The 40,717-nt window shown below is 33.5% G+C and carries 39 protein-coding genes, 1 other RNA gene and 1 pseudogene (1 of these 41 running past the window's edge); 18 read left to right on the top strand and 23 right to left on the bottom strand.

Annotated elements, in window-relative coordinates:
* Positions 1–211, top strand: a pseudogene (locus EAH81_RS27565) (sel1 repeat family protein); the annotation flags it as partial.
* A gap of 371 nt (positions 212–582) precedes the next feature.
* Entirely contained in the window at positions 583–789 is a 207-nt protein-coding gene (locus EAH81_RS24770) for a hypothetical protein (protein WP_241676653.1), read from the top strand.
* A gap of 293 nt (positions 790–1,082) precedes the next feature.
* Here the strand turns inward: EAH81_RS24770 and ssrA are convergent.
* Together ssrA and EAH81_RS24760 are read right to left on the bottom strand one after the other, a co-directional pair.
* Positions 1,083–1,479, bottom strand: a transfer-messenger RNA (tmRNA) gene (ssrA, locus tag EAH81_RS24765).
* 67 nt (positions 1,480–1,546) lie between these two features.
* Entirely contained in the window at positions 1,547–2,749 is a 1,203-nt protein-coding gene (locus EAH81_RS24760) for a serine hydrolase domain-containing protein (RefSeq protein WP_140511677.1), read from the bottom strand.
* Positions 2,750–2,989: 240 nt separating this feature from the next.
* Between EAH81_RS24760 and EAH81_RS24755 the strand changes: the two genes are divergently transcribed.
* Complete coding sequence (locus EAH81_RS24755) at positions 2,990–4,192, top strand: NAD(P)-dependent oxidoreductase (protein ID WP_140511676.1); 1,203 nt, start codon at positions 2,990–2,992, stop codon at positions 4,190–4,192.
* A gap of 168 nt (positions 4,193–4,360) precedes the next feature.
* Here the strand turns inward: EAH81_RS24755 and fumC are convergent, their stop codons facing one another.
* Complete coding sequence (fumC, locus tag EAH81_RS24750) at positions 4,361–5,746, bottom strand: class II fumarate hydratase (protein ID WP_140511675.1); 1,386 nt, start codon at positions 5,744–5,746, stop codon at positions 4,361–4,363.
* A 408-nt stretch (positions 5,747–6,154) separates the two neighbouring features.
* Between fumC and EAH81_RS24745 the strand changes: the two genes are divergently transcribed.
* The gene (locus tag EAH81_RS24745; RefSeq protein ID WP_044048118.1) at positions 6,155–6,328 is read left to right on the top strand and encodes a hypothetical protein; all 174 of its coding nucleotides are present in this window, start codon (positions 6,155–6,157) and stop codon (positions 6,326–6,328) included.
* A 216-nt stretch (positions 6,329–6,544) separates the two neighbouring features.
* On the opposite strand, the gene EAH81_RS24740 is transcribed toward EAH81_RS24745, so the two are convergent.
* On the bottom strand, positions 6,545–9,055 hold the full coding sequence (locus tag EAH81_RS24740) for an outer membrane beta-barrel family protein (protein WP_140511674.1): 2,511 nt from the start codon (positions 9,053–9,055) through the stop codon (positions 6,545–6,547).
* Positions 9,056–9,149: 94 nt separating this feature from the next.
* Positions 9,150–9,494, bottom strand: a complete 345-nt coding sequence (gene arsC / locus EAH81_RS24735; RefSeq protein ID WP_140511673.1) for an arsenate reductase (glutaredoxin) — start codon at positions 9,492–9,494, stop codon at positions 9,150–9,152.
* 146 nt (positions 9,495–9,640) lie between these two features.
* Between arsC and EAH81_RS24730 the strand changes: the two genes are divergently transcribed.
* Together EAH81_RS24730 and EAH81_RS24725 are read left to right on the top strand one after the other, a co-directional pair.
* Positions 9,641–10,570: a CPBP family intramembrane glutamic endopeptidase gene (locus EAH81_RS24730; protein ID WP_140511672.1), complete on the top strand. Its 930-nt coding sequence runs from the start codon at positions 9,641–9,643 to the stop codon at positions 10,568–10,570.
* Positions 10,571–10,577: 7 nt separating this feature from the next.
* Positions 10,578–11,618, top strand: a complete 1,041-nt coding sequence (locus tag EAH81_RS24725; RefSeq protein WP_140511671.1) for an AMP-binding protein — start codon at positions 10,578–10,580, stop codon at positions 11,616–11,618.
* Positions 11,619–12,043: 425 nt separating this feature from the next.
* Here the strand turns inward: EAH81_RS24725 and EAH81_RS24720 are convergent, their stop codons facing one another.
* From EAH81_RS24720 to EAH81_RS24710, 3 genes are all read right to left on the bottom strand, one after another.
* Positions 12,044–13,273 (bottom strand): RsmB/NOP family class I SAM-dependent RNA methyltransferase, encoded by a 1,230-nt coding sequence (locus tag EAH81_RS24720; protein ID WP_140511670.1) that lies wholly within the window; start codon positions 13,271–13,273, stop codon positions 12,044–12,046.
* Between the two features lie 146 nt (positions 13,274–13,419).
* The gene (locus EAH81_RS24715; RefSeq protein WP_140511669.1) at positions 13,420–15,393 is read right to left on the bottom strand and encodes a KUP/HAK/KT family potassium transporter; all 1,974 of its coding nucleotides are present in this window, start codon (positions 15,391–15,393) and stop codon (positions 13,420–13,422) included.
* A 134-nt stretch (positions 15,394–15,527) separates the two neighbouring features.
* On the bottom strand, positions 15,528–16,844 hold the full coding sequence (locus EAH81_RS24710; RefSeq protein WP_140511668.1) for a hypothetical protein: 1,317 nt from the start codon (positions 16,842–16,844) through the stop codon (positions 15,528–15,530).
* A 122-nt stretch (positions 16,845–16,966) separates the two neighbouring features.
* Between EAH81_RS24710 and EAH81_RS24705 the strand changes: the two genes are divergently transcribed.
* Entirely contained in the window at positions 16,967–18,028 is a 1,062-nt protein-coding gene (locus tag EAH81_RS24705) for an oxidoreductase (protein WP_140511667.1), read from the top strand.
* A gap of 83 nt (positions 18,029–18,111) precedes the next feature.
* Here EAH81_RS24705 and EAH81_RS24700 read toward each other — a convergent pair whose 3' ends face one another.
* From EAH81_RS24700 to EAH81_RS24685, 4 genes are all read right to left on the bottom strand, one after another.
* Positions 18,112–18,570, bottom strand: coding sequence for a sensor of ECF-type sigma factor (locus EAH81_RS24700; RefSeq protein WP_140511666.1), 459 nt, complete (start codon positions 18,568–18,570; stop codon positions 18,112–18,114).
* A gap of 15 nt (positions 18,571–18,585) precedes the next feature.
* Positions 18,586–19,005, bottom strand: coding sequence for a hypothetical protein (locus EAH81_RS24695; RefSeq protein ID WP_140511665.1), 420 nt, complete (start codon positions 19,003–19,005; stop codon positions 18,586–18,588).
* 33 nt (positions 19,006–19,038) lie between these two features.
* A complete protein-coding gene (locus EAH81_RS24690; RefSeq protein WP_140511664.1) occupies positions 19,039–19,581 on the bottom strand; it encodes an RNA polymerase sigma factor in 543 nt (180 codons plus the stop codon).
* Positions 19,582–19,651: 70 nt separating this feature from the next.
* Positions 19,652–20,863, bottom strand: coding sequence for an SRPBCC family protein (locus EAH81_RS24685; RefSeq protein WP_140511663.1), 1,212 nt, complete (start codon positions 20,861–20,863; stop codon positions 19,652–19,654).
* A 440-nt stretch (positions 20,864–21,303) separates the two neighbouring features.
* Here EAH81_RS24685 and EAH81_RS24675 point away from each other — a divergent pair, with 440 nt between their 5' ends.
* On the top strand, positions 21,304–21,684 hold the full coding sequence (locus EAH81_RS24675; protein WP_140511662.1) for a nucleoside triphosphate pyrophosphohydrolase family protein: 381 nt from the start codon (positions 21,304–21,306) through the stop codon (positions 21,682–21,684).
* 284 nt (positions 21,685–21,968) lie between these two features.
* Here the strand turns inward: EAH81_RS24675 and EAH81_RS24670 are convergent, their stop codons facing one another.
* The 3 genes from EAH81_RS24670 to EAH81_RS24660 all read right to left on the bottom strand — a co-directional run bounded on the left by EAH81_RS24670 (position 21,969) and on the right by EAH81_RS24660 (position 24,432).
* Positions 21,969–22,325 (bottom strand): DUF4406 domain-containing protein, encoded by a 357-nt coding sequence (locus EAH81_RS24670; protein ID WP_140511661.1) that lies wholly within the window; start codon positions 22,323–22,325, stop codon positions 21,969–21,971.
* Between the two features lie 69 nt (positions 22,326–22,394).
* Positions 22,395–22,973 carry a Crp/Fnr family transcriptional regulator gene (locus EAH81_RS24665; RefSeq protein WP_140511660.1) on the bottom strand — a complete coding sequence of 193 codons (579 nt, stop codon included), beginning with the start codon at positions 22,971–22,973 and terminating at the stop codon, positions 22,395–22,397.
* A 388-nt stretch (positions 22,974–23,361) separates the two neighbouring features.
* On the bottom strand, positions 23,362–24,432 hold the full coding sequence (locus EAH81_RS24660; RefSeq protein WP_140511659.1) for a branched-chain amino acid aminotransferase: 1,071 nt from the start codon (positions 24,430–24,432) through the stop codon (positions 23,362–23,364).
* Between the two features lie 307 nt (positions 24,433–24,739).
* Between EAH81_RS24660 and mnmD the strand changes: the two genes are divergently transcribed.
* Positions 24,740–25,405, top strand: coding sequence for a tRNA (5-methylaminomethyl-2-thiouridine)(34)-methyltransferase MnmD (gene mnmD, locus EAH81_RS24655; RefSeq protein WP_140511658.1), 666 nt, complete (start codon positions 24,740–24,742; stop codon positions 25,403–25,405).
* 166 nt (positions 25,406–25,571) lie between these two features.
* Positions 25,572–25,769 (top strand): hypothetical protein, encoded by a 198-nt coding sequence (locus tag EAH81_RS27950; RefSeq protein WP_017496117.1) that lies wholly within the window; start codon positions 25,572–25,574, stop codon positions 25,767–25,769.
* A 31-nt stretch (positions 25,770–25,800) separates the two neighbouring features.
* Here EAH81_RS27950 and EAH81_RS24645 read toward each other — a convergent pair whose 3' ends face one another.
* Complete coding sequence (locus EAH81_RS24645) at positions 25,801–26,742, bottom strand: LysR substrate-binding domain-containing protein (protein WP_140511657.1); 942 nt, start codon at positions 26,740–26,742, stop codon at positions 25,801–25,803.
* 108 nt (positions 26,743–26,850) lie between these two features.
* Between EAH81_RS24645 and EAH81_RS24640 the strand changes: the two genes are divergently transcribed.
* From EAH81_RS24640 to can, 4 genes are all read left to right on the top strand, one after another.
* Entirely contained in the window at positions 26,851–27,330 is a 480-nt protein-coding gene (locus tag EAH81_RS24640) for a Dps family protein (RefSeq protein ID WP_140511656.1), read from the top strand.
* A gap of 133 nt (positions 27,331–27,463) precedes the next feature.
* On the top strand, positions 27,464–27,748 hold the full coding sequence (locus EAH81_RS24635; RefSeq protein WP_140511655.1) for a hypothetical protein: 285 nt from the start codon (positions 27,464–27,466) through the stop codon (positions 27,746–27,748).
* An 81-nt stretch (positions 27,749–27,829) separates the two neighbouring features.
* Complete coding sequence (locus EAH81_RS24630; protein WP_140511654.1) at positions 27,830–29,479, top strand: SulP family inorganic anion transporter; 1,650 nt, start codon at positions 27,830–27,832, stop codon at positions 29,477–29,479.
* 121 nt (positions 29,480–29,600) lie between these two features.
* Entirely contained in the window at positions 29,601–30,239 is a 639-nt protein-coding gene (gene can, locus EAH81_RS24625; RefSeq protein ID WP_140511653.1) for a carbonate dehydratase, read from the top strand.
* A gap of 34 nt (positions 30,240–30,273) precedes the next feature.
* Here can and EAH81_RS24620 read toward each other — a convergent pair whose 3' ends face one another.
* Both EAH81_RS24620 and EAH81_RS24615 read right to left on the bottom strand, forming a co-directional pair.
* Positions 30,274–31,476, bottom strand: coding sequence for an LETM1-related biofilm-associated protein (locus tag EAH81_RS24620; protein ID WP_140511652.1), 1,203 nt, complete (start codon positions 31,474–31,476; stop codon positions 30,274–30,276).
* Between the two features lie 106 nt (positions 31,477–31,582).
* A complete protein-coding gene (locus tag EAH81_RS24615) occupies positions 31,583–32,110 on the bottom strand; it encodes a superoxide dismutase family protein (protein WP_140511651.1) in 528 nt (175 codons plus the stop codon).
* Positions 32,111–32,320: 210 nt separating this feature from the next.
* On the opposite strand from EAH81_RS24615, the gene EAH81_RS24610 reads away from it, so the two are divergent.
* The 4 genes from EAH81_RS24610 (at position 32,321) to EAH81_RS24595 (ending at position 34,855) form a co-directional block, all read left to right on the top strand.
* Positions 32,321–32,758: an META domain-containing protein gene (locus EAH81_RS24610; RefSeq protein ID WP_140511650.1), complete on the top strand. Its 438-nt coding sequence runs from the start codon at positions 32,321–32,323 to the stop codon at positions 32,756–32,758.
* Positions 32,759–32,794: 36 nt separating this feature from the next.
* Positions 32,795–33,313 (top strand): DUF4251 domain-containing protein, encoded by a 519-nt coding sequence (locus EAH81_RS24605; protein ID WP_140511649.1) that lies wholly within the window; start codon positions 32,795–32,797, stop codon positions 33,311–33,313.
* Between the two features lie 35 nt (positions 33,314–33,348).
* The gene (locus EAH81_RS24600) at positions 33,349–34,269 is read left to right on the top strand and encodes a transporter (protein ID WP_140511648.1); all 921 of its coding nucleotides are present in this window, start codon (positions 33,349–33,351) and stop codon (positions 34,267–34,269) included.
* A 97-nt stretch (positions 34,270–34,366) separates the two neighbouring features.
* Positions 34,367–34,855, top strand: a complete 489-nt coding sequence (locus EAH81_RS24595) for a hypothetical protein (protein WP_140511647.1) — start codon at positions 34,367–34,369, stop codon at positions 34,853–34,855.
* Positions 34,856–34,928: 73 nt separating this feature from the next.
* Here the strand turns inward: EAH81_RS24595 and EAH81_RS24590 are convergent, their stop codons facing one another.
* From EAH81_RS24590 to EAH81_RS24570, 5 genes are all read right to left on the bottom strand, one after another.
* Positions 34,929–36,023: a glycoside hydrolase family 18 protein gene (locus EAH81_RS24590; protein WP_140511646.1), complete on the bottom strand. Its 1,095-nt coding sequence runs from the start codon at positions 36,021–36,023 to the stop codon at positions 34,929–34,931.
* 249 nt (positions 36,024–36,272) lie between these two features.
* Positions 36,273–38,078 carry an acyl-CoA dehydrogenase family protein gene (locus EAH81_RS24585; RefSeq protein WP_140511645.1) on the bottom strand — a complete coding sequence of 602 codons (1,806 nt, stop codon included), beginning with the start codon at positions 38,076–38,078 and terminating at the stop codon, positions 36,273–36,275.
* Between the two features lie 41 nt (positions 38,079–38,119).
* Complete coding sequence (locus EAH81_RS24580; protein WP_140511644.1) at positions 38,120–38,485, bottom strand: four helix bundle protein; 366 nt, start codon at positions 38,483–38,485, stop codon at positions 38,120–38,122.
* A gap of 132 nt (positions 38,486–38,617) precedes the next feature.
* On the bottom strand, positions 38,618–39,799 hold the full coding sequence (locus EAH81_RS24575; RefSeq protein WP_089481889.1) for a thiolase family protein: 1,182 nt from the start codon (positions 39,797–39,799) through the stop codon (positions 38,618–38,620).
* Between the two features lie 125 nt (positions 39,800–39,924).
* Positions 39,925–40,717, bottom strand: the final stretch of a protein-coding gene (locus EAH81_RS24570; RefSeq protein ID WP_140511643.1) for a 3-hydroxyacyl-CoA dehydrogenase/enoyl-CoA hydratase family protein. 1,598 nt of this gene lie beyond the right edge of the window; 793 of the gene's 2,391 nt are visible here — the last part of the coding sequence; the start codon falls outside the window, past its right edge; the stop codon is at positions 39,925–39,927.

Genomic DNA, 40,717 nt, shown 5'->3' with positions numbered 1-40,717 from the left:
TTGGTATCTTAAAGCTGCAAAAAATAATAATGGTGCTGCATATAATAATTTAGCAGATTTAACTGAAAGAGGAGATGGATGTGAAATGGATTTAAACAAAGCACTAGATTATTATAAAAAATCTATGGAATTGGGAGATGCTCTCGGTAAAAAAAATTATAAAAAAATGTTAAGGGATTTAAATAAGGGAGGTATATATAATGCATTGTAAAGCCAGATGGCGCTGAAATATACTAAATTTTATCGTTAACGGATAGCGCAGTTTTGCAATCTTGACGGAGGACTTGGCGCAATAACCTCAAGCAAAAATGGGTAATGTATCAGATGTGTTGGCAGGTAATTATTTTATCTAATATTCGTAGAAAACCAACATTTTATAGTATTATCGCAATCAAAAACTAAACAACCTTCGGGTTGTTTTTTTATTACAAATAGGTTTAAATCGGTAGTTTTTCAAAGTTAGTGATGTGAGATTTTAGATTTCTAACCTTTTGAAATAGAATGAAAATCATTAAAAAATAATTTAAAGATGAGCATTACTGCTCATCTTTTTTGTTTTAATATTGCTTTAAATGAGCTAAAATGAATAAAAATACCACCTCGTGTTTCAGAGTTAGTGATGATATATTTTGTCTAAGATGTAAAGAGAAAAATGTTGTTAAAAATGGCAGAACAAAAAACAATAAGCAACAGTACTACTGTAAAATCTGCTCTTATCGTTTTATAGAAAATTATACTTATCAAGCTTATAAAGCAGATATAAATCAAAATATTATTCAGTTAACCTAAACTCGTTTTCTGTCTTTAGTAATGATGTATAAATTTGTATCTTATATGTATTTCAAGACCATTTTATACTACCTAAACAGTACAAAACTAATTTCTGGAAGTGAAATTAACTTAATGCATGTTTTTTGTATTTGAAAGATAGTTTCTATTGATTAATACTGTAAAGAGATGTTTTTAATTTGTAAGAGGGAGAGTTCTCGAATTGTTTTATAATTTTTATTAACAATAAAAACATCAACTAAATTGTCAACCAAAAAACAAAAAGCCTGTAAACAAAGAGTTTACAGGCCTTTTTGTGGAGTCGCCGGGAATCGAACCCGGGTCCAAACAAGCAATTAAAGAGCTTTCTACACGTTTATTTCCTGATTGGATTTTCGTTGTTGAGCTAGGTCAGGAACAACCACTCAACACTTATCTTCTTAATTTCGAAATCCACCCGAAGCTCATGGAAATCTAGGTCTATTTTTACGGTTCTCCTGTACTGACCGCCACAAACCAAGGCTTTCAAGGAGAATCCAGCTTCCCTATCTGATAGGGACGTGGCTTAATCTTACTATAATTCGGATTATGCAGCTAAAGCGTAGTTATTTTCGCCGTGTAAAATTGTAAGATCTTATATTTACGAGCAAGGTCTCAATGCTCGACGTGCTTACTTTTCAATTCGACTTGCTGTCAAAACCAGTCGACCCCAAAAATGAGTTTGCAAATTTATACTATTTGAAGTTAGTTTGGTAATAAAATTTACAGAAAAATAATATTATTCTTCGTCCTTAAAATTAAACGGATAATCACCAAAAATTGGTGCCAGTTTACGAACAGCATAAGTGTTTCTGGTCATTTTGTTCGATAACGCAATAATGGTAACGTGTTCTTTCATTAACGGAATATACGATGAGGTATTACCATGCCACCATCCATTGTGGAAGTAATAATTTTGTCCCGTTTCCCAATTAATCATTCGGATACCCAGTCCGTAGTTTTTTTCTCCCTTACGCTCATTACTATAACCTGTATAAACTTGTTTTAAAAGCTCAGGTTTTAGAAAATTAGGAGAGTTTCTTGCTCTGTCGAATTTTAATAAATCTCGTGCTGTCGAAAAAACATTTTTATCACCATAAACATTGTCCAGATAATCAAAACCAATTTCTGCGCCATTACCTTTATAAGAAGGTACAATCTTTTTTCGGTCTTTATCATCATCAAAAATATACGTATGTGTCATACCTAATGGTTTGAAAATCATTTCAGACATTGCTTCTTTATACTTTAAACCCGTAATTTTTTCAATTATAAGGGCAAGCATTGCATAATTGGTATTGCAATAACTAAAACGCGTTCCGGTTTTTGACTCTAAACCAATATTTTTAGTTGCTAAAATGTCTAAAATATCCTGATTGGTAAGCTGATTATGTCTGTCCCAAACTGATTTATCCCTGTCTGTAAAATAAGCATAATTTCGCATTCCGGTTCTATGAGATAGTAACATTCTAATCGTACAATCTTCATATGGAAAGGTTTTTAGAATCGTGTTTACCTTTTGATCTAAATCAATTTTACCGGCATTTACAAGTTTTAGAACCGCTGTAGCAGTCAAAACTTTACTTACAGAAGCAATTTGTACAGGCGTTTCTGCTGTAATTTTTGTTCCTTCGTTTTTATTTGCATAACCATTATAACGTTCAAAGATAATCTGACCATTTTTGGCTACCAAAAAACTTCCGTTCATACTATTGTTGGGCCAGTTTTTAAGATAAAAATGGTTTATTCGTCCTGCAACTGAATTTATATAGGCTTGCGAAATCTTTGCTTCGGGACCTAATGGTTTCATTTTAGGTAAAGTATCTTCGACTTCCGGAGTAGTATTTATTTGTGTTTTTTTGTCTTTACCACAAGAGGTTAAAACTAGTATTGAGAAAAGTATTTGTGGTATATTTGTTTTTTTAAGGAGGCTCATTTTCATCGTTCTTTAAAAACAAATATATAGAATTCAATATTTATGTTTAGGTCTTTTTTGTAAGCCGAAAAGGATTTTTTAACAAAATATTAAGACTTTGTTTAATTAGTTGTTTGTTAGTCAGCTTTTAACGGTTTTTAAAGATTCTAAATTGTATTTTGACAACAAAACTTTAACGAAAATTGTTATATTTGAAACAAATAAGACATAAAAAGTTATATTAATAATTACTTCAAACCTATTTAAATGAAATTTGGAATCATAAAAGAAAGAAAAAGCCCACCAGATCGCCGAGTTGTTTTTGTTCCGGGTGAATTGGCAAAACTTAAGCAATTGTATCATGACGCTATTGTTGAGGTCGAAAGTTCTGATATCAGAATTTTTTCAGATCTTCAATATAAAAGTATGGGCATTACAGTTACAGATGATATTTCTGATTGTGATGTTTTATTTGGTGTAAAAGAAGTTCCGGTAGAAAATTTAATTCCAAATAAAGCTTATTTCTTCTTTTCTCATACCATAAAAAAACAACCTTATAATAGAAAATTATTACAGGCTATTTTAGAGAAGAATATCGATCTATACGATCATGAAACTATTGTTGATGCAGAGAATCGTCGTTTAATTGGTTTTGGAAAATATGCCGGAATGGTTGGCGTTTATAACGGAATTCGGGCTTTTGGGATAAAATTTGAATTGTTTAAATTACCAAAAGCTGAAACCCTTGCCGGAAAAGACGATTTAATTAAGCACTTACAGCGTATTACAATGCCAGCTTTAAAGTTTGTAATTACCGGAACAGGAAAGGTTGGGAGCGGAGCTAAAGAAATTCTGGATGCAATTAAAATTAAAGAAATTACGGTTGAGAATTATCTAACTAAAAATTATACTCAGGCTGTTTATGTACAGTTGGATGTTTTAGAATACAATAAACGTATCGACGGCCAAGTGTTAGATTTCAATGATTTTATAGCACATCCGGAAGCTTATGTTTCTGACTTTGAAAAATTTACTAAAGTCACAGATATTTATTTTGCAGGTCATTTTTATGCAAGTGGAGCGCCAATGATTTTGACAAAAGAAATGCTAAATGCAAATGATTGCAAATTAAAAGTTGTGGCGGATATTTCTTGCGATGTAAACGGTCCAATTGCCTGTACTTTGCGTTCGTCGACTATTGCAGAACCTATATATGGTTATTTTCCGCTGGAAGATAGAGAAGTTGATGTTTTTCATCCTGCGGCAGTTGTAGTAATGGCAGTTGATAATTTGCCATGCGAAATTCCAAAAGATGCAAGTGAAGGTTTTGGAGAACAATTTATGGAGCATGTAATCCCGGCTTTCTTTAATAACGATAAAGACGGAATCCTAAAACGTGCAAAAATTACCGAAAACGGAAAACTAACGGAAAGATTTAGTTATTTACAGGACTATGTAGACGGGAAATAAAAAAGTCTCAGTCTCGGTTTTCAGTTCTGAGAATGTGTAAACTTTGTCAAAGTTGTGTTTAAGAGAATTAATATAAAAAAAGGCAGGAAACTTTAGTTTCTGCCTTTTTTTATAATGTAAGCTGAGGCTGAGGCTGAGACTGAGACTGAGACTGAGACTGAAAACTTTTTAAACCATCTCCTCAGGCTTAACCCAAGCGTCAAAATCTTCGGGAGTTACATAACCCAAACGAACGGCCTCGTCTTTAAGAGTTGTTCCGTTTTTGTGGGCAGTTTGTGCTATTTCAGCGGCTTTATAATATCCAATTTTGGTGTTTAAAGCGGTAACCAACATCAATGAATTGTCTACTAATTCTTTGATTCGTTTGTAATTTGGTTCGATTCCTTGTGCGCAATGTTCATCAAATGATACACAAGCATCGCCTAGAAGTCTTGCCGATTGCAGGAAATTTGCTGCCATCACAGGTTTGAAAACATTTAATTCATAATGTCCTTGCATTCCGCCAACGGTAATTGCCATATCGTTTCCTATTACTTGCGCACAAACCATTGTTAAAGCTTCGCATTGCGTTGGATTTACTTTTCCGGGCATGATTGAAGATCCTGGTTCATTTTCCGGAATATGGATTTCGCCGATTCCTGAGCGTGGTCCGGAAGCTAACATTCTAACGTCGTTTGCAATTTTAGTTAAAGAAACAGCCAATTGTTTCAAAGCTCCGTGTGTTTCAACAATTGCATCGTGAGCAGCCAAAGCTTCAAATTTATTCTCGGCAGTGATGAAAGGATGATTGGTAAATTTTGCAATATATTCGGCAACTTTTACATCGTATCCTTTTGGAGTATTTAACCCCGTTCCAACTGCGGTTCCGCCTAAGGCAATTTCTGATAAATGGGCCAAAGTATTTTTAAGGGCTTTTAATCCAAAAGACAATTGAGCGGCATATCCTGAAATTTCCTGTCCTAATGTTAATGGCGTTGCATCCATAAGATGTGTGCGTCCAATTTTTACAACAGTTGCAAATTCTTTTGCTTTCGCCGATAAAGTAGCGTGTAATTTTTCGACACCTGGAATGGTAGTTTCAACAATCATTTTGTAAGCTGCAATATGCATTCCGGTTGGGAAAGTGTCGTTTGATGATTGCGATTTGTTTACATCATCATTTGCTTTGATAAATTGTTCGCCTTCGCCAATATTAAATCCTTTTAGAACTTGTGCACGATTGGCAATAACTTCGTTTACGTTCATATTACTTTGTGTCCCTGAACCGGTTTGCCAGATTACAAGTGGAAATTCGTCGTTTAATTGTCCCGCCAGAATTTCGTCGCAAACGGCTGCGATTGCATCTCTTTTTTCGATTGGTAAAACGCCTAAATCATAGTTTGCATAAGCAGCAGCTTTTTTAAGATAAGCAAAACCTTCGATGATTTCGTGTGGCATCGATGCCGATGGTCCAATTTTGAAATTGTTTCTTGAACGTTCGGTTTGTGCTCCCCAATATTTATCAGCTGGAACCTGAACTTCGCCCATAGTGTCTTTTTCTATTCTGTATTTCATGTTGTTATTTGTAAAAGGTTATATTTGATTTGTGAAATGTTGTAGTGAATGGGACGCGGATGACGCTGATTTACTTCGTAAAGACGCGGATTAAAACTGATCTTTTTCTTTTATGATTGAATCTTCTTATGAAAATGGTTGCCCTAGCCCTGCTGTACACTATATCTTTTATGGCGGGGTTCGCCATAAAAGATATAGTGTACAGCAGGAAATGGCTCCTTAATATACTTATCTTCTTCTGTTTTAGATTGTTTGATTATAAGGGAATTAATCATGTCAAAAAAAGCTTATTTAAAATGAGTTTAAATATACGGATAATTGTGATTTTATAAAAATTGGTTTGGATTTTATTGCTGAGGATAAATATAAAACATACATTTGTGCTTACATTCAAAAATTCCGGAAAACATGTTTGAATTTTCACAGTATTTAGGCTTTTTACTTTTCTTGACCATACTAACTATAGGGTTTTGGTTGATGTTTTTCTTAGTTGGTTTCGTATCTTATTGGGTTACGGGCGCAAGCTGGGAAATGATCAAAGAGAAAAGAGCAAAAAAGAGACAAGAAGAGCAATCGATTTAATTTTAAATTGACTTCATAAAAAAAGGACCCGTTTATACGAGTCCTTTTTTTTATTGCCAAAAAAAAGCAAATTCCAATAAAATAAAAAATTCCAAATTCCAATAAAAAAGAATCAAAACTTCAATAAAAAAATTCCAAATTCCAATTTGAAAAACTTAATGATTAAGCTTAGAAAATTGGAATTTGGAATTTAAAAAAATTGGGATTTAACCTGTATTACCCGGGATAATCTCCTCCGCCACCGTCACCTTCATTTTTAGGTGCTGCATTTTTATCTCTGTCGTTTTTAGCTTTGTTGAAACGGTAGGTAAACGATAAGTTGAACTGACGTTTACGGAATTGCATTTCGCTATAAGCATTTTGGCTTTCATGTGTCACATCATTCTCAAGATAAGTATATGATCTCATGATTCTTGAGTTGAAAATATCACTAATATTGAATGCAATTGTTGCTTTATCTTTTAAGACGTCTTTACTAAAAGCTGTATTCATACCAAACTGACCTAAGTTTTGACCTTGAGCGGTTTTTTGTTCGCCATTGTAAACAGCGCTTAATTGCCAATCTATTTTGTATGGTAAAGTTAATTTTGAGTTGATTCTGGCAAACCATGTATTGGCTTGATTGTCCAGATTTTGTACAACTGTATTTCCTTTGGTATCTATATAGGTATTATCTCCGGTAGTTTTTACATTGTAAAAGTTGAAGTTACTGTTGATTCTCCATATTTTGAATGGCGTATAATTTAAAGTAAACTCAAAACCAAATTTTTGTTCTCTTCCTAAGTTAATTGGGCGGCTTAAAATAACCGGAATTCCATCAACTATTTGACCCGGTTGAGGAGTTACAATTTGACCATCAGGAGTTAAAACGTTACCGTTTGGAGTTCTCACGAAACTGAAAACGTCTTTTGTGTTTTCGAAATAAGCTGAAGTATTGAACGTTAATTTGTCCCAACGTTTGATGTATCCAATATCGAATTTGTCAGTTAAAGAAGGATCTAAGTCTGGATTTCCCTGAAAGATATTAACATTACTGGAGTAATTCGTTGCAGGATTCATGAAACGTCCTCTAGGTCTTGTTAAACGCTTGCTGTAACTTGCAGTGAAGTTACTTTGGTCTGAAATTTCGTAACTAATAAATGCACTTGGAAATAAGTTATTGTATTTTTTAGTATTGAAAACGTTAGTGTCTAATAAGTTAACCTGAATATTTGTGTCTTCCCAACGCAACCCGAATAAATAAGAGAATTTATTTACCTTGAAACCGTATTGGGTATAAATTGCGTTTATGTTTTCTTTGTATTGTAATGTATTTGATAAATCTGGATCTGGAATACCTGCATTGTTTGTTATTATATATTGGTTGTTCAGGTCGCCAAAACTTCCTTTGTATCCTGCTTCAAACTGGCTTCCTTCGCCTAAAGGCAATACATAATCGGCTTGCAATTGTACTTGTTTTTGAACCTGATCGTTCAATGTAGTATTGAAATTTGGAGATGCTGTAATGTAACTATTGCTATCATCTGTATTTCTTGAAATCGATAAATCGGCAGTAAGTTTGTGCCCTTTATCGTTGAAATTTTTGATCAGGTTTGAGGTATATTCTACGTTTTCGCTTCCGGTAACACCATCATTTAATCGGTATGAATTACCTGTAAAATCATGTGCTGCGCCAAAGTTACTATACGTGATGTAATCTCTTGTGTCGCCAGAACTCTTTTGGTAATTAATCGCGTTTGTCCAGAAAGTATTTGGTGCAACGGTCCATTCGATACCAGCTCTTCCGTTAAAACCGTCAGAAGTTCTTTTAGTATCACGATCTTCGTCCAAATATCCTTTTGCATTTCCGTTTGCATCAACATATTGGGTATTGGTTAAACCTGCACCTTCACTTGTTCTTTTGTTGTATCCAAGAGTTGTGAAGTAGTTTAATTTTTCGGTCTTGTAATTTAAATTTCCACTTACACCATACGTTTCAGGAAGTCCTGTTGAGGCAATAAAAGTTCCGTTTAAACCTTGATTTTTTCCTTTTTTAAGAATGATATTGATGATTCCGGATCCACCTTCGGCATCATAACGTGCAGATGGATTGGTGATAACTTCGACTTTATCAATCGCATCAGCAGGAAGCTGACGTAAAGCTTCGGCAACATTGATTGCATTTGAAGGTCTTCCGTCAATTAAAATTCGGATATTATCACTTCCTCTTAAACTTACATTTCCTTCAGTATCAACAGAAACTGATGGTACATTGTCCAGAACGTCACTTACAGTTCCTCCTTTTACCATCATATCCTGGCCAACGTTGTAAACTTTTTTGTCCAGTTTTATTTCTACTGTTGATTTTTCGGCACGAACAACAACTTCATTCAATTGCGCTGCATCTTCAGACAGATTTACATTTCCTAAATTGGTGTCCCCAGAAATCGTTTTTCCTTTGATTTCAGTGGCTTTAAACGAAATAAATTCAACTTTTATATCGTAAGTTCCCGGAGCAACAGCAACCTCAAATTCCCCTTTAGGATTCGTGATTCCACCGGCAATAACTTTAGTGTCATTTGGAGCCATTAACGAAATTGTCGCATATTCAAGCGGTTGCTTGCTTACTTTTTCGAAAACTTTTCCGGTAACTTTTACTTTATTTTTACCAGCTGGAGGTTGTTGTGCATAGTTGTAAAAACTTGTCAATAGAAATACAAGTAATACAGCAAATTTGATTTTTTTCATTGCTTTTTTGGTTTCTTTTTCTTCTTAGACCGCAAATGTACCTTTTGGTTTAAAGATAAGAATCACAAAAAAATGTTAATACGGTTTTTTATAACTAGTCTAAAAAAGAAGCTACCAGATCTAAGTCTCTCCCAATAATGGCTTTTCCATCTTTGATCACAATCGGACGTTCTATTAAAATAGGATTTTCAACCATCGCCTGAATAATTTCGTCATTTTTCAGTTCTTTTCCTTTGTAATTCTCAACCCAGATTTTTTCTTTTACGCGAACCAATTGAATCGGATCCAAATTTAATTTTTGAAGCAAATCTTTTAGTTCATCAAAAGTGGGAGTGTCTGTTAAATAAGGAATAATCTCATATTTTTGGTTGGTTTGCTCGATAAAAGCCAGACAATTTCTAGATTTTCCGCAACGGGGATTATGATAAATTTGTATCATTTTGTTATATTTAAGGTGTTTTGACTAAGTTAAAGTAAATTTTCGGTACTTTAGCAAGACCAAAAGTAAGATTTACTTATTAAATTAGATATCTTTTAATGCCCAATTATTAAAGATAGTTTTTCTCATTTTAAAATTTTAAATATATGTTTTTAGAACAAGGAATTAAACCTGAAAATGTTTTTTGGAAATATTTAATAGGGTCAGTTTTTATCATTACGACTTCATTTATCGGTCAGATTCCTTTTACATTGGCGGTCTATTTTAATTATAATGGTAAAGATGCTTTTCCTACTGAGAGTGACGCCGCGCTAAAAATGTTTGAGCCAAATCTAACCTTGTTTTTAGTAATGATTTCTTTTGCTTTCGCTTTTGCGGGAGTTTGGTTTGTTGTAAAATATTTACATCATCAAACACTTTTGTCTGTTACTACTTCAAGAAAAAAAATAGATTGGAATCGGATTTTGTTTTCGTTCGCCTTGTGGTCTTTTTTTTCAATTTTAAGTTTTTTGTTTGTTTACTATCAGTCGCCGGATAATTTTGTTTGGAATTTTAAATTAATTCCATTCTTAATTTTAGTTGCTATTGGGTCCATATTAATACCGATTCAAACCAGTACAGAAGAATATGTTTTTAGAGGATATTTAATGCAGGGATTTGCAAATCTGGCTCAAAATAAGTGGTTTCCGCTTTTGATGACTTCACTGATATTTGGTTCTATGCATTGGTTTAATCCTGAAGTGACCAAAATGGGTAATATTATTATGATCTATTATATAGGAACGGGTTTGTTTCTTGGTGTTATTACACTTATGGATGAAGGAATGGAATTGGCTTTAGGATTTCATGCCGCCAACAATTTGATTGGAGCATTGTTAGTTACATCAGATTGGTCGGTTTTTCAAACGAACTCTATTTTTAAGGATATGTCGGAGCCTTCCGCAGGTTTTGATGTCATTTTGCCAGTTGTAGTGGTTTATCCTATTTTGCTTTTCATTTTTAGTAAAAAATACAACTGGACCAATTGGAAAGAAAGATTAACAGGTAAAATAAATGTTTTACAAATACCAAATTAATAATATCATGTCAAAGTTAACACATAAAAATGTACATAATTATTTCAAACTAAATGGCTACCATTTAAACGGAAAAGACTTATGTCAGGTTGGATATAGTTACATCAAAGAAGGTGATGTTTACGAAAAAGTCATTGGTGAGTTTTTGTTGGATTGGTTCGATGATAAAGAATATATCGAAATGAGAACTTCAGGAACAACCGGACTTCCGAAACTTGTAAAATTAGAAAAACAAGCTATGATTCAGTCCGCATTAGCAACAGGCGATTTCTTTGGTTTAGAACCCGGAAACAAAGCTTTATTGTGTTTGCCTGTTCAGTTTATTGCGGGCAAAATGATGCTGGTTCGAAGCTTAATTTTAGGTTTAGAACTTGATATTGTTTCGCCAAGCACGGAACCTTTAGCGAATAATTCGACAAAATATGATTTTGTAGCAATGGTGCCTTTGCAAGTTCAGAATTCTATTGAAGGTCTGAAAAATGTAAAGAAACTAATTATTGGAGGTGCCAAAATGGATAGTGCACTGGAAGAAAAACTTTTGCCATTGAAAACCGAGATTTACGAAACATACGGAATGACTGAAACCATTACACATATTGCTGCTAAAAGAGTTGGTGATAGTGTATTTTCAATCTTACCAAATGTAAAAATTTCTAAGGATGAGCGCGATTGTCTGGTGATTTCTGTTTCTTCTATTTCTGATGAACCAATTGTTACAAATGATCTTGTAGAATTGATAACCGAAAATCAGTTTATCTTTTTAGGAAGAATTGATAATGTAATTAATAGTGGAGGAGTAAAGCTTATTCCGGAGCAAATAGAAGCAAAGTTAATTGGAAAAATTGATGCCAGATTTTTTGTAACCGGAATTCCGGATACGGTTTTGGGAGAAAAATTAATTTTGGTTATCGAAGGGGAAAAACAAGAATTTGCATCTGATTTTTTCGATGTTCTTGGGAAGTTTGAAAAACCTAAAGAAATTGTTTTTGTTCCGAAGTTTAAGGAGAACGAAAATGGGAAGTTATTGCGTAAGCCTAGTTTGGCCTAGTTTTTACCATATAAGTTATATAAACTCATTTAAATAGCAACTGTTTAGTTGTTGCTGTTTTTGTGCTGTCCTGTAGGGTAATGTCATTAAGTTGAGGGGGAATGTATCAAATTACTTAACAGTTTAACCAAGTAGGAATTAGAAAAATCCGTTTTTATCAGCGTTTTCGCTTTAGCGAATCAGTAAAATCAGTGTCTAATTGTGACGCGGATAAAACAGATTTACTTCGTAAAAACGCGGATAAAAACGGATTTGATCTGCAATAATTTTATTTTTTAAAAACTTAACTTAATGACATTGCCCGTAGGGACTACACCACACCGCAACATATATTTTAAATGAACTTATATGGTGAAGAATAAAAAAACAAAAAGCCTTTAGGTTTATTTTCTAAAGGCTTTCTTTTTATTTTAATGTGCTTGAATTTACTCCGCAGCGACAGCATTTTTACGTTCTAGCAACGCCATATAAAATCCATCAAAACCAGATTCAGAAGCTAATATTTTACGATCTTTTATAAAAGTAAACTGCTTTCCAATTTCAGTTTTTAGGAATTTTTCTACTTGCTCTTGATTCTCAGATGGTAAGACAGAACAAGTTGCATAAACAAGTTTTCCGCCTGGTTTTACAATTTTAGAATAACTCTCTAAAACTTCTGCCTGTACTTTACGGATGTTATCGATAAATTCCGGTTTCAATTTCCATTTTGCATCAGGATTTCTTTTTAGAACTCCTAAACCACTACAAGGCGCATCAATTAAAACACGATCTGCTTTTTCGTGTAATTTTTTGATCACTTTGGTTGTGTCGATAATACGATATTCGATATTAAAAGCGCCATTTCTTTTCGCTCTTAATTTCAATTGTTTCAATTTACTTTCGTATAAATCCATTGCGATCAATTGCCCTTTGTTTTCCATCAAAGAAGCGATGTGCAATGTTTTTCCTCCGGCACCGGCGCAAGTATCTACAACACGCATTCCTGGTTTTACATCCAGAAAACCGGCAACTAATTGTGAGTTTGCATCCTGAACCTCAAAAAGTCCTTGTTTAAAAGCATCAGTCAAAAATACATTGGCTCTTTCTTTTAAAACTAAAGCTTCAGGCTGATCTTTTAAATATTCTGTTTCAATATTCAAATCCATCAACGTATTTCTCAGGCTTTCTTTAGTTCCTTTAAGCGTATTAGTTCTTAAAATAACTTTTGCAGGCTGGTTTTGAGCAGCAATTTCTGTTGCCCAAACTTTTTCGCCTAATTCTTTCACACCTAATTCATCCATCCAATCCGGAATAGATTCTTTAAGAGCTCTAACTTTTGAAAGCTCGTCAAAACGTCCTTTTATTTTTCTCTCAGGAGTTCCTTCCAATTGTTTCCAATCCGGAATAGGATATCCTCTTAAAACGGCCCAAACTGCGAACATTCTCCATAAATTCTCTCTGTCGAATGGTTCTTTTACTTCGGCAATTTCTCCGTATAATCGTTTCCAACGAACAATTTCGTATATCGTTTCAGCAACAAACTTCCTGTCAGAACTTCCCCAACGTTTGTCTTTTTTTAAGGCTCTAGCTACCACTTTGTCTGCATATTCTCCTTCATTGAAAATTGCATTTAAAGAATCGATGGTAGTATAAACTAAATTTCTGTGTAATCTCATTTTAATTATTTGAGTTGCAAAGGTACTATTAATTGATTGAAAGTTAAATTTTTAATTTTGATTGTTGTTTTAACTTCCTTTTAAAAAGAAAAAAAACACTCTAATAAGTTTAAAAGAGTGTTTTTTGAATGTATTTTATAAATGATTTATTTTATAATTCGGGTCAATCCGATATTTTCCGGAGCATGAAGCACCATTGGGAATTTCTCTATTTTAACCGAACTGCTGTCTAAACCAAACGCTCTTTCTTCAGATAAACTCAGTTTCTTGATGAAGAAGTAAGAGTTCATGATGATATTTTCGTGCCATCTTAAATCATTATCGTTTGATAAAAATTTCTCAGACAATACGAATTTGAAATCACCAATAATATTGTTTTTGTTCAATGATTCGTAGCGGCTTGTGATATCTACTTCACCACGTTTCACCATATCACGAATTACTTCTCTAAACATCAAATTGATTTTTGTAGGTTCTCTAAATCCTAAATTAAAATCGATTCTATAAATATCGTCTTTTGCAATTTCAGTAACTTTATATTGTGTTTTATAAGGCTCAGTAAGAATGTTTACGTGTACAAACCAGTAAATATCAGCTCTTTTTGGACGCTTTTGTAAAATTGAATAGATAACTTTTTCCTCCAATTCGTCTACACGGTTTGCATTAGTCATGTAAACCAAATGCGTAGCATATTTAGGGATAGATAAGTCTTCGCTTAGCTCCATTAAAACTTTCTTATAATCGTCGATTTTGATGATTTTAGTATAGCTTTTGTTGATTTTCTTAGCCAAATACCAAATTGTCATGATTAAAATTAAAACCGAAGCAATGATTAATGTTACGTAACCACCTTCAGCAAATTTTGTAATGTTTGCAAAAAGGAAACTGAATTCAATCAATAAATAAATAGTGATTAACGGAACCATCAAATACAATTTTACTCTTTTCATTATCAAATAATAATTAAGTAAAATAGTCGTCATGATCATACATAGAATAATGGCAAGACCATAAGCATGTTCCATATTTCCTGATTTTTGAAAGTGTAAAACAATTCCAACACAACCAAAGAATAACAACCAGTTAATAGACGGAATGTACAATTGTCCTTTTACTTCAGTAGGATATTTGATTTTTACTTTTGGCCAGAAATTCAAACGCATTGCTTCGTTGATCAAAGTAAATGATCCACTAATAAGTGCCTGAGAAGCAATAACAGCAGCCAAAGTTGCGACTACAATTCCGAACGGTAAAAACCAATGTGGCATGATTAAGTAAAACGGGTTTCCATTTTCTCCACCCAATTGGTGCAAGGTACTTCCTTCGTGATGAATTAAGTAAGCAGCCTGACCAAAGTAGTTTAATACTAAAGTTGTTTTTACAAAAATCCAACTGATTCTGATGTTCTTTCTACCGCAGTGCCCCATATCTGAGTACAAAGCTTCGGCTCCGGTTGTACATAAAAATACAAATCCAAGAACAAAGAAACCATCAGGATGAATTGATAATAAATGATAAGCGTAGTAAGGATTTACTGCTTTTATAACCTCAGGATGGCTCATAATTTGAATCGCTCCCAATGTTCCCAACATGGCAAACCATATTAACATCATTGGTGCGAAAAATTTCCCAACCAGTTTAGTTCCAAATTGTTGAATGGTAAATAGAACAAACAAAATCCCAATAACAATATAGACAATTGTTTCTGTTTCCATTGTTGGATAGAAAGCTCTAATACCTTCAACAGCAGATGAAATCGAGATCGGCGGTGTTATAATTCCGTCAGCAAGTAAGGCGCTACCTCCAATAATGGCGGGGACAATAAGCCATTGAATTTTTGTTTTTTTGACCAGAGCATATAATGCAAAAATACCACCTTCTCCGTGATTATCAGCGCTTAAAGTAATAAGTACATACTTTATGGTGGTTTGTAATGTCAATGTCCAGAAAACACAAGAAATACCTCCAAGAACAATATCGGCATTAATTGCATAATCGCCAAGTATGGCTTTCATTACATATAATGGAGAAGTACCAATATCTCCATAGATGATTCCCAATGTTATCAATAAACCTCCTATAGACAACTTACTATGTAAGTTTTTATGCGATGCGCTCATGTATGTTTTTATAAAAGACGGTTGCAAATTTACTGTTTTAAAACAAATTAGCGTCAATTATAATTAAAAAGATAAAAAAAAGCACAATCGTTAAATTGTGCTTTAGTTTTTTGTCCGAAAATGCGATTTTAATATTAACCTCTTCTTCCGCCATTACCTCTTGAACTTGAACCACTTTCTCGTTGAGGTTGGCTTCCTCTTGATTCCTGGCTTGTCGCTCTTGGAGCTTCAGAACGTTGTACACTTGGAGTATTTTGTTGTCTTGGTGTACTGGCTCTGTTGTCTGAATAGCTTCTCGTAGGTTCCGTTCTTTGAGGAGTTGGAGTAGAAACTCTGTTGGTATTCGCTGTGTTGGCATTACCTTGTGAATTTCCTCTAGAATAACCTCCATTATTTTGACTGTAATCTCTTCTTCCTTCAGATCTGTTTGTGTTGTCAACTCGTACAGGATTGTTTACAGTTGCAGCGTTGTCTCTGTTTGTAGTGTTTACACGGTTTGTGTTGTAGCTTCTGTCAGAGTTAGCTCTGTTTTCAGCGTAATTTCTGTCAGGAGTTCTATTGTCTGTTGAAGTAGAAACTCTTCCAGTGTTTACTCTGTTTTCACCATAATTTCTGTTAGGAGTTCTATTGTCTGTTCCTGTAGAAATTCTTCCTGTATTTGATCTGTCAGTGTTGTACGTATTTTGAGTTCTGTTATAATCTCTGCTTGCAACACGTCTCTGATCAAGATCATATCTGTTAGAAACATTCGCATGTCTTTGAGAAAAACCATAGTCAGGGCGTCTGGTTTCGTAGCCATAAGAACGTCTTGATTGGTACAAAGCCGGTGCAACATAACTTCTTCTGGTGTTTACATAATTGTAATGATTGTTTACGTTGATACATACATTTATGTTGTTTCTATATCTGTAAATTGGGTAAGGTCTCCACGCAGCATAATAAGTTGGATACACGTTCCAGCCCCATGTAGAGTAGTAAGGTCTGTAATTTGTAACCCAAAAAGAGCTGTAAATTACGGGAGCCACGCTGTACACAGGCTCATAAATATAATTGTCTCCGTATAAATAAGTGTTACCTACAACCTGAACATTTACTTTATTATAATTATCTCTTTCTACATCTATTGTTGCAACATCCTGATAAACATCACGATCAAGAACTGCCTGGATAATTACAACGTGAGTTCTGTTTTCTACAGATTCTATAACACGTAAATAATCTACTTCGTTGTCATCATTTAAATCAAGATTTGAAATTTGATATTTTGGATCGTTCAAACGTCTTTCAAAATCCTGAAGATTCGCTGATTCTCCAAACATAGAAGCAACGGCTCTTAAATCTAAGTTATCGCTGATATCTGAATTTTTTGCATATACAGTAGTTTGGCTTTGTGCTTGACAAGAGGCAAAACCTATTGCTATTATGGCTATTAAAAGTAATTTCGTTTTCATGGCAAAATCATATTAAGATTGATATTTTGATGATATCCAATTACTGTGCCAGAAAAAAAAACAAAACTTAAATTATATGTTAGAATTAATTGTATTTTAGCAACAAATAAATCTTAACCTATATGAAAAAAGTATTGTTGTTTTGTGGCGCTTTTATTTTATTTGTGTCTTTTAAAACGCTGAGTGAGAGTGATAAAAAGATGTTTTATAGTGGTTTCACGTCAATACAAATTGATACTTTATTTCAGGATAAAATCAGCATAAGAGCGATATCAATTGATAAAAATAAAATTTGGTACGGAGCTGATAATTCTCGTTTTGGATACTATGATTTAGATAAAAAAGAGAAATTTGAAGAGCATATTTATCGTGATACTTTAAAATTAGAATTCAGAAGTATTGCTCAAACTTCAAAAGATATTTTCTTATTAAGCGTTGGTAATCCGGCATTACTTTATTCTGTTTCTAAAAAGACGAATAAAGTAAAACTAGTTTATAAAGAAGTTAATCCAAAAATATTTTACGATAGCATGCAATTCTGGAATGATAAAGAAGGAATCGCAATTGGAGATCCAACAGAAGATACTTTTTCGATCATTGTAACTCGTGATGGAGGAGAAACATGGACTAAAATATTGTCTGATAAATTACCGACAAATGCAACTGGCGAAGCAGCTTTTGCAGCCAGTAATACAAATATTGTAATACAAGGAGATGATACGTGGCTGGTTTCCGGAGGAAAAAAAGCGCGTGTTTTTTATTCTCCTGATAAAGCAAAAACATGGAAAGTGGTAGAAACTCCGGTTGTTCATGGAAAAACAATGACAGGAATTTTTACAGCTGACTTTTATGATTCAAAACACGGATTTATTGCTGGTGGAGATTATGAACTTCCAAACAAAAAATCAGATAATAAAGCATTTACTCAGGATGGCGGAAAAACCTGGACTTTAATTGGTCAGGATATGGGATTTGGTTATGCGTCATGTGTACAGTACGTTCCGGGCGGAAATGGTAAAGAAATTGTTTGTGTAGGATCTGAAGGAATACAATATTCTCAAAATGGAGGTCAGAACTGGACACAATTGTCTACAGATTCAAAACTCTTCACACTTCGTTTTGTCAATAGAAACCTGGCAATTGCCGCAGGTCATAATAAAGTAGTAAGACTTCGTTTTAAATAGTCCTAAAATAACAAGAACCCTAAATAATAAAGTAAGTATTATTATATAGGGTTCTTATCGCTGTTGTTTCTTGTTGCAGGTCATTAATCTTTTCCTGCTTTATCTCGGTATTGTTTTAACAATTTTCGATTAAAATCGTCCTCTGATTTTTTTAGTTTCAGAATCTTCTTTGACGAAAGTATCTTTTTTAAATCCGAATTATATTTTACTCTTAAAAGATACAATTCTTTATCCGTGTTTTCCATTTGAGAGAGTAATGCCGCTGCCTCTTTTTCAGAAATCGAATTGATATTATCTTCATCCAATCGCTGTAAGTAAGTTTTCATTTTTTGATGCTTTAATTCGAATTGTTTATCGTCGTAAGCATTATAAATTGGCCAGAATTTCTCTGCTTCTGTAGAAGTCAGTTCTAGTTCAGTTGTTAAAAAAGAAATTTTGTAGGCTTTTACTTTTTCGCGTTTCTCATCTGTTTTATCATTTTGAGCATAAAACGAAAAGCTTACTAAAAACAGAATTATCGGTAGTATTTGTTTGATTTTCATCTTTTAAGTTTTATTTTATTCGGAAATTAAATGTTCTATATTTGGAGTTGACGATAAAATATCTTCAAGAGTTTCGTCTTCTATGGCAACATTTTTATTTAGTTTTTGAATGTCTTTTGCATCTAAATTCTGAATCAAATCATATTGATTCAAATTAGATTGATACGCTAAATAAGTTTCTAAAGTATCTTCGTCAAGCTCCTTAGAAGTTGCGTTGTAATTGTTTACTATCGGAATCATTAAAGCCATAATGATAACGGCGGCAGCAAGAATCGAAAGCACTTTTTTGCGTTTGTAAAACGGAATTACTTTTACTTCTTTTTTGTCTTCGTTAATCTGTTGCAAAACTTTTGCCGATAAATCATCAAAATAATGATCCGGAGTTTTGAATCCAGTCGATATTTTCGGTTCGTTTTCTAGTTTAAATGCTTTCATAATAAGAATAAGATAGATTTTGTTACAAAAGGTTTAATTTGATGTAACATATATTTCGATTTTTTTTACAGCATGATGATAAGAAGCTTTTAAAGCGCCTACTGAAGTTCCTAAAATAGCGGCTATTTCTTCGTATTTTAATTCCTGAAAATACTTCATTTTAAAAACCAATTGTTGCTTTTCGGGCAAAGTAATGATGGCTTTTTGAAGTTTGATTTGAATTTCATCGCCGTCAAAATAAATATCGGCTTTCAAATTATCGATGGTTTTATTTTGTAATGCTTCAGATGTAATGCCGTTTAATTTTGCTTTTTGGCTCAAAAAAGTCAAAGCTTCATTAGTGGCAATTCTATACATCCAGGAAAAAAGTTTGCTTTCTCCTTTAAAGTTTTTTAGGTATTGAAAGACTTTTACAAATGTATTCTGCAAAACATCATCTGCATCATCATGATTCAAAACAATGTTTCGAATATGAACATACAAAGGTCTTTGATATTCAGACAAGAGTTGTTGAAACGCCGTATTTTGCGTTTTAGGATCAAGTAGCTGTTGTATAAATTCCTTTTCGTCTATCAAACTTCTTGATTTATCAAACTTTAGTATTAGAATGAATTTTAAAAAAAAGGTTTAATCAGTCTTACTTTTTTTAAAATTCAGATTGCTCTTCTTCAGGAGTTTTTGTCGCTGGGGTTGCTGCAGGTTTTGGTGTAGGCTTACGTTTTACTGGTTTTGGTGCTGTAGTTGTTGGCGTTCCGGTTTCAGCTTCAACTTCGATTCCAGTATCAGTTCCTGTTACAGTTCCAGGAGTGTAAACTGGCGTTTTTACAACAGGAGCTATTTTAGGTTTTACCGGAAAGTAAATTTCGGTTATTAACTTAGAAGGACTTTTTACATCTAATTTACTGATCGTTAAAATTTCAAGATGTGACCACGATAAATCCGGGAGGATTTTTTCATTGTTTATGTAAGCTGTTGTTTTTGCGATCGCTTCATTTGCATGCGAATAGTCTCCGGTTAATGTTGTTTTTACAGCTTCAAAACCATTTAGTTTTCCGCCTAAAATATCACTTCCGGAAGTTGTTGTAATCTCTCTGTTTGTTGGTAAACAAATCGAAACTTTTGCCAATCCGGTTGTTGCATCATAGGTGTGGTAAATAATAAAAGGTTTCCCATTAGTAGATAAACCGTTACTTTTACTGAACTCAATAAGCTTCGGAATTACAACTCTGGCATTTTTATTTACTTTCGAAATTTCGCTGGTAAAGGTTTGTTTAATATAAGGAGTTTCGACTTTCTTAACAACGCCATTTACTTTTACAGCATAGGTTTTTGTTTCGTAGTCTAAATTTTTGTCAATGTTTGCAAGGCTTTTTTCATAAATAGTTCCAATAACTTTATCAGAACCACCGTTTAGCGCTGTGTAAATTTTAAAAAGAAAACTCATAGTTCCCGTTCCTTTCCAGGTTACTTTAGTTTTTCCGGCAAGAGTATCTTTAAAAGTCCAGTTTACATCCGCTTCCGTTCCGTCATATTTCATTTTTTGCTGAATGCTTTCGCCTTCTATGGTTTTAAGCGTAATTGCATTTCCAGCTCCATCAGGACTGGCAAAATAAACTGAAGCTCCATTTCCGGCTGTTTTATTAGGAAATGTCATTTTTATCGAAGGATCTTCTACAGACCAGGATTCAAAATCTTCATAATTTCTAAAATCATTTACATAGTTGTACACAGTTGCTTTTGGCGAATTGATCACTTTGCTTCTTTCTACAGAAAAAACCCCTTTTTGGGTAGCGACAAACACAGTAAGAGCAACTAAGCTTAATAATAATAAAAGAAATAAATATTTTAGAATCTTCATTGTAGTAGGTTGTTTGGTGTCGTAAAGTTATAAATTTTATTACTACTCGCACTAGTAGCGCCGCAATAAAAGTACACTTTATAAATTTATTTGATCAAAAAAAGTTCTAAATAAAACGATTTTGGGGAAGTTTAATTGTAATTTTTTTGAGATTTATTTTTATTGGTGATTTATCTTTTGAAAAAGAATTTGATCACAAACAAAATGGCGATAAAAAGCAGGAATACAATCAATACTTTATAATTTCCTTTGTAGAAAACTTTGTGTAATGCCAGATCTTTTCGATAAGCAAATATCATTACGATTACAAATGCAATAAAAAAACAGAGAGCGAATATTAATTGTCCTTGACTAAACATAGTAAAAATTATTTTTGACAAATTTAGAGAATTGTATATGAATTGTTGCTAATTTGCCACTTCATTTAATCAATTAAAATCATGAGGAAACAACTTGATGCAGTAACTGAATTTCATACTGCTTTTAAAATAGGTCATAGTCAAACTCCAATTGCTGATTTGGGAGAAACAAAAAAAATACTTCGCTACAATTTGATGAAGGAAGAAAATGAAGAATATCTTGAAGCAGTTCAGAATAATGATTTAGTCGAAATCGCTGATGCTCTTGGAGATATGATGTATATTTTATGCGGAACAATTATCGAACACGGTTTACAAGACAAAATTGAAGCTGTTTTTGACGAGATTCAGCGTAGTAATATGAGTAAACTTGGTGAAGATGGACAACCAATTTACAGAGAAGACGGAAAAGTATTAAAAGGCCCTAATTATTTTAAACCTGATTTTTCTAAACTTTTGTAAAAAACTTGATGGAAAAATTTAGCCGCAGGAGAACGCTAAGTTTTTTATATTAGCAAGATTTTGTAAAAAACACAAAGTTCGCAAAGCTGATTCGAGACAAGCTTTGCGAACTTTGTGTTTTTGAAGCTAATACAAGATAAAATCTTAGCGTTCTCTGCGATAAAATTAATATGCTTTAAGTATGTAATTTATGGTTCTATGTGTTTAATTTATATTAATAACGAGTACACTAAAATAAAAAATCCCTAATAGGTTTCTAAAACTTATTAGGGATTTTGTTTTTGTTATTCTGCAGATGGAATATCTTCCAAACGGTAATAAATTTTCAAGCCTCTTTCTTTAGCAATTTTGACATCGTTATCAGCTCCTTTTGATTCGCCTTCAAGTCGAAGAACAGCATCGCATTTTTCAAGAAGTCTATGCGCGACAGGATATTGTATCTCGTCCCAAGCGTTGTCGCCAATTTGTTTTGAACCGGCTAAATGAAGCAAAGGTAAGGCGAGCCATTCCCCAATTACAGGCAAATGTCCCATTCTGAATAAAGGAAGTGCTACAGCTTCTAATCTGTCTAAATTTTGTTGAATTAATTTTGGGTCATCATTTGTCCCGCCACGATAAGGTCCTGCAATAAGTATAAGCATATCTTCTGATTTTTTTACAAAGCACGGGAAGATATCACAGTAAAAAAATAATGTAGTTTAAGAAATTGGCTATTTATTTTTGTTGGCCCGTATCATGCTTAAAAACTCGGGAGTAATTCCTAAATAAGACGCTATTTGTTTCTGAGTCACTTGTTTTGCGACCTGTGGGTACTTGTCTAAAAAAATATGATAGCGCTGTTCTGCCGAAAGCGAAAGATTTTGAATAACTCTCAATTGTTCCCGTATATAAGCGTTTTGCATTATGATTCTGAAGAATCGTTCGAATTTTGGAATTTTAATATATAAGTCATCCAAATCTTCTTTTTGCAAATGTAATATTAGGCTTTCTTCGAGTGTTTCGATATTCAACATTGCGGGTTGTTGGTTTATAAAACAAGACATATCAGTAATCCACCAGTCAGAAACGGCAAACATAATAGTTGATTCTTTTCCTTGAGAATCTCTGTAAAATGCTCTTAAGGTTCCGGATTGAACAAAATTTATGGTTTTGCAAATTTCCCCTTCTTTCAAAATAACGCTCTTTTTAGGATATTTCTTTTCCTTTAGAATCGAAAGAAAATAGGGTATTTCATTTTCGTCAAGCGAAATATGTTTGGCAATATTCTTTAAAACAATATCTTGTGTCATTCTTTTTATCAATGCTAATTGTTGTGGCGAAACATTAAAAATTTTATTCTCGTCATTATTTTTTTATCGCAGAGAGTACAATACCGATAGCTATCGGGATTCACAAAGTTCACTAAGATTTAAGTTGTTTTACACAATCTAAGTCCGCAAAGCTTTGTGCGTCATTTTTGTCATTTCGACGAAGGAGAAATCACACTCGGGATTCGACAAAGATTGGCGATTTTGATTGTGGAGTTTCTAGTGTGATTTCTCCTTCGTCGAAATGACAAGATTGTGTTTAATCTCAGTCTTCTCTGCAGTGAAATTAGTTTTACATTTTAGTAATAGTATAAATAGAAAACCCGACAACTGTTAAGCTGTCGGGTTTGATTTTATATTTATCTTTTAATTATTGAACTTTTACAGTCCATCCAAAAGTATCTTCAGAAAGTTTATTTTGAAGACTAGTTAGTTTTTCTTTTAAAAGAGCACCGTAAGTATTCTCAATTGGAGCCATTTCATAATAAACATCCTGATAAGAGAATCCTTTGATTACGCTTATAACAGCCGCAGTTCCAGCACCAAAAATTTCTTTTAATGAACCGTTTTTAGCAGCTTCTACTAATTCTGAAACAATAACAGGACGAACTTCTACTTTAAGACCTTCTTTTTCTGCCATAGTAATCAAACTTTTTCTGGTAATACCATCTAAAATTCTTTCGCTTGTTGGAGCAGTCAATAAAGTATCGTTAATTCTAAAGAAAACATTCATAGTTCCAGCTTCTTCCAGTTTAGTATGCGTTGCATCATCAGTCCAGATTATTTGCTGAAAACCGTCTTTGTTTGCTAAGTTAGTTGGATAAAACTGTGCAGCATAGTTTCCGGCAGCTTTTGCAGCACCAATTCCTCCATTTGCAGCTCTACTATAATGTTCAGCAATAATTACTTTTACCTCACCTGAATAATAAGATTTTGCAGGAGAAAGTAAAATCATGAATTTATATTCGTCAGAAGGATTTGCAATAACTCCGGCTCCAGTAGCAATCATAAAAGGACGGATATACATACTAGCTCCGTTTCCTCTTTGAATCCATTCCTGATCAATTTTTAATAATTCATTCAAACCATCCATAAAAATAGCTTCCGGAACTTCTGGCATTGCCATACGAACTGCAGAATTATTAAAACGTTTGAAGTTTTCATCTGGTCTAAACAACCAAACATCATTATTATCATCCTTATAAGCTTTCATTCCTTCAAAAATAGCTTGCCCGTAATGAAAGACTTTTGAAGAAGGATCCATTAAAATTGGAGCATAAGGTTTAATGACAGGATTTGACCACTCTCCGTTTTTAAAATCACATTCGAATAAATGGTCTGTAAAAACAGCACCAAAGCTTAAGTTTTCAAAGTCTACTCCGCTTATTTTTGACGAAGTTGCTTTTCTGATTTCAATTTTGCTTGTTTGAGTTGTACTCATAATAATGTAAGGTTTTTATGTATTTTCATTTCAATAGAAAGTATCTAAAGTAATGATTTGGTATAAAATAGAATTTATTCAATGCAAAATTAAGTAAAAATATATAATTTACTTAGTAAAACTGCATTATTTAGTGCCTTTAACTGCGATTTATTTATCTTATAATAAAGTCAAAAAAAAGGCGCGGTTTTATAAAGAATTTATGAAAAAAGTGCGGATTTTTAAGGCTTTACGCATTTGTTTTGCCTAAATTTGACTCGTAAAATCGCTTGAAAACGTACAAAAATGTACTACAAATTTATAAATAGTGGAAAGAGAGATAATTAAAACGCTGGACGGGTCAACAACAATTCATTTAAAAGAGTGGGATGAATGTTACCATTCTAAGCATGGAGCAATTCAGGAAGCAAAACATGTATTTATAAAAAACGGACTCTCCTTATTTGAAAAGAATCCGGTAAGTATTCTCGAAATTGGTTTTGGAACTGGTTTGAATGCTTTTATTACATTTTTGGAATCCAACCAGAAACAACAAAAGATTGATTATGTTGGAGTAGAAGCCTATCCGGTTGATGCCAAAGAAGTTTTGGAGATGAATTATGTTACGGAACTTGACGCATTGGAATTTGACAACATTTTTGAAAAAATGCATAAATGTGAATGGAATGAGAAAACCGAAATTAGCACTGATTTTTCGTTAACCAAAAGGAAACAATTTTTTGATGAAATAAACGACTTTGAAATTTTTGATTTGATTTACTTTGATGCCTTCGGATATCGTGTGCAGCCGGAGTTATGGAGCACTGAAATTTTCAGGAAAATGTACAATAGTTTAAAACCAAATGGCGTTTTGGTAACATACGCCGCGCGCGGAGTTGTTAAAAGAAGTATGATTGAAGTTGGATTTACTGTCGAAAAATTGGCAGGTCCTCCAGGAAAGCGAGAGATGTTTAGAGCCTTTAAAAAGGTTTAAATGAGTTGTTTAGAATCGTTCTATATTGATTTATATTTATTAAGAAAACGTATTCGTTGCTAAAGTTTTTAAAAAAATAAGTTAAATTAAGTGTGTATGAATGATATTTGTTTAAATTTGTTGCGAGTTTAGAAATATAGATAACCCCCGAAAATCTTATTTTATTATGTCAAAAATGATGTTTGATTACACGAAATCAATACTTGAGAGAGTTAGTTTCGACCCGATACTTTTCTGTAAAGAATTAGAGAAAGCTATCAAAACACTGTTACCGTACGAAATGGAACAATTACAAGAATGGTTATTAAATTTCATTATTGAAAAACCAGAATTAAAACAAAGTTTACTACTAATTAAAGTATAAAAAAAGGAGCCAAATTGGCTCCTTTTTTATTTTATTTCTTTTGTAGCGGACTGATGATTTGAACGTTCTGAAAAACAATTGCTCCTTTTACAACTCCGGCAATTGTAGATCGCAATGCGTCAATGATTTGCATTTTTAATTCGCTCTTTGGGTAAATTAAACTTACCTCACGAGCTGGTTTTGGTTCCTTAAAGTTACGCAGTTTCAGTTTGTCGGACTCTTTTAAGTCTAAGGTGTGCAAGTACGGAAGTAACGTTGTGCCCAAACCTTCGTCGGCTAATTTTATTAGGGTTTCAAAGCTTCCACTTTGAATCTGAAAATTAGTCTGATCGATATCAGAACCGTTTTTGCATAAATTCAAAATTCCGTCTCTAAAACAATGTCCATCCTGCAAAAGCAAAATTTCGTTGAGGTTTAGATCCGCAACTTCAATTTCTTCTTTCTGAAAACTTGCGTGATGCTCCGGGATATACGCTACGAAAGGTTCAAAATACAAAACGATTTCTTTTATTTTTTCGTCTTCAAGCGGAGTTGCAGCAATTGCAGCATCAAGATGACCATTTTTTAGCTTCACAATAATTTCATCCGTGTTTAGCTCTTCAATCAGAAGTTTTACTTTTGGATATTTTTTTATGAAATTACTCAAAAACATCGGTAAAAGCGTTGGCATAATTGTCGGGATAATTCCCAAACGAAACTCTCCCCCAATAAAACCTTTTTGTTGTTCTACAATGTCTTTAATTCTGTCCGCTTCATTTACAATGTTTTTGGCCTGATTTACAATCTTCTGACCAATATCAGTAAGTTGAATAGGTTTTTTACTTCTGTCGAAGATCAAAATATTAAGTTCTTCTTCAATTTTTTGAATTTGCATGCTTAAAGTAGGCTGAGTAACAAAACATTTTTCAGCAGCAAGTGTGAAATTTTTATGTTCGGCAACGGCTAATACATATTGCAATTGAGTTATAGTCATTTTGATAGTATTTTTTGATGCAAAAATAAGAAAATATAATTTTTTTTGATACTATTTTCAAAGAACTTGTTTTAAATTTGTAGTAAACATATTATAAAACGAATAACTATGAAAACAAATATTTTAGGATTACCTGTAAAAGAGTCTGAATTATTAGTAAAAGAACTAAATGTACTATTGTCAAACTTTCAGGTTTACTATCAGAATTTAAGAGGAATACATTGGAATATTCGTGGGAAACGTTTTTTTGATTTACATGTAAAATTTGAAGAATTGTACACAGATGCACAATTAAAAATAGATATGATTGCCGAAAGAGTTCTGACAATAGGAGGAACGCCTCTGCATACCTTTGAGGATTATATTAAAAATAACAAATTGGCGGTTGGAAAAAACATTTCAAACGATGAAAAAGCAGTTCAGTTAATTGTTCATTCTTTAACTGATTTATTAAAAATTGAAAGAGAAATTCTAAAACAATCTGATGATATTAGCGACGAAGGAACCAATTCCATGATGAGTGACTTCATTGCAGAACAGGAAAAAACAATCTGGATGATGAACGCCTGGTTAGAAGAAGAGTTGTAATGAATTGTTTTTGAAAGAAATATAAACAGAATGTTAGCTTGCTTTCATTCTGTTTTTTTTTGATTGTTAAATTTGTATAAAATTTTTAGCCCTTGTGCTTTGATTTTATTTCTTTAACACTATTTTTGCTCCAATGAAATTAATCGCTCGCATACTATTATTTATATTTATTGCTTTCTTAGCTACCCCAACTGTTGTTAGGATGTTTAAGGAAAGTAAAAATTCGTGTATGGTTTTCAGTTTTGCTGAAGAAGAGCATTCGCATAAAGAACTTAAGGCTGCTGTTCATCCGGCAATACTTCAACATGAAGTGATAATGCCAGTTTATATTCAAAAAAAGACCATAGTGTCTGAAAATATTGTAAAACTAGACAATATTTCTCCGAGCATTTTTGCTCCCCCTCCAAACTTGGCATAATACTTCCGATTATTTTGAACTCAACTACATTTTGAATAAATGTGGTTAATCTTTAATGAATAATTTTTTTAGTATTGTGTTATGACAAAAAAAATCAATCTTTTTGCTAACCTTAAATCTGATTTTGCTTCAGGTTTAGTGGTTTTCTTGGTGGCTCTTCCGTTGTGTTTAGGTATTGCAATGGCTTCTGGAGCACCTTTGTTTTCTGGAATTATCGCAGGTGTTATTGGTGGTATTGTGGTAGGTTATTTAAGCCAGTCACACATCAGTGTATCTGGACCGGCAGCTGGACTAACAGCGATAATTTTAACTGCTATTACTGATTTTGGTGCTTTTGATGTGTTTTTAATGTCTGTTTTTATCGCTGGACTAATTCAATTAGCATTAGGGTTTTTAAAAGCCGGAAGTATATCAAACTATTTTCCAACCAATGTAATTGAAGGAATGCTGGCAGGTATCGGGATCATTATTATCCTAAAACAATTGCCGCATGCTTTTGGGTATGATGCAGATTTTGAGGGTGATCAGGCATTTGCACAAAATGACGGAAGTAATTCATTTTCGTTTTTATTCGATGTTTTAAATCACATTCAGTTAGGAGCAGTAGTTATTACATTAGTTTCACTTGTAATTTTAATTTCATGGGATAAAGTTCCCTTTTTAAGAAGATTAAAATTAGTTCCGGGTGCATTAGTGGCTGTGGTTGCCGGAGTACTTTTGAACGAATTTTTTGTTTCAACAGGAAGCTCATTGGCAATTGCAAAAGAACATTTGGTTTCATTGCCAGTTCCAAAATCTTTTGATGAATTTAAATCTATTCTGATTACACCAAACTTCGCCGCTGTTACAAATCCGCAGGTTTGGGTGGTAGCAATAACAATTGCCATTGTGGCTTCTATCGAAACATTATTATGTATTGAAGCTGCTGACAGAATGGATGTTCAAAAACGTTATACGAATACAAATGTTGAGCTCAGAGCTCAGGGTATTGGTAATATTGTGAGTTCACTTTTGGGTGGTTTACCAATGACATCTGTTGTGGTGAGATCATCTGCTAATAATAACGCCGGTGCAAAATCTAAAATGTCTGCTATTATTCACGGGGTACTTTTGCTAATAAGTGTTTTGTCTATTCCGGCACTTTTAAACAAGATTCCATTGGCAACTTTGGCTACCGTGTTGATTTTAGTGGGATATAAATTAGCAAAACCAGCTACTTTCATTCATTTCTGGGAAAAAGGAAAATACCAGTTTGTGCCCTTTATTGCAACCTTAGTATTTGTTGTAGCAACAGATTTACTTAAAGGAGTTGCTTTAGGAATTATCATCAGTATTATTTTTGTGTTAAGAGGAAACCTGAAAAGAGCTTACAGCTTCAAGAAAGAAGAATATGAAGACGGAGATGTTATTCATATCGATCTGGCTCAGGAAGTTTCATTCTTAAACAAAGCGGCTATCAAATTGACATTGAACGAGATTCCTGAAAACTCAAAAGTAATCATCAATGCGCATGATACAGAGTATATTGCACATGATGTTTTAGATTTAATTCGCGAGTTTAAAGAAACGAGAGCAGTCGATGAAAACATCAAAGTGAAACTAAAAGGATTCAAACAAGCTTATGAGCTTGAAAATTCTCCGGATATTGGTAATCACGTGTCTATAGAACATTATTATGATGTTGCAAAAAGGGCTTTGGTTAAAAAAGAAACGGTAAAAGAAAATATTTAAACAAATTAATTTTAATTAAGGTATTTCTTGAGTGTGAGAAGTATTAAAAATTAGATAACTTTACAGTAAGTTATTTTTGATATGTTTAATCATTTAGAAATACCATTCAAAAAACAAAAAAATGAGAGAGTTTTATAAGCAGTTATTAGAAAACAACAAAGCATGGGTTGAAAAATCATTAGCATTAGACCCAAATTATTTTGCAGATTTAGCCAAAGGTCAAACACCGCCTTTATTATGGATTGGATGTTCTGACAGTCGTGTCCCTGCAAATGAAATTATTGGTGCTAAGCCGGGTGAGGTTTTTGTTCACCGTAATATTGCAAACATGGTAGTGCATTCAGACATGAATATGTTGAGTGTACTGGATTATGCAGTAAATGTTCTAAAAGTAAAACACGTTATTGTTTGCGGACATTATGGCTGTGGCGGTGTAAAAGCTGCAATGGGAAATATGTCTGTTGGAATTATCGACAACTGGATTCGTCACATTAAAGATGAATACCGTTTACATGATAAATACCTGAATTCAATTGAGGATGAAACAGAACGTTTTAATGCTTTTGTAGAAATAAATGCTAAAGAACAAGTTTACAACTTGGCAAAAACTTCAATTGTACAAGGTGCCTGGAAAAATGGTCAGGATTTAATGCTTCACGGATGGGTTTATGGATTAAATTCTGGTTTTGTAACAGATTTGAACGTAAACATTAGTTCGAACGATGAATTAGATGACGTTTACCAGCTTACTAACTTATAGAAAATAAAAAATCGCCTCAAAAGGGCGATTTTTTTTATTCGTTTTCGTCTAGATTCTCATTAAATGCAGATGGCAGCATTGTTGGAATAAACTTTATTAAAATCGGTAATAATAAACTTCCGCCAGGAAGTAAAAAAATCGTTAGTGACGGAATCGTTTTGCAAATATCCAGCAGTTGTTTCTTTACCTTTTTCTTTTCTTTAGCATCTAAATCTCTGGTTGTAGAATAAGCCAGCAGAATCATTAATTCTTTACTTTGGACAATTTCCTTAACTAATCTGTTTTTGTTTCTTATAATCAGTTTTACAACGCTGTGCGTCATTTGATCATAAAAATGTTTTACAGGATTAGAGTAATTAAAATACGGGATTTTCTTTTTGTGAGTGGTGATAAAGTCATTGGTTGTTTCAATGCTTTTGGATACAAAATCATCATAAACACCCATCATTGATCCTAATGAATATAAAAAGTAAGCCTCTTCATTTTCTACAACGCCATCACTCCATAACGCCATTCCTGCCATGTCAATTAAGTAATATTGCTCCAATTTATTGCTGAAATAGTCTAACTGCAAAGTTTCTAAAGTATCAACGGTAACTTTAGAAAACTTAGAATATCGTATCGAAGCTTCAAAAAGTTTTATCAATAAATCATCATGTTGAGATTTTACTGTTTTGGTTTTTAGAGCAAGGGCTACAATACCAAGAACCGTTTCTTCAATACGCTTTAAGTATTTTTCAGGAATTGAACCTTTTTCAAGATATTGTCTAAAAGCCAATACGTCAATAAACAATAATGCATTGGTTACCAAATGCGAAAAGTTTTTACTAATGATACTGTCATTGGTCTGAACGCGCTGGTCAATTATGCTTTCTAAGGAATAGGAAGGAGAATCTTTTGGAAGTAAAATTTTGAACAGATTAAATCCTTCCGGATTCATTTCTTTATAAAATTTTAAAACCTCTGTGATAAAGTTATTAGGTTCAGAACTTCTTTTTTCTAAACAAAAAACATGATATAAGGTATTTAGTAAAGCAACTTTAGAAATCTCAGTTTTAAACCATCCTTTTATAGGAATAGGAATTTGAGAATCGATAGTTATGATATGACCATAAATAAAACCAGTTTCTCTGACTTTATAGTAAAACGAATCTGTAGTCTCAAAAGGAATAGCTTCTGAAAACTTTTGTTCACTAAAAAACTTGTCTATCCAACCTGATGCTGATGGGTTAATCATTAACTTTAATTTATAGCTGCAAAGCTATATCTTTTTCTTGTTTTGGGATTAGTTTTAAATGAAATAACCACTACATTTTGTGAAAATATAGTGGTTATCTTGTTTTTTATTTGATGATCCCTGCACAAGCAACTCTTCCGCCGGCATTTCCTGTTGGTTGTGTCGTAAAATCATCCGTTCCCTGATGCACGATTAAACCTTTTCCTAAGATATCTTTAGTTGCATCTCCACAGCCAATACACCATTCGTCAGTAGTTAATGTTATAGTTCCGTTCCCTTTTGCATCAGCAGTAAAGTTTCCGATATCACCCTTGTGGTATTCAGCAGAACCCCATTTTCCATGTTTTTTGAAAGTAGGATTCCAGTGTCCGCCAGCAGAACTTCCGTCAGCAGCGCTACAATCTGATTTTTCATGGATGTGTATTGCGTGAACACCAGGCTGTAAACCAGCCATTTTTGCCACGAAAGTTACTTTTCCGTTTTTCTCCGTAAAAGTAGCAGTTCCGCTAACTGTACTGTTACTTTTTGGCTCCAATGCCACAGTTATAGTTTTAGCATCACTTGATTTTGTACTAGTCTTGCAGCCAATGATTAAGGCTGTTATTATTGCGAAAGAAACAATTATTTTTTTCATATACGAGGCTTTTGTATTAAAGATTAAGTAAATTTAACATAAAATTCCGACATTGACTGACGCTAAGAGTTAAAAAAATCTAAAACTATTGGTTGTAATTTAATTTAGCTTTAAGCGAAAAAGCAAAATTTATTGCGTAATTTCGTAGGAATTTGAATTTAAAAGTTTGAGAATTAGTGTTTATTGTTTTTTAATTTAATCTTTAGAATTATGATAAAAAATGTTTTAACCTTAGTTTTTTTGGGAGTTGTTTTAATCTCTTGCAACGCTTCTAAAACTCAAAAAGAAGATTCCGTTTCTAAACTTGAAGGAACATGGGAATTAAATTACATCACCGGACCAAGAATAGCTTTTGAGGGTTTGTACCCACATGGAAAACCAACTATTAATTTTGATTTGAAAGAAAATCGTGTTTCAGGAAGCAATAGCTGTAACAACTATACAGGAAGTCTGAATGTAACCGGAAACAAAATTGATTTTACTCAACCAATGGCAGTGACCAAAAGGATGTGTATGGATGGGCAGCAAGGCGAACAGGTTTATATGAGCACATTGCCAAAAATCACTTCGTATGATGTTACTGATAATGGTAAAACTTTAAATTTTATCTCCGGTGATATTGCAATGATGCGATTTACGAAAAAATAGAATCAACTTTTCTAAATTTTATTAAATAAACGTTTTATGAAAACTAAAATAACGGTGTTGATGTTGTTTTGCTTTTTTAATATGACTGTTTTTGGACAGGAAAAAACAAAGAAAGAATTAAAAGCAGAAAGGGAATTAAAAAAACAAAAAGAAACAGATAGTTTAATAAACTCTAAAAATTTTGTTTTTGAAGCGCAAAAAGCCCAACCATTGGGAACTAGGCAGATTAATTTAGATTACAATACTTATTTTTTAAAATTTAATACCACAAAAACAACGAGCGATTTACCATTTTTTGGGCGCGCTTACAACGTAGCATATGGAGGAGATGGCGGGATTAAATTTGAAGGAATACCAGAGAATATTCAGATTGAAAAAAAGAATAAAAGTTACAACGTCAAAGCAACTGTAAAAGGTAAAGATGATGTTTATGATTTATTATTTTCTGTTTTTTCTGATGGAGGAGCGACGCTTTCTATCAATAGCAATAATAGAGCAGCAATTTCTTATCAGGGAGTTATTTATGCTCCTAAAAAAGACGAAAGTATCAAGTAGAATGCTAACCATTGTGTCCCGAATCTCTATCATTTATGCCAAAAAAGAATTTGTATTTTTTGCTTGAAAAGTATCCCTTAATACTGATATTTTTTTTATTGGTAACAGCATCTTACAGCCAGGATTTAGAGCCGAGGGTTTATGCTAATGTTGCAAAAAACTTAAATGTAATTGCCGTTGGTTATGTTTTTATGGATGGGAATGTGTTGACAGAACCTTCATTGCCTATAGCAGATTTTACCGTTCAAAGCCATAATGTGGCAGTAAACTATATCAGAACTTTTGGAATATTAAATAAATTGGCACGTGTTCAGGTTTCGCTTCCATATTCTTTTATGGATGGCCAAGTAACCGGTACAAATGGTACTATTTTAACGGGGTCAAGAACTGGTTTTGCTGATATGAAAGTACGATTTGGAATCAATCTTCTTGGTTCTCCTGCTTTAGATAAATCAGAATTCCGAAAGTTTGAGCAGAAAACTATTTTGGGAGTCAGTTTGGTTACTTCAATTCCAACAGGAAAATATTACGATGATAAAAGAATTAATATAGGCACAAACCGTTGGGGATTTAAACCCGAGATTGGGGTTTCGAAACGATTTGCCCACGTCTATGCAGAAGCTTATGGAGGAGTTTGGTTTTACACCGATAATAATGACTTTCTTGGAAAAAAACTACAGCAAAAAACAACTTATAGTTTACAGGCACATGCCAGTTATTACTTTAAAAACAATATGTGGATTGGTTTTAATACCAACTGGTTCTTTGGTGGAAAAACAATTACCGATGGAGTGGCAGATGATAGCCAGATTGATAATTGGCGGGTAGGAGGTACCTTTTCAACTCCAATTGCCAAAGGACAATCGGTTAAATTTCAATATCATGTAGGAGCCTATACAAACAACGGATTAAATTATTATGCTTTAAGTGTGGCGTATCAATATTCGTTTTTTTAAAACATAAGAATTTTTTTATATTGATTTATTTAATCTGTTAAAAATCAGTATATTTGGTAGTACATGAATTTTTACAAACAAATTTAAAATTTAAACTATGAAAAAATTAAGTCTTATTTTTATTATGGCTATTGCCTCGTTTTCATCTTATGCTCAATCTTCATTTAAGGAAGATGTAGATGTTGTACAAAGTGTTTATGGAAAATCAAAAAGTGATCTTGTAAAAGAATACATGAATTTATCAGATACACAGGCTGCAGCGTTTACAAAAGTTTATGATAATTATGAAACAGAACGTAAAGCTCTTGGACAAACAAAATTTCAACTAATCAATGATTATGCAGCAAATTATGCCACTCTAACAGATGCAAAAGCTGATGAATTGGCCAAAGGAACTTTGAAAAATAATTTAGGTTACGAAAAATTATATGATAAAACTTATGGTCAGGCTAAAAAAGTAATTGGAGCTATAAATGCTGCAAAATTTATTCAGTTAGAAGTGTATTTACAAACTACGATCCGTAACGAAATTCAAAATTCAATACCATTTATTGGTGAGTTGGATAAGACAAAAGTTAAAATGTAATTTAAGTTTGATATCAAATAAAACGGGAGTTTTTCTTGAAAGGCTCCCGTTTTATTATTGCTTTATAAAAAGATTATTTAGCGGTTTTAACCTCATAAATAGCATTTACCATTCCGTTTCGTGGACTATCTAATGTAAGTTCCCAGAACATAATTCCACCTAATTTTTTAGCTTTTACATATTCTGTTTTTGCTTTTATAGAAGCTAAATCATCTCCGGTTGCGAATGTTTTTTCTTTTTCATTGTACCAATAAGGCGCTTTCGCTTTATCATCCCAAAAATATTTCCAACCATTTGCTTCTGTATAAGTAGTTGTGAAATTTTTAAAATCAACACCAGGAATATGTTCGCCTGCTTGGTATAGACCATTGTTTACATTTTCTACATTTTTCCATGTTCTCGTATAAAACGCACCTCCAATAATTAATTTTTCAGCAGGAACTCCTTGTTTTAGCAAAAAGGTAACGGCTTTATCGGTAGATTCTTCTTTTTCGTTTGTGCTGTATAATGGAGTATGATGTCCTGTAACTTTAGAATAACCGTTAACCAAATCGTAACTCATAATATTGATACGATTTACTAATGGCGCGACAACTTTCCAATCGATAGATTCGTCTAAGTATTTTTGAAAACCTCCGGCCGCAAAACTTAATTCGTATTTTTTACCTAAAGTAGAACGCAGAATTTTAATTAATTCTGTAAAATTTGGTTTGTCAGCAGCTTGGTATAAATGTCCTGGCAGTCCCTCAATTGCAGGATATTCCCAATCTAAATCTAAACCATCTACTTTAAAATAATTACTAACTTCCTTTACAGATTTAGCAAAAGTTAATCTTCCTTCAGCAGTAGAAAAAGCAGCAGAACAAGGTTCGCAACCGCCCCAGCCACCAAGAGAAAGAATAATTTTTAGCTGCGGATTTGAAGCTTTTAAAGAAACCAAATATTTAATAGTAGTTGAATCTTTAGGAGAATCAACGCTCAGTTTTCCCTCTTTTAAATGACAGAAACTAAAGATAATTTGGTTCAGTTTATTTACCTCATATTCATTAATTAGTTTGTCATCGCCAGTGTAATAAGCAATAATGTCCATTTTTTTATTTTTTTGTGCGAATATATTTGTGGTACATAAACACAATAAAAACAAAGCAATAAGGTTAATTTGTTTCATCGTATGTTTTTTTTGAGTTTTTAGAATGCTAAATATAAAACATTAGGATTGAAAGTTTACTATCTTTTTTTAAATTAAAACTCAAAATGTTATATGCTTAAAAAAACGCACAGATTACAAGATTAAAATGATTAAAAAAATCTGTGCTAATCCTATAATCTGTGTCAATAATTTTTTGAAAAAATAAACCCGCACTGTTTCGGATTAGTGCGGGTTTAAACAAATTAAAAGCTAAAAACTATTTTTATATTAGAAGCAGTATTCGTTTTCTGCAACTAATTTAGATGTAATAACCTCTCTTAAGGCTACAACATTTGGATTGTTTGTGTATTTTGTGAAACGTTTCAATCCCATTAACATCATACGTTGTTCGTCTCCTTCTGCAAAAGAAATAATTCCCTCTTTTCCTCTTGAGTTAACGATATCTACAGCTTTGTATAAGTATAATTTTGCCATAGCAATTTGCTCTTGTACTTTAGCTTCACCTTGATTTTTGGCTAATTTTTCAGTTCTAAGGATAGTACTTTCAGCCATATAGATTTCGATTAAGATATCAGAAGCAGCCATTAATAACTGTTGGTGAGCATCTAAATCCGGTCCGTATTTTTGAACAGCGCTACCGGCAACCATTAAGAAAACTTTCTTAAGGTTTGCAACAATTCCTTTTTCTTCAGCAAATAATTCAGAGAAATCAGGAGTATCAAAAGATGGAATTCCCATTAATTCTTCAGAAACTTTCATTGCTGGTCCTAATAAATCAACGTGACCTTTCATAGCTTTTTTAATCAACATCCCTACAGAAAGCATTCTGTTGATTTCGTTTGTTCCTTCGTAGATTCTAGCGATACGGGCATCTCTCCAGGCACTTTCCATTGGAGTGTCTTCAGAGAATCCCATTCCACCAAAAATCTGAATTCCTTCGTCAGCACACGCTTGTACGTCTTCAGAAACTGCTACTTTCAAGATAGAACATTCGATAGCATATTCTTCAACACCTTTCAATTCAGCTTCCTGATGCGTAGTTCCTTCCGCTTCACGAGCAGCAATTCTGTCTTCGATATCTTTTGCAGCACGGTAAGAAGCACTTTCACCAGCGTAAGCATTAGTTGCCATTTCAGCTAGTTTAGAACGGATTGCTCCAAAAGAAGAAATTGCAGTATTAAACTGAATTCTTTCGTTAGCATATTTAACTGCATTTGTAGTAACTCTACGTTGCGCATCTAAACAAGCCGCAGCCAATTTAATACGACCAACGTTAAGAGCATTCATTGCAATTTTGAAACCGTTTCCTCTTTCAGACAACATGTTTTCAACAGGAACTTTAGTATCGTTGAAGAAAACCTGACGTGTAGAAGATGCACGGATTCCTAATTTATGCTCTTCTTCATTCATAGAAATTCCGTTTGATGGATCGTTTTCTACGATGAAACCTGTAATATTTTTATCGTCTCCAATACGGGCAAAAACGATGAAAACGCTACAGAAACCTGCATTCGAAATCCACATTTTTTGTCCTGTGATAGAGTAGTATTTTCCATCTTCAGATAAAACAGCTTTAGTTTTTCCTGAGTTAGCATCAGATCCTGCGCCTGGTTCAGTCAAGCAATAAGCTCCAAACCATTCTCCGGTAGCTAATTTAGGAACGTATTTTTTCTTTTGTTCTTCAGTACCATAAAGAGTAATTGGCATAGTTCCAATTCCTGTATGAGCACCAAAAGCAGTTGAGAAAGATCCTGTTGCTCCAGAAATGTAATCGCAAACTAACATCGTAGATACGAATCCCATTCCTAATCCGCCGTATTCCTCAGGAACTGCAACTCCAAGAAGTCCAAGTTCACCCGCTTTACGCATAGAAGCTTCTGTATAAGCGTAATCTTTCTTCTCGAAACGATCTTTATGTGCCCATAATTCTTTGTCGACGAACTCTTTTACAGAGTCACGCATCATTAACTGCTCTTCCGAAAAATCTTCTGGTGTAAAGATATCTTCGCACTTTGTTTCTTTAACTAAAAACTGACCACCACGGGTTACGTTTTTTTCGATTGTATCTGCCATTGCTTTTGTTTTTTGTATGTTTTTAAATTAAGATGCAAGAGTCAAGAAGAAAGATTGTTGTCTAACTTGTTGATGAAGCCTGTGGTCATCTTTTGAAATTCAATTATTTTGTTTTCTAATTTTTCTGTTTTTTCTTTTGTTAGATAGTCATTTTGACAAGCTATTAACAATTGTGTTTGCAATTCAAATGACGAACCTAAACTGATATTCAAATAGTGTTGAAAATGTTTATTTCCTCTGTTTGATCCTTCAGCAATATTTGAAGGCATTGAAACAGAACATCGATTCATTTGATTTACCAAACTATAAATTTCTGATTTTGGAAAAGTGGCGGTTAGTCTATAGATATCATTTGTAATTTCCATAGCTAAAATCCAAATTTTCAAATTCTTAAAATTGTGTCTCATGTTTTTTGAGGCAAGATAAGAAATAAAAATTTAAAGTAAGTTTTTTACTACTTTTTAAGGTTTTGTTTCCAGAATCTATACTTCATTCCAAAATTAAGTCTTGCTTCTTGCTTCTTTCCTCTATTTTCTCTCCTAAAGAACCTCATAAATCCCCGCAGAACCCTGACCAGTTCCCACACACATAGAAACGATTCCGTATTTACTGCCTCGGCGTTTCATTTCGTCGAATAACTGAACAGAAAGTTTAGCTCCGGTACATCCCAGAGGGTGACCTAAAGCGATAGCTCCACCGTTTACGTTTACGATATCAGGATTTAAACCTAATTCACGAATTACAGCTAATGATTGAGAAGCAAATGCCTCGTTTAATTCCACCAAGTCAATATCTTTCAATTCAAGACCCGCTTGTTTCAATGCTTTCGGAATTGCTTTTACAGGACCGATACCCATGATTCTTGGCTCAACACCAGAAGAAGCAAAGTTTACCAATCTTGCAATTGGTTCAAGATTTAATTCTTTCACCATATCCTCGCTCATGATTAAAACAAAAGCAGCACCATCACTCATTTGAGAAGAGTTACCTGCAGTTACACTTCCGTCAGCAGCAAAAACAGGTCTTAATCCTGACAATGCGGCAACAGATGTTCCAGCACGTGGCCCTTCGTCTTGTTTTACAACGTATGATTTAGTTTCTTTTTTACCGTTTTCATTGACGAAAGTCTGCTCAACAGTAATCGGAACGATTTGTTTGTCGAATTTACCTTCAGCTTGTGCTTTCAAGGCTTTCATATGAGAGTTGTAAGCAAACTCATCCTGATCTTCTCTTGAGATTTTATATTGGTTGGCAACCGCTTCAGCGGTCAAACCCATTCCCCAGTAATAATCTTCGTGACCTGCAGCTGCAACTTTATAATCCGGAGTTGGTTTGTAACCTCCCATCGGAATAAAACTCATACTTTCGGCACCACCGGCGATAATACAATCCGCCATTCCAGATTGGATTTTAGCAGTCGCCATCCCGATAGTTTCAAGTCCAGATGCGCAATAACGGTTTACGGTTACACCCGGAACATCTTCAACTTTTAATCCCATAAGAGAGATTAAACGTCCAACGTTCAGACCTTGTTCTGCTTCCGGCATGGCATTTCCTACCATAACGTCATCGATACGTTTTTTGTCAAAATCAGGCAGTTCATCCATCATAAACTGAATGGTTTCTGCAGCTAATTCATCAGGTCTTTTAAATCTAAAAACTCCTTTTGGTGCTTTTCCTACCGCAGTACGGTAAGCTTTTACTATATATGCTGTTTTCATTTGTTTTGTTTTTTTAAGATTTATTAGAAGATCGAGGAGAGGCAAGAGGCAAGAAACAAGACAAAACTTAATTTTGAAATCTTGCTTCTTGCATCTTTCTTCTTTTCACTTCTTCATTCTATTTTCTAATTACGAAGTGGTTTCCCTTTAGTTAACATATATTGGATTCTCTCTAAAGTCTTGCGTTCTGTACATAAACTCAAGAAAGCTTCACGTTCGATATCTAATAAATATTGTTCAGATACTAAAGTCGCTTCAGATAAATCACCACCAGCCATTACGTAAGCCAGTTTGTTAGCGATTTTTTTATCGTGTTCAGAAATGTATTTTCCAGCTTCCATTTGATCTGTTCCAACTAAGAACATTCCAAGAGCTTGCTTTCCTAATACTTTCACATCAGTTCTTCTTATCGGTTGAGTATAACCAGCTTCTGCCATTAACAACGCATGTTTTTTAGCTTCAGCGATCTGACGATCTTTATTTACAACTACAATATCTTTACCATGTTGAAGAAGTCCATTATCAAAAGCTTCGTAAGCCGAAGTCGATACTTTAGCCATAGCAATAGTCAAGAAATACTCTTGAAGAACATTTAATTCCACATCGTTTTTATGGAATAAATCAGATGCTCTCAAAGCCATTTCTTTAGATCCACCACCACCAGGAAGTACACCAACACCAAATTCAACTAATCCCATGTAAGTTTCTGCAGCAGCAACCACTTTATCAGCGTGTAAGCTCATTTCGCATCCACCTCCAAAAGTCATTCCGTGAGGGGCAACAACAACTGGGATAGAAGAGTAACGAACGCGCATCATAGTGTCCTGGAACATTTTGATAGCCATGTTCAACTCGTCATATTCCTGCTCAACTGCCATCATGAAAATCATTCCGATATTAGCTCCAACAGAGAAATTC

The sequence above is a fragment of the Flavobacterium pectinovorum genome (assembly GCF_006438875.1).
Classification (GTDB): domain Bacteria; phylum Bacteroidota; class Bacteroidia; order Flavobacteriales; family Flavobacteriaceae; genus Flavobacterium; species Flavobacterium pectinovorum_A.
Note: the sequence above shows the minus strand (reverse complement) of the source record. Positions and strands in the feature narration are given on the sequence as shown.

Coding starts and splice junctions, on each gene's coding strand:
- EAH81_RS24770 (WP_241676653.1), top strand. CDS start 583: ATGAATAAAAATACCACCTCGTGTTTCAGAGTTAGTGATGATATATTT.
- EAH81_RS24760 (WP_140511677.1), bottom strand. CDS start 2,749: ATGAAAATGAGCCTCCTTAAAAAAACAAATATACCACAAATACTTTTC.
- EAH81_RS24755 (WP_140511676.1), top strand. CDS start 2,990: ATGAAATTTGGAATCATAAAAGAAAGAAAAAGCCCACCAGATCGCCGA.
- fumC (WP_140511675.1), bottom strand. CDS start 5,746: ATGAAATACAGAATAGAAAAAGACACTATGGGCGAAGTTCAGGTTCCA.
- EAH81_RS24745 (WP_044048118.1), top strand. CDS start 6,155: ATGTTTGAATTTTCACAGTATTTAGGCTTTTTACTTTTCTTGACCATA.
- EAH81_RS24740 (WP_140511674.1), bottom strand. CDS start 9,055: ATGAAAAAAATCAAATTTGCTGTATTACTTGTATTTCTATTGACAAGT.
- arsC (WP_140511673.1), bottom strand. CDS start 9,494: ATGATACAAATTTATCATAATCCCCGTTGCGGAAAATCTAGAAATTGT.
- EAH81_RS24730 (WP_140511672.1), top strand. CDS start 9,641: ATGTTTTTAGAACAAGGAATTAAACCTGAAAATGTTTTTTGGAAATAT.
- EAH81_RS24725 (WP_140511671.1), top strand. CDS start 10,578: ATGTCAAAGTTAACACATAAAAATGTACATAATTATTTCAAACTAAAT.
- EAH81_RS24720 (WP_140511670.1), bottom strand. CDS start 13,273: ATGAGATTACACAGAAATTTAGTTTATACTACCATCGATTCTTTAAAT.
- EAH81_RS24715 (WP_140511669.1), bottom strand. CDS start 15,393: ATGAGCGCATCGCATAAAAACTTACATAGTAAGTTGTCTATAGGAGGT.
- EAH81_RS24710 (WP_140511668.1), bottom strand. CDS start 16,844: ATGAAAACGAAATTACTTTTAATAGCCATAATAGCAATAGGTTTTGCC.
- EAH81_RS24705 (WP_140511667.1), top strand. CDS start 16,967: ATGAAAAAAGTATTGTTGTTTTGTGGCGCTTTTATTTTATTTGTGTCT.
- EAH81_RS24700 (WP_140511666.1), bottom strand. CDS start 18,570: ATGAAAATCAAACAAATACTACCGATAATTCTGTTTTTAGTAAGCTTT.
- EAH81_RS24695 (WP_140511665.1), bottom strand. CDS start 19,005: ATGAAAGCATTTAAACTAGAAAACGAACCGAAAATATCGACTGGATTC.
- EAH81_RS24685 (WP_140511663.1), bottom strand. CDS start 20,863: ATGAAGATTCTAAAATATTTATTTCTTTTATTATTATTAAGCTTAGTT.
- EAH81_RS24675 (WP_140511662.1), top strand. CDS start 21,304: ATGAGGAAACAACTTGATGCAGTAACTGAATTTCATACTGCTTTTAAA.
- EAH81_RS24670 (WP_140511661.1), bottom strand. CDS start 22,325: ATGCTTATACTTATTGCAGGACCTTATCGTGGCGGGACAAATGATGAC.
- EAH81_RS24665 (WP_140511660.1), bottom strand. CDS start 22,973: ATGACACAAGATATTGTTTTAAAGAATATTGCCAAACATATTTCGCTT.
- EAH81_RS24660 (WP_140511659.1), bottom strand. CDS start 24,432: ATGAGTACAACTCAAACAAGCAAAATTGAAATCAGAAAAGCAACTTCG.
- EAH81_RS27950 (WP_017496117.1), top strand. CDS start 25,572: ATGTCAAAAATGATGTTTGATTACACGAAATCAATACTTGAGAGAGTT.
- EAH81_RS24645 (WP_140511657.1), bottom strand. CDS start 26,742: ATGACTATAACTCAATTGCAATATGTATTAGCCGTTGCCGAACATAAA.
- EAH81_RS24640 (WP_140511656.1), top strand. CDS start 26,851: ATGAAAACAAATATTTTAGGATTACCTGTAAAAGAGTCTGAATTATTA.
- EAH81_RS24635 (WP_140511655.1), top strand. CDS start 27,464: ATGAAATTAATCGCTCGCATACTATTATTTATATTTATTGCTTTCTTA.
- EAH81_RS24630 (WP_140511654.1), top strand. CDS start 27,830: ATGACAAAAAAAATCAATCTTTTTGCTAACCTTAAATCTGATTTTGCT.
- can (WP_140511653.1), top strand. CDS start 29,601: ATGAGAGAGTTTTATAAGCAGTTATTAGAAAACAACAAAGCATGGGTT.
- EAH81_RS24620 (WP_140511652.1), bottom strand. CDS start 31,476: ATGATTAACCCATCAGCATCAGGTTGGATAGACAAGTTTTTTAGTGAA.
- EAH81_RS24615 (WP_140511651.1), bottom strand. CDS start 32,110: ATGAAAAAAATAATTGTTTCTTTCGCAATAATAACAGCCTTAATCATT.
- EAH81_RS24610 (WP_140511650.1), top strand. CDS start 32,321: ATGATAAAAAATGTTTTAACCTTAGTTTTTTTGGGAGTTGTTTTAATC.
- EAH81_RS24605 (WP_140511649.1), top strand. CDS start 32,795: ATGAAAACTAAAATAACGGTGTTGATGTTGTTTTGCTTTTTTAATATG.
- EAH81_RS24600 (WP_140511648.1), top strand. CDS start 33,349: ATGCCAAAAAAGAATTTGTATTTTTTGCTTGAAAAGTATCCCTTAATA.
- EAH81_RS24595 (WP_140511647.1), top strand. CDS start 34,367: ATGAAAAAATTAAGTCTTATTTTTATTATGGCTATTGCCTCGTTTTCA.
- EAH81_RS24590 (WP_140511646.1), bottom strand. CDS start 36,023: ATGAAACAAATTAACCTTATTGCTTTGTTTTTATTGTGTTTATGTACC.
- EAH81_RS24585 (WP_140511645.1), bottom strand. CDS start 38,078: ATGGCAGATACAATCGAAAAAAACGTAACCCGTGGTGGTCAGTTTTTA.
- EAH81_RS24580 (WP_140511644.1), bottom strand. CDS start 38,485: ATGAGACACAATTTTAAGAATTTGAAAATTTGGATTTTAGCTATGGAA.
- EAH81_RS24575 (WP_089481889.1), bottom strand. CDS start 39,799: ATGAAAACAGCATATATAGTAAAAGCTTACCGTACTGCGGTAGGAAAA.